This window comes from Haloterrigena gelatinilytica, assembly GCF_013342145.1.
GTDB classification, from domain to species: Archaea; Halobacteriota; Halobacteria; order Halobacteriales; family Natrialbaceae; genus Haloterrigena; species Haloterrigena gelatinilytica.
Window position 1 is genome coordinate 1 of the sequence record NZ_JABUQZ010000003.1, and the last position, 49,524, is coordinate 49,524.

Genomic DNA, 49,524 nt, shown 5'->3' on the forward strand with positions numbered 1-49,524 from the left:
GATCCAGATTTTCGAGGGGCCATTCGTACCGATGCGGATTGCCGCATCAGCGGACTCTCCGATGATATTATCTTGGATCCAAACTGATTGCTTGTCTGTCCGGATATTAATTTCCGCGTTCGACCCCGACACTGTCGACTCAATCCACGAGTCTTGAATCCAGATGTTCTGTGCGACTGTTCCTGTCTGAATCTGGTCTATGTTGCAATTATGAAGCAGGCAGTGTTTTACCTGGAAGTCGAACCGCTGTGCGTCGTCCCGACCGAGTTTCAGGCCGATGTCCGCACGTTCCGCGCCATCGATACGGAGTGCCTCGATGCGGTCCAGCCACCCATTCCGTAGCTGGATCATCGGGCTCGAGAGCGTGCTGCCAGCGATGACGGTAGTCCCTGTCTGTGCGGTATACGGGCCGGGACTCGAGTCCCACCCACTCATCTCGCCGATAATCCGCACTGCGTTCTTGTCTCCGGTGTCGATCGGCGTGTTTACTTCCCAGACGTTGTCTTCGGTGGCGCCTTCGGCGTTCGTCGTCGAATCGGGACCCTCGGTCGGAATGAAGACGACGCCACCACGTGCTGGCAGGTCGTTGATAGCGGCCTGTATTTGTTCTCCGCCGTCTGCGCCACTATAGTCGGAGGCGTTGCGGTAAGCGCCCGATCCAATATCACTGAGGTTTCGTGTTGCACCTCCCGAATAGACCTTTACGTCTGTTCCATTCCGTCGAAGTTCGCCAGCCGTTCCCGGGTCTGTGCCCGTATCAGTGACGTGTGTTTCGCCCGCACTCAGCGACCCGTAATATCCTTCGGGGAGTGGGTTCGACGAGGTGCCCATTCCACCGTTGACATCCCATCCGTTCGAGGTATTTCGGTAGGCGGTATTCCGATCCGTCGCCCAGTACCGAGTCCCAACTGGAACATCATCCGACGCCGGTCGGTCGGCGAATGTTCCCTCGAGCCAGCCCGTCACATCGACGTTCTGGAGGTCATCCAGTTTAGTTATGCTGCCACCACCTGGGGCCGAAATTTCGACCCCGTTGTCGGTCTCTTTGGCTACGATTCCACTAGCGAAATCGAGTAGTGGTGGGTCCTTTGCCAGTTTCTGTCCGCTATTCGCAACCCAGTGTGTGTCAAAATAGCCGAGGCCGTTGTCGCTATCAAATCCCAAAAATAGAGGGGTCAAGGCTGTGCCCGCAGCCATCGCTTCGCGTCTGGTCATCGTCGGTTCATCTGTCTCGAGTTGTTTCTCGTCGGTCTGTGTATCGTCAGTTGGCATGGGTTCTGTATTGGTTGTAAGGGTTCGTCCGTTCGGTCGCGTCAGTCGCCAGGTGGCGGCCCTAGGGGAAGTGGCATGGGTATCAAACCTCCTCGTAGCGCATCGTGTCCGGCGTCGCTAGCCGGCGGACGTAGACGTTCTGTGCCGCCCACGCGTCCCAGGTCCCTTCGCGCCACCAGTGGGTTCGGCCGCCCGATTCGTAGAAGCTGAACGGGTCCATCACAGCGACGTCGCTTGTCTTGTCGTAGCGGCCGTTGCGATACCAGGACTCGCGTTTGTCGAGCCAACTGCCAAACTCCGAGTGCCCTTGAATCCACTCGCCGTCGACCGTCGATTCAGCCGGCACGAAGTGGTTGTGCGGGCGCATCTGTCGGAGGACGACGTGGGTTCGGCGATCGGCCACGCGGTCCTCGATAAGATGGCCAAACTCGCCGTCTTCTTCCGCGGCGAGGTGGTGGCCGCCCGAAAAGACGATCTTGTCTACGGTACCGTCTGGATTCTCGAAGACGGCGATCGGTTCGTGGTCGTAGAAATGCTCTTCTGGGCCGATACCGTCAAGGCCGGCGTACCAGAGGAGAGATCGCTGGGTGTGGCTTCGGACCCAGTAGTAGTGGGCCGTCACATCGTACTCCTCGCTGTCAGCCGACCAGCCGTACATCCCCTGCATATCGTCGCGGGCCTGCTGGGTCGCGATCTCGAGTCTCGGCTGGTAGTCCTCCAACTCGTCGACGTCGTCGCGAACGTCCGTGATGTGGTCGGGGAACTGTGGGATATCGCCGTCGTACTCGAGGCCGTTGGTTTCTGGCCCCTCGTTGTCTCCCAGCGGCCCCCACTCGAGGCCGAGGAACGCAGGCGTCGCGACGGCGCCGGACGCGAGGAACTCTCGCCGGTGCATGATCTATAGCACCGTCGACAGCGCCTCGTTGAAGTCGTCGCGCGCCTCGGCCTCGCTCGACCGCACGTCGGCCGGTTCGTCGGCTGGTTCGGTGCCCTCAAGTGCGGCCTGTACGTCGAGGAGACCGTGTTTCGCTTCCGTCGCGCCCGCGTTCGCGAGCGGGTAGGCGTAGTCGGTGAGTCGTGTCCACGTCTCGTCGACGCTGTATCCCGCTGCCCGGAGGACGGCCGCGCCGCCCGTGACGTGGGGTGCGGCCATCGAGGTTCCCGAGAGCGTGGTCAGACCGCTTGGGAGGTCGATCGTAATCGACATCCCTGGCGCGGCCAGCAGCGGGACCGAGCCCTCCGAGTCGCCGCCGGAGAGGTCGGTCGAGCCTGGATCGGGGCCGGTGTTGCCGAAGTAGGCGAGTTTCGTGCCATCCCGGTCGCCCGACTCAGGGACGTTGCACGCCTGGACGCCGAAGCCGCCGTCAGCATCTGCGGGACTGGCGACCCACACGGTTCCGTAGCGGTCGTTGCCGACAGCCACCGCACAGAACACACCCGCGTCGCGAGCCTCTGCCAGCGCCGTCGCGAGCGTTTCGGACCACTGCGGACTTCCGAGTGAAAGGCAGGCGACGTCGGCACCGACGTCGATCGCTGTCTCGATGCCGGCGACGATATCCTTCGTGTCGCCGCTCCCATCATCGCCGAGGACTTTGAGTCCGAGCACGGTCGCGTCGGGCGCGAAGCCGTTCGAGCCGGCGATGCAGTGGGCGACCCACGTGCCGTGGCCGTCGCCGTCGGCGATCGCGTCGGTGCCATCACTCGAGTACGTTGGATCGCCATCCTTCGCGAAGCCGGTCGACTCGCCGTGGAGACGGCTTTCGTCGAGGTTCAGGCCCGTGTTGACGCCCGTGTCGATGACGGCGACGGTCAGGCCCGAGGTGTCGACGCCAGAGAGAACAGTATCGTCCGCGCGAACGTGAGCGCGTGACTCGGACAGTGTCGCTTCGGGCGCGTCCTCGTCGAAGGCGAGTCCGGCCGTCTCGGGCGTGGGATTCCACGCCCCCGTTTCGGCGAGCATCGAGACTTTCTCGCGGAATCCAAGGTCAAGCGAGGCCGCGGCGGTTCCCTCGAGTTCCTCGAGCGGTTCTGGTCGGGACATGACCATGTTCGCGTCGATCGTATCGACGTACTCGAGGGCTTGTGCACCGGCGTCGATGCGCTCGAGGCCAAGGTCGTAGCCCCCGGCGCCCGCCGAGTACTGTTTGACGCCGACCTCCGACCACGGCATCGAGATCGTCATCATGCCGACTGTCGGATGGTCGCGTTTCAGCTCGCGGGCGTCGCTCGAGTCGACCCACGACTGCAAGGACGAGCGAGCGCTGTCGTCGCTGTAGAAAAAGACGAATGACGGGTTCGAATCGCCGAACGTCTTGATGTTCTCGGCGTCGAGCGCCGCCAGTGTGAGTGTGTCACTCGAGCCGAGTCGACCGTCGAACGGGCCGACGAAGGCCGGGGTCGCGAGTGCGCCTGCCGTTGCTCCTGTCGTCGTGAGGAAGTCTCTCCTAAACATGGGAATCACCGGAGTTTTGGCTGCCGGCGGCGCGCGAAGAGTCCGACGCCGACGACCGATAGCGAGCCGACTAGGCTCGAGACGATCGAGAGGACCGGGAGCGACGGGCGCGGGATATACTGGGCGATTCGGTGCTGGTTGGTCGCCACGAAACCAGGGTTCTCGTCGATGGTCAGCGAGACCGAGCCGTCGGAGTTCGAGTACGTTCGGATGACGTACTTGGTCTCGCCGTCACCGATGTCTCGCTCCATGACCTCGCCGTAACGCGTGCCGCCGTCGGCGAGTGGCTGGCCCCAGATGCTTGGTTCGCCGCGCCAGACGACCGCGCCGTCGGCGAGTGAATCCAGATGGATGACCGTCTCGACTGTCGTGTCGACGGTCGCCTCGTTGCGGCCTTCGAGTACGCGCACGTCGATGCTGGTCGCCGACTGCTCCATCGCAGCGCGTGGCTTGATGTGGATCGACGAGGGGATCTCGCCGCCGGGCGCGATCGCGTCGACCTCGAGCGAGCCACCGTCGACGCGAATCTCCGCGTCGTCGAGTTTCTCGCCGACCAGGGCAAACACGCGGTTCCCGGTCGCCGTCTCAGCCCGGACCGTCGCCGGGTCGTTCCGGCCCTGTTCTAAGGCACGGAGCTGGAACGTGTGCACGAACTGGCCGCCGGTCGAGTCCGTGACGGTTGCACGGACGAAGTGCTTGCCGGCGCCGTTGGTTTCGAACGACGCTTTGTCGCCAGTCACGTCGGTCGTGAGTTGCTGGCCGTCCGGTCCGAGGACTTCGACCGACTCGAGGCCGCCGTAGTTGCTATCATCGCCCGGTCGTACCGTCATCGAGACGCGCTCGCTGTCTCCGGGCGCCATCGTGTTGAGGTCGACCGCGCGGACGTCGGGGATCGACCCACTGAACGAGGGGTTAAGTGCCGACAGGCGGTCATCGAGGAACCCACCCGATCCGCCACCGAGGACGCGAAGGTCGAACGCCGCCGGATCGCTCGAGTCGATCGGATAACCGTCGATGACGAGCTCGTTACTCAGCCCGAACGCACCAGTCGACTCCACCGACCAGTATTCCTCGGGGATCTGCCCAACCTCCCCGTCAGACCAATGGATTTCTGGCTGGAGGGTGTCCGTATCAACCCCACCAGGAAGCGGATACTCAACGTGTAGCTCACCATCTTTAATTGTGATTGGATCCTCACCAGGGTCCGGCGGTTCGATCTGGCCGGCCTTCGAGAGCGCGACCTGCATGTGATTCGTCTCGGTCGCCAACTGGCTGTCTGAGAGATCACCAGCGTCATGGACTGAATCGAGATCCGACCGCTCGAGGTAGCGATCTTTCGTGCCCGGAACCGTCTCCACCAGCGATCGGTGGCTGTTGTACGTGCGCTCGAGGACCGAGCGGTTCATCTCCTCGAATCGCTTGTCGTACTCGCTTTGAAGTCCGGAGATCGTCTCGTTGAGTTGCTGATTTCGCAGCCACTGTTGGAGGTCTGCAAAGTCCTCCATCGGCGAGAGTGGAACTTCCGGGCTCCGGTAGACTGTGACGGACAGGTTTTCCGTTGGTGGGTTGGTCGACGTTGGCGTTGGCGCTGGGAGGTAGAACGTCCCATTATAGCCACCCGACTGCGCTTCCCGCAAATCCTGCATCGACGGGTCATTGATCGCGTCAAGAGTCGTCCCATCGACTTTCATCGCGTTTACTTCCGCAGAGACCGTATTCGACGGAAGTTGGAGAGTGAAGTGGCCGGTTTCGTTCGTTTTCGCCGTTGCCTGAACCAGTTCGTTACTGTTTACCAGTGAACGGATGCGCTTGGCGCGGTCCGTCAACTTGCCCGCTTCCGTCTTCAGATCTGATTCCCACGAATTAGCGAGCTCGTCCGGCGAGCCGACGACGAACGTGTAGCCGCGCTCGCGTGCGCCTTCGGGATAGGCGACGTACACGCCCTGCGAGAGATGGGCGCGGACGCCGGGGTGTTTATTCTCGCCGGTGATTCGACCACCGGTCGTCGTCGCGATCGTGGTCGTCTCCCGTTCCATCGAGTCGATCGTCTCGCCGGTCGGCCCCTTCTGCTCGATGACGATCGTTCCCGAGACCGCTTTGCCCGGGAACGAGTTGTCGACCTGATTGCCGATCCAGTCCCCGTTCTTGGTCGGGTCCCACATCGAGAGGACGACCTGCTGGTCCGAGTCGAGCTGAAGGCGTGGCGCATCGACGTTCGAATCGACCGATGTCGTCGTACCGAGGCCCCAGTCTTTTGCTTCGTGAACGAGCAGGTAGTTCGCGTTTGCGTCCTTGTAGTGGCTCTCGAGGTCATAGTTCGGGTCCCACGAGTCGGGCAGCGGGTTCGTCAGTTCGTCGCGGAGGTCGTTGGCCTGCTCCTCGAGCGATTTTGCATCCGAGGGGTCTAGTGCTGGTTCTGTAATGCCAGTTGCAGTGACCGTCGCTGAATCGACGGCCACGCCGTCTTGCGTGGTGACGACACCAGAAACGGTACCCAGCCCAGTCCAGAATGCGGGTAGTTCTGCACGAACGTAGTTCGAATGGACGTCGAAGCTCTCTAATTGCGTCCCGTCAGAGGCGGCGTACTTGTACAACGTCCCTGAGCTATCGCCGATGAGGATATTCCCCGTAACGTACTCAGAGATACCGCCGGCAGCGATATCGTTCGGGATGTCAACCTCCCAGACTTCGCTTCCGTCGCTCGTCGAGAGGGCGCGGATCTTCTGGTTTGCACCTCCAACATAGATTTTCTTTCCAGCGTAGTCGACACCGATCGCACGGACTGCGTTCGAACTCGCGGTGTTGGTCCAGAGTTCAGAACCGCCGTCCGCAGAGAGTGCTCGGACTGATCCGTCGTCAGCCGCAGAGTAGACTGTTTCGTCGTCGGGCGAGGTCACTACCGCCCGAACCGTGTCCGTATGTCCGCTGTAAACCCAGTTCTCGGAGCCGTCTCCTGTGTCGAGACTCCGGACGGTATTGTCGTGCGAGGCCGTAAACAGTGAACCCCCGTTCTGGGATACCGAAAGATAGCGGACCGTATCACTGTGGCCTGTATAGTTCCACAGTTGGTCGCCTGTGGAGGAATTATGAGCCCGGACAGTTGCGTCTGCGCCAGCAGAATAGACTGTCTCTCCATCTGACGAAACTGCAACGCCAGCTAGTTGGACCGAATACCCCGTGAACGTCCACTTTTCCGTGCCATTATTTGCGTAGATTGCACGAAGTGTCTGGTCTTCGGATGCCGTGAAAATGAGGTTCTCGTCGGAACCAACACTGATCCCGCCGACCGTATTGCTATGGCCAGTGTAATTCCAGAGTACTTCGCCAGTGTCTTTGTCGATTGCTTTGACATCATTATCGGTCGACGCGGTATAAATTACGTCGCCGCCAATCGACTCGTTATCCGATACTGCCGTTAGTGACGGTTGAATAGTGGACGATGGACCCCCAGTATCTGCACGGGCGACCCCACCACCGCCAAGGCCGCCAGTGAACGCGATCGGCATCGAAACAACGAGCAGCGTCGCGATGAATATCGACAAACACTGCCGCCCATTAAAGTGGATCTGCGAGCTGAAGCTGTCGCTCGGGGAGCGGGTTTTGTCAGTCATGAAAGTTTCACTCCGAAATCTGTCTACCGGTCGTAACCTCGAGAGGTAGCGACTCGGCGGTTTTTCCGGTGGGGAGATCACCGTGGTGCATTCGTTTCGCTCGATTCCGCTGGCGGCCGGGGGTGGTCGTCGGTGTTTGGGGTGTGGGTTCGTGCATGGGGATTGGTGCTCGGATAACCGTGGCTCTGCGAACTGTGAACGGTGATGCGCTCAGCGAACGTCCGTGAACGCACACCCCTCACAACTGTACTCCTTCCGTCCATCGTCTAGCTCAGTGACTGAAAAGTCGGTACACCGGCATTGGGGGCATTGTTTTGTCATAGGGATCAGTCCTCAGTAGTCGCTCGTCCGCAGCTCGCGGACAACGTGTTCCATGTTCGATTCGTCGGACATGCCCTCGGCTTTCCGCTCGAGGGCGCGTTCGATCAGCATCCGGCGTCGACTCAGAACCATCTCGTCGACGGCATCGAGAACGATATCGACCACCTCCTCGAAAGCCTCAGTGTCACGATCGCCGAGAACGCCACCGAAGGAGACGGCGTCGCACTCGGGACAGTGGCGGTGTCGGCGGTGGTCGTTTTTCGAAATCTCGAGGGAGTGAGCCAGCGACTCGGTATCAAACTCGTGGTCCACTTCGACCCGCGGGACGTAGTGTTCAGGGTCGGAGAGTTCCGATTTGGCCTCGAACTCATACCAACACTCGGGACAGAAAATCGGCGGGTTGCCGTAGCTCCGGAGGATTGAGCCGGCAACCCACGCGTCGCGGTTGACGCCCTGGACTTGTCCATGCGTCTCGCCACGGCCGAGCATTTCGTCGACCGTCGGGAGATCGGGCTCGTCGGGCTCGTCGTGGGTTGGCTTCGTTTCGTCTTTCGGGTCCCGTTCGGTATCGAACTCGCCCGTCTGACTGTCGTAGATGTTCACGCGAGCGCCGAGGGCGACGGTGTTGTTACTGTTGGAACTCATGGTCTGGGGTTGAAGCGGCAGAATCGGCTAGTCGCACGACCGTTGGAATCGGCCCGGCCACGGTGGCCGTGTTCTCCCAACCGACCCAGCGGGCCGGCCGGAAGGGGCATCCCCGAGTGGGTGCCGTCCCGACGGACGCAGTTACTAGAAACAAACAACTCCCTAATACATGAATGTACCGGGTACAGACGGGTTTCAAACCATGAGACTAGCAGAAAAGGACCGGTAATCTACCAGTAGATTAGGGGCTGATTAGAGAGAGGTTGCATGGAACATACTCGTTGCTTTGCGAGTCGCTGGATTGATTACTGATCCGCTCGGAAAATCGTAGTGACGAGCGCCCTACCTATCCGACTCGGCGCGCTTGTCCTCGAGTTCGTATTGCCGTTTCGCGTATGCTAACGCGAATCGGAACGCCTCGGCTCGCGAGGTCGCAACGTCCCCGAACTCGTCGTCGACCCATTGATCCAAGGGTTCGGGGACTTCGATCTCGCGTTTCACCATTCGATGTGCTCACCTCCATAGCGACGACTGTCTCACCGTCGGGAAATAAAAGGAGTCGCTTTGGTCGTTACTCGCGCCGATCCACGACCCGAGCCCCACTCAAAACCACCCGCGAGTGACCACCGGCATCGACGCTCGCGGCCAGCCGGCCACGCACCAGGACACACGGGCGCGCCGTCTCGGGGCGAATAGACCCGCGGGCGCAACACTCGCAGCGACAGACGACCAGCTCGGCGTCAAACGAACCGGTCGCCGTCACCAGCGCCTCGAGTCGATCGTTCGGGCGGAGTGTCTGCCCGCAGTGATCGCACTGGGCGCGCTGGCCGATCGCCACCGGCACCCACTCGACTAAGTCCGCGGGCTCGAGGAGGCTGTTCATCGCTCCCCCCGCGGTTCCGTCGTGCGGCGCGCGGGCGATCTCCACCAGTCGGTCGCGGATTCGCGATTCGGGCCACTCGTCGAGACGCTCGGCTCGCTCGTCGTCAGCGCAAGAAATATCGAACATCCGTGGGAGACCTCCTATCGCTCCCCGCCGATTCGCGGCTCACTCGGTCGCACAGCCACAGAGGCGCGGAAGTTCCGCGGTTCGCCGTCGTAGACGCATTTCGGGATGACGGCCGTGTTCGCGTCGGGGGCGAGCGCTTCGAACGCGATGGTTCCCCAGCCCTCGGGACCACGATCGCCGTCGACGGCCGACGTCGAAACCTCGAGCGCGTCGGCGGTCGTCTCGACGACGCTGGCCTCGTAGACGCGTTCGACGGCCTCGGTGCTGCCGGGCTTGCGGTAGGCGACGTGCAGCCGGTGGCGTTCGGCGATGTTGCCGACGGCGGCCGGGTCGCGCGCGAGCACGTATTCGTAGCAGGCCTTGTCGGCGTAGAACCGGGAGCGGTCCTCGAGTCGGTGTTCGTCATGGCCCATGCGGACCCAGTCGGCCGGGACCGCGTGGTAGGATCGCTCGCGAGTAATTGGATTGTCAGCGGTACGCTTATCAGCGTCTGCCGTTTTCGTTTGCATGTTCTCTGAATCTCCGGAGAACTCAGGTCGCGCGTTGCACCGCGCGGCCGTCTTTCTGCGACGACGAAACCTGAGTTTCCTATCTAGTCGTCTAGCTAGCCGGCTACTTAGTAGTATCGGTGATAGCTCTAACTTCCGAAATGTGAAAATCGGCTACCGGTGGCGGTGTATGGTCCTAACTTACCAGAAAACGGATGTGAATTTCAGAGCGAATCGCGACGCCTCGAGTACGGATCGCTCACGGCCGAGAGTCGGTTTGCAAGCGGCGAGAATACAGATTGCACACGGAGGGGCGGGGGCGAGAATCAGCCGCGAGAACAACGCACCGGTCGGTTGAAGTGTGGGGGTTTATATCTCGCCCGTCCCACCTCTGCGATAACTGGTGCTCGAAACGTGAGTGACGAACTCTGGACGGTCTGGGAAGATTGGGAAGCGGGCTATCCAGAACCTCCATCACGGATCCAAATGCGGATCAAAACCTCGGACGGACTCCTCACAGAGTTCTGTGTCCAGCTCGAGTACAACATGACCAGCACGGTCCCCGAGAGGTCACCCTTCTGGATGCAAGTCGCTCGGTTCGACCACAACGTCGCCCTCTACCGCGGCCACGACGTCCGGCACGAAGGCCTCCATATGGATATCTACGGCAATGGGGAGAAGGTCGACGTCCTCCATGACTTCCCCGAGGTCCCACTCGAGGAAGCGCCGAAATGGTGTCGTGGCTTTCTCGAGGCAAAACGCGAGCAGTTGCTCCAGAATTTCGAACAGCGAATTGGTGCGCCGAGAAGAGTTTATGACTCGTAGAATTCGTCTGCGGGCGTCCGTTCTAACTCGTCGAGATCGGGATACGGATTCTCCTCAAGATCCGGTTCCGGTAGCGACTCGTAGAGATCGCGCTGCTCCTCTTCCGCACCATCATCCTCACCGCCGTTCTTCTTTTCTTTCAATGTCATGGACACCCCGGGGATGAGTACCCGTATTCCGTTCGGATATTTTACCAGAGGCAGCCTACGGATCGGAAAGGCTTGCCTACTGACTGCTTCGTACTACTACTACTGGCCGATGGGGATAAATCCTCCCCATGATTCAATATTCGAGACAGGGGACTGTAGCTGGTGATTTCAGGAGTTTCAGCGTTACTGCTCCGTTCTATCGTCGTCTTCCGCGAGCGACAACGACACCTCTGCCGATTCGGCATCATCCTCGAGCGTCAACTCGGCGCCGGTCTCGGCACACCGAAAGACCAGCGCCTCCCCGCCGGCATCGCCGAACTCGCCAGTACTCGATTCGACGAACCGCTTGAACGCCTGGAGTAACTGCTCGGGGAGGATTCCCTGTTGGCCCCAGCGGACGCGCTCGCGCATCGCGCGTCTGATTGCATCCTGTTCGGAGTCGACGTACTCGTATTCGGCGACGAGCGCGCGACCGAGTGCCGGGTCCCGACGGAGCGATATATCCTCTCCGTCCGAGACGATATCCTCAGGATCGGCCATGGCCGGGCTACAACCGCCAGCGGGAAGCGCGTTATGCCGGCGATATCGGTCGGCAACCTTTCGTACCCGGACGGGAATATTAATCAATATCCGGAACGCGTGCACAAACGGGTTCGACTTTTAACGTCAGACATGATATTCTACAGTAATGGTCAACTCCGATCGGAGAGGGATAGAGTGCGACGTGGTTCTGGAGATTTTTGAACCGGTCTGCAACGACGGCGCGACGGTCCGATACAAGGATCTGGAGGTCTCGAAACTCGAGTTTGAGGACGACACTCGGTGTCTCTGGAAGGTCACGCACGACGAGAAACGCGTCGAAACGATCGACGTCGCCGCGTTCCGGTCGGCCGGCGAACTGGCGCGCTTTCTCGAGGGGCTGGCCGCCGACGAGGTCCCCGAGCGAGTCGACCTCTGTGGGTCGTGCCCGGTCAACTCAATCCCAAGTGACTGAGTACGGCGTGGCCGCGTCGATCGGCTCGCGATAATCCATAATGTGGCGTTCGGGAAGGTCCTCGGCGACGGCGACGCCGCGAGACGTGAGTGTGACCTCGGCTGCCGGGCCGGCGACACGGGTGACAAGCTCGAGGTCGTCGGCCTGGAGTTTCGAGATTCGTTGGGAGACGTAGTTGGCCTTGCGGTCGATCGTCGTGGCGATCGTCGCCGTCGTGCCGGCGCCGTTCCGGTAGAGATACCAGAGGATCAACGCATCACCGGGCAAACGGAGGTCAGAGCGTGTTACTGGCCCGAGCACATGTAATTCGTTGTAGGGGTTTGGGAACCGGGGTGCGTAAATCCGTCGGCCCACGATTAGGCAGTATCTAAAGTATCCTTAGATTTTATATAGGCGTAATGAGAGAGGGGTAGCAAGGACAGTTGGGACTGGGTGGATACTGGGGCCGATAGACTATCGGGCGCAGTTGATGATAATGGAACGACAGGCGCGCGCCCCGTGGGACGGGCGCAACGGACAGCAGTGGTATCGAGAAAGCGGTTCGGGGCCGCCGGTTAGACGTCGGTTTCGTCAGGCTCGAGTTCGGATGCGGGTAACTCACCGTCGAGAAACTTCTCGCCGCGTTCGGAAAGTTGGTAGAGACCGTCACCAGCACGCTCGAGGAGATCGTGGTCCGCGAAATTCCGACATCGTTTCCCGGTGTAGTTCCGGTCGTAGTCGATGTTCGCGCCGATTACCTTCGGCGAGGCCTGGATGTCCCGGTACTGCTCGAAGAAGTGGAGGATTTCGTAATCGATTGGGGACATCCAAGAAACTCGCTCTACCATCGCTTGTAGGCTATCACTGGGCATGGGGTGAATAAGTCTAATTGATGTGCAATCAACTTAACGCTCACCGCGGTCAACGCTTGACCGCGTTCGGGGTGAAGCTTTATAGTGGTTCAACAATAAGGAGTGGTTGTCAACTAAGATGAGACTCACTGGGCGATACTTTGTTCGGGAAAATCCTCGGACGGCCGTGTCCTCAGCACGGACGCCCAAAAGCGTCTGTTGACACCTTACGCACTACGTCAACATGAATACAAACGAACCCCACGACCATAATTACCCGGTCGATAACGCGGTTTCGGAAATTGGAAACAGCCCTGAAACGGCCAAGTATCCAGCCGATCTATCCGAATCCGTGACTGTCAGCGAAATCGAGACAGCCGACGCGGTGACGGTCGCCGTCGAGGGCGCCCCCGACGTCGACGTGACGTTCATTTCCTCGAAGGTGTACGAACTCGAGCGTTCGGGCGATCGCTACACGCTCGAGGTCGGCTGGCGCGAGGCCGAGCTGACGATCGTCAACGAAGAGCGCGCCCGCGAGGTGCCGGTGTGGCTCGAAGCGTTCGCGACCGGCAAGCTCGGGCTTGACGAGGTGTCGCTGTAACGATGACGCGAGAACAGTACGGCCTGTTGTTAGGGCAGCAGGCTCGAGACGCTTTCCGTACGGTGGCTGTTAGGGCAGCCGCCGTCTGGCCGGATTCGGCCAGCACGCTCCCCTGGCAAATGGATGCAAAATACGTCAAACGTTCCGACTAGTTTTAAGAACGGTCGGTACGTTCGTTGCGGATATGGACAAGCACAGCTAACGAAGATTGACCGCAGGGCGCAGGGCCGAAGGCCGCCACGCCAGAGACCAAGTAACACTCTGGTTTTGGCGATCCTCGGTCTTAAGCTTTCCCCCACGACTGGCGAGACTCTCGTTCGTGAGTCCGCTTCCCCTCGTGTAGTGGAGAGTGCGCGTGCTGTGGTCGGAGTTCAGCACGCATGATCTACGATTCCACGCCCACCGGAGAGAGTACCGTTTCCGATAGTCGCGACTGCACGGTGATGTTCGAATGAGCGGCGAGTTTGACGTACTGGTCTGCAAGCCATGTTCTGGCACGTGGATCAAGCCCGTCGACGACTGGTCCGACGGCGGCGACTACAAGTCACAGGACTCGGTCGACTGTCCACACTGTGGCGCCGAGCGCGACCCGTCAACGGTGAAACGGCTGAAGAGCCTCCCGTCACGGGAGCAAGCCGGCGAGTTCCGCGCTCGCTATCTCGCGAAACGGTCCGAAGAGGTTCAGACCTACAACGAGTTCGTGAACGAGTGGGGCGTCTACGGCGAGCAACTCAACGAGGTTGACGCACGGACGCCGTCGCCGACCGACGACTGCCCCGACGTCGAGATCGGGACGGTCGGCGAGTATCTCGAGGCCCACTATGCGACAGCGGGAGACACGTCCGAACGAGTCACGAACCCGATCGAAGAGACCATCGTCGGTCACAAGAAGCGCTTCGAGACGCTAAACGAGTATCGTCTCGAGCAGTTCCGAGAGGAAACCCGGAAGTACGGTGAGCTTGCCGAGGAGATGGCTGGCACCGCGGTCTCACTGGATGACCAACTCGAGACCTACTACGGCGAGGCCGACGGCGACCATCGGACGCTGAACGACCCCGAGCCGTCGACCAAACCCGACGCGCCCGACTACGATATTCAGTCGCTGGCCATCCAGCCGACGCCGCCGGCCCAACAGCGCCTCGAGACGGTGACGGCCGACGTGCCGCCGACAGTCTCCGAGTGGCTGCCGGCCGTGCTCGAGGACATCCTCCCGAAGCTGGTTCGGGCGGTCGACGAGCTGGCCGACGAACACGCCGACGGGGAGATTACCGCCGGCCGACTCGCGAAGCTGTTGGTCACCGAGTGTGGCGTCCCCGACGAACGAACCGGCTTCGCGAGCGTGCTGGCCACGTACGCGCGACAGTATCATGGCGTCGACCTCGACGACCAGGACCTACTCGACTACCCGCGCGACCAGCACGAACGAAACAAGGAGTGGGCACAGACCGCGCTCACGTCGATCGGGACCGGCCGGAACGCGCTGGGACTGACCTACGAGGATCTGGCGGCGACCATCGTGCCGATCCTCCGCGAGACCACCGTCGAACCGGAGTTCGTCGTTCGCTTCCCCGGCGAAGACTGGGAAGCGTCCGGCCATGCATCGACGCGTCGGAAGACACTCACCGCACTCGAGCAACTGGCGATGGCCGGCGACGTCACGATCGTCGCCTCGCCGCGGGTCGCCCGAACCGTCGATTCGAGCCATCCTGAGTTCGCCGACCGCGTTACTCAGACGGCCATGCCGGGGCGACAGAATATACAATCCGACGAACCTGCGAACGAGTGTGACGAAGGGACGATCTACACCGACCTCGAGCTAATGGACAAGCGCGCGGGCAAGCTTGCGATCCTGAAACACCTCGAGCGCGACCCCGATGCAACGGTCAAAGACCTTGCCAACGACGCCGATATCGGCCTCTCCCGTGGTTCGATTCGCCCATACATCGAAGCGCTTGCAGACGACCACGGCTACGTCGACGTCGATCGCCGCGGCAACGAGAACACAATGAGCCTCTCCAAGCGTGGCGACGTTGCCGCCGGTCTCATCACGAACGACCTTCGCGTCGTTCACCCCGATCAGGAGTCCGTTTTCGCGACTTTCGACCATCCCGATAATTCCGATTCGGACGACTGTTCGGACAGCGTTACTGAGACCCCAAGTCAGTCAGCAAGTACAGTGTATGGAACGGCCGACGGGATGGGTGGGGGAGAGGCCGGCCGTACAGCGGAAGGTGCGCTGGCCGACACGGGCGACGCCGAGACCGCCGGCTACGTACAGTGGCTACCGAAGGTGGCCGGCAGTAGTTGGCCCCTACACGCCCGCATTACGGCGGCTGACGCACGCGACGGCGTGAACTTAAACGACTACCCCGTAGAACGGTGGGAGGACGGCCGGGTGACCTACGTGAGTTGCATGGAGGACCACCTTGCCGTGAGTACGCAGTACGGCGGAACGATACCGACACTGGTGCGGCTTGCAACCGCGTTACTTGACGACCAGCTATGGAGTACGGTCCTTACGCCGTCGGCGCTCGGTGACGAACTCGAGCACTGTTTCGGCGACGCCGTCGAGAGTAGCCGCGAGGCGTGCGACCATCTCGTCCGGGCGGCCCAAGTCGGGTGGCTCTCGGAGGACGAACGCGCCTACGATCTCCTGAAGGATCGCTACGCGGGCGTCCGCTCGGTCCTGTTAGGAAAACTCGGCGAGCTGGATGACCTCGATGAAGACGAACGCACCGAGACGATCCAGAAAGCCCACGGACTGCTCATGTCCGCGACGGCGCTGTACGACGCAATCGGCGTCGATATCTCCATCGAGGTGCGCGTTCCCGAACCGAACAACCTCAACGACACCCAGTTCTGCCGGTTCGTCTCGGAGGTTGCGACGCGCCAATCCTCCTACGGGATGCACTCGCTTCAGCGAAACTTCTGGGAACCGGACAGTCAGAAACGCAAGACGGCGATGGGATTCGATCCGGACCCGTCCGACCCGAACGCCCACCTTCGCGCGTCGTGGGTCGTCTCGGGGCCGGGAATCTCGGACTACGCCGAACAGATCCGTGGGGCGATCGCCGCTCGCGACGAACAGCGCCTGGATGATCGCACAGACTACCGACCGGTCGAACTCGAGGTGCCGGTCACTGCCACCTCCGACTACGCGGCGATGCGTCATGCCGTCACGACGGTTCTCGAGAAAAAGAACCTCTGTCCGGGCCGCGAGTCCGACGCCATGCGCCGGACGGCACGACTCTTCGAAGCATACACTGGGTCACCGTTCGACGTTGTGGACGCGCTGACGGCGCTGACGCGGTCGCAGCGTCCGGGCGACGTAACCATCGCGGACATCGAGCACGCGCTCTCGACGCTGCCGGCGGGGCGCCTGTTCCCGACGCTGGACGCGCCAACGCCGGGCAAGATCCTGAAGGCCGTGCTCACCGCCGACGGCCCGATCGGGCGAGCGGATATCCTCGAGCGCGTCGGCTGTTCGGGCGAGACCTATCGGAAACACGCCCACCGACTCGAGGCGCTGGATATCCTCGAGCGCGTCAACGGCGGCGAGTGGTCGGCGACAGTCGCGCCGTGGTACGTTCCCGAGACCGACGCGACGAAACCCGGCACGGATCGTGTCTCGGTCACGACGACGGGCGTCGACGGTGTGCTGTTCGATGCACTCGACGACCTCGGCTACGACCTCGGCGATCCTGATCTGATCGACGCGTTCGGCGAGGTGCTGAAACGGGGCAAGCTCATCGCGGCGGTCGGGGCGTGGATCGACGACTGGGTGGACGTACTGGCATCGTTACTGAAACCCAACCCCGGCGCCGTCGGGCATTCTTCCCACGACGTCGTGACGCTTGGGGAGAAACCAGACCAGACGACGCTCGGCGAAGTAGCCCAGCCGGCGCTTGCGGACTAACTGCCAGACATGGTAGATACAAGTCAACATTCGTATTCGGAATCGGAGGTCGAACAGGCGATCGAGGATCTTGAGCCGAAGGTGGTCTTGGAGGGGTTGCAACTCGAGTCGGAACTCACCAAGCTCCTGAACTACGGCGTCCTACTCGAGGAAGCGAAAGCATCTGTCGAAGACCAGCACGGTCGCGAGTACACTGTCACCGACGAGTACGAACAATTCGACGAGTGGCCCGGAACCACGCGCCCGCCGAAGATCGATTCGAGTTCGTGGGTCGACCTCGAGCACGACCAGGGCAGCCGAGAGTTACGCAAGATCGCCCGCCAACTCACACAGGGCTACGACTACACCGTCTACGTTATCGAGTGCGAACCACTCGCGCCGTCGCTCCGCGTGCTCGAGCGGCGTGCGAAAGAGGTCTTCGGCGAGTGCCCTGATTGGGTCCGCCGTGCGTACAACGCAGACCGAGTCTTCTACCTCGGGCAGACCTCGGCGCTACACAAGCGACTCGTGACGCACGCGACGGGAACACTCTCGGAAACACCGCCGCCGGCAGACGTCGCCCGGATCAGCGACGTGACGGCTGTCGGTGTTCCGTTCCGAACGACGACTCGCGAGGATGCGGAGCGACTCGAGACGTGCTACGGTGAAAATCTACAGGATGTGCTCGATGGGGAGGTGTTCCTCCACTTCCGCTAACTCTCGAGCCCAGTAAACCGCCACGTCGTCGTTCGAAGCCCACGATTCACGAGTTCGAAGTGATCGGTCGCGGTAAGCGTCTTGATCCGATCCTTCAACGTCTCGGCAGACCGGATGTCAGTGTGGCCGCGGTACAGCTCGCGAAGATCGTCGATCGTCACCCGTTCCCGACCGTCGGCGACGAGTGCCTTCATGACCTTCTTGTCTCGGTGGTCGGTCGCCGACGTATCGCTCAGATCGATCTCGTCACCGGAGAGACCGTTGACCGCCTCGAGCTTCGAGAGTCGGCTGTTCAACTGTCGGTTGCGGGCCTCGAGTCGGCAGAGTTCGGTGTGCATCTCTCGGAGAACGTCCGCGAGCAGTTGCACTTGCTCGTTGGCTGGGTCGTCGGCAAGTTCTTCGACGCTCTCAAAAATATCACGTTGCCGACGCTCGATTCGCTTGGTTCGGCTGGGACGGTCAGTTTCGCCGCCTGCTGCGTGTTCAGAATGAGCGGCCATTATGATAGGTTCTACAACGGACAGGACTATAAACCCTTCCCCCACAAGCCGAAAGGAAACTTAATTCGCCCGCCAGACGAACTCTTGGCCGATTTCTTCTTTTTCGATTCGCCCCTGTTCCTCGAGTTCTTTCAACCGTCGCCGGGCCGTGTTCCGGTGGCAGTCAAGTTCGTTCGACACTTCGCCAGTTGTTGTCGGTCCGAGCCGTCGGACGGCCTCGAGAAAGCGGTTCGACGTATATTCGGAGTCGAACCGACCGCTGGTCTCGTCTCGTTGTCGATCGGGTGGCACTGGGGGGAACTACGAGCCGGAGCATAAAAAGCGTAGTGCACCTGCACAATGGGCAAAACCTAAGTACTAACAGTTCTATGTACTAATCAGCACGAACGGTTCGCTCGAGGGAAATGGTCTCTCGGAAAAGCGTCATGTTAGGGCATGACGCGCGATAGTTCGTGCTCCCCTGGCAATAGAGGATTCCGAACCATGAGCACGTTACAGACTGAACGACTTAAATCTAGCCGCAACGAATCGACGGAAGAGAACCCGTCACAGACCACCAGCAAGCCACGTGTCATCGGCACGTCCGACGGCGAGGTCAACGTCGATCTCCCGGCGACCCCATCCTACGAGCGCAACTACAGCGATCTCATCGAGGAGGCCGTCCGCCAATGAACGGTCGCTACAACGCGGGCGACGGCCAGACCAACGAGTTCCCGAAACTCAAGGCCACCCACGGCGAAGATCCCGCCCGGTGGCTCGAGTCGAGTGAACTCATGGCGACCGCACGCATCCGCGGGATTCGCGACCCGGAACTGCTCGAAGCCTACCACGCGGTCGCAAAACAGATTACGGCTGGCAAGTTCCGCGAGTCGATTCTCGAGGCGATCGCCGAGCGCAAGGCCGACCTCGGACTCGTGGCTGGCGACGAGCTGGCCGACGCGCCTACTCCCGACGCGACCGCCGACCCGGTCCCGGCGACCGACGGCGGAACCGAACTCTCCCACTCCGAAGAGGAGACAGACACCGCCGAACCCGAGGTTTCCGACGTTGCGATCCATCCCGACGCGGCGGGACTCGAGGCCGGCGAGGTCCTGGTCCTCGAGCGCGGCGAGCGCACGGAGTACATTTTCCCGGCGACCGCCGACGCCGCCGAGCCGTATCTCGCCCGCATCTTCGCAGACGGGGACGAGCGCACGCCGGAACCGGTCGCCCTCTCGTTTGATGAAGTCCTCTCGCGCTTCGAGGGGTCGCCCGATTCGGTCCCGCTGGCAGAGATCGACGTCGATGCACCGCGGGGCGCGGCGACCGGAGGCGATGCCTAATGCCCGGACTCTCCGGTCGCATGACCTACACTGACCGCAAGCGCGCCCGTGCCAATCACCTCGAGTCCGAGTATGACGACTTCGGCCCCGAGGATCTCCCCGAGACTATCGGCGCGTTCGAACTCTCCTACACGGACCCCGACGGCGACTACTGCCCGAAACACGACGAGTCCTACCAGTACGAACACCCGGACGGGCGCACGCTCGAGATTACCATGACCGAACGCAGCCACAGCTACGAGGTGCTGACGCGGACGACCAACGATGGCGTCTGCTACACGAAAGACGAGGAGGTCGGCCACTATGGCTACCTTGGACAGGCCGCCGAGGCTGCCGAGGATCGATTCGGAGGTGATGCCTAATGCTGTGTTGCGAGCACTGCCAATCGCCGAAACACCTCCGCATCACCAAGAGCCACACGACCGTTTCGAACGACCACACGCAGGTTCTCAAGATCCACGAGTACCTCAAGTGCCGCGAGTGTGGCCTCGAAGGGACGGCCACGGCCGACCTCGAGTCCGAGACGCTCGACCTCTCGGGCGGGCTGGTCGACTCTCCCGAACGCCCGCGAGCGACCCCGCGTGTCGGAGGTGGGGCCTAAATGGCCAACCCACTGGGCACCGAGAAGGTCTCGGACACCGAACTCCTCGCTCGCGTTCGCGAGTGCTACGACGCCGGCCAGACGCTCTCGGGTGGCGGCGTCACCGCCACGACGGCCGCCGCGGACCTCCCGATCGCCCCGAAGACGGCGGAGGATCGCCTGCGCGACCTCGCCGAACGGGGCCGCCTCGAGCGCGACTGGGGCTTTTCTGATCATGGTCACCGCCTGGGCTACCGCTGCCCAGAGGATCGCACCGTCGCGTTGCGTGACGGCGAGTCCCGCGACAACGCCCACGCGGGCGCGGTCAACGCCCAACTCGCCGAGGCCGACGCCGAGCTTCGAGACGAACTCGAGGCCCGGCATGGCGACGACGATGGCGATCGGGAGGTTCGGGCCGACGGCGGCCAGACCACACTCCCGGTCGGCGAGACGCGCCCGCCGCAGGTCCTCGCGAACGTCCGCACGACCGCGATGGGCGAGATCGTCGCGATGGTCATGTGCGCCCACCGCTTCGACCCCGAAGACCTCCGGGGCTGGCACACCCACGAGCCCGAGGCCGTCATCCGCGGGTGGGTCCAAGAGAACGCCGAGGCGACGGTCTCGCGGCTGCTCGGCGACGACGCACAGGACCACTCGACGCGGTCTCCGGCGTGGGTTCCCGAGATCGAACGCGAGCGGATGCGCGAGCAGGCCCGCGACGACGACGGGACCGAGCAAGCGACGCTCGTCACGGACGGCGGTGCGATCGACTGGTACTGCCCCGACTGTGGCGAACGACGCCGCACGCACACGGTCGACGAACCAGACGGGCGCTGCTATACCTGCGGCACCTCGGTCGACTGGCAGCGCACGCCACCAGCGGACGACCGGGAGATCCGCGCCGACGGGGGCGTTCCGTCCTCGGATGGAATGGAACGATTCGAGGGGGTCGACGAGATCGTGCCGAACGGCGGTCGCGATCGCGACGGATCTCACCGAACTCTTGGCCGCTGGACCTTCGAGTACACTCCGGCACGGGAGTTCGTCGAAGACCGACTCGAGGGTCGCGTTCTCAACGCCTGCGCGGGGAAGACGCTCCTCGAGCACGACGGCGAGGTCGTTCGGAACGATCTCAACCCAGACCGAGACGCCGATCTCCACGTCGACGTGTGCGAGATAGCGGACCACTTCGTCCCCGGAGAGTTCGATACGGTCGTTTTCGACCCGCCGTTTGACGATCACCAAGCGGACGACAAATACGACGGCCTGCGCGCCGACGGCGTTCTCGAGGCGTTCGGAGAGTTCGCGAAGCTTGTCCGGCCGAAAGGGCGCGTCATCACGTTCGGATGGAACTCGTGGGGCATGTCGTCGATAGACGCTTTCGAGCGCGAGGAGACGGTCCTCCTCCAACGCGGCCCGTGCCTTCGCGATGTCATCGTGACCGTAGACCGCCGGACCAACCATTCTATCACGGTGAAACGGAGCGGAAACGGCCGCACACTACACACGGAAACTGACGATTCCGACCTCCGCGCCGACGGCGGCACGGTCGGACTCGACGGCCGCCACTGGACGCCGACCGCCGGCACAGACACGGACTCCCCGAACGCCTGTCAGAACTGTGGTGCCCAGCACACCAGCCAGTACGCGCGTGTCTTCGGCGATTCCGAGACCGACACCCTCTGGCACTGTCACGACTGCGACGAGCCCGAGATTTGCGGCCGGGATATGAAACAGGGCGCCGGATCGAATCCCGACTACGACCCGCTGGTCGACCGCGGGAAGTCGACCGACCACTACCCGGTGTTCGGAGGTGAGGGGCAGTGAGCGACGACCTCGAGAACGTCGACTCGGCCCACTCCCACCGGCCCGGCTACTCCATGACCGAGCCGTGTGAACGCTGTGGACGCGACGGCCCGTGGCTCAAACAGCCGATCGACGAGGGCGGCCGCGGCGCGACCGAGGCCTACTACGGCTACGCGCCGGGCCGTCTCTGCCGGGGCTGTCACATGGAACTGCTCCCGAACCCGGAGGTCCTGTACACCGAGCTACTGGACATCGAGTTCACGTTCTACTACGGGTGCGCGTCCGGGTCCTCGCGAAAGGCGCTCCGCAAGATGGAGGAATCGCACGTCATGGTCTCCTACGCGACGAAAAACAACGGACCACTCGGGACCGAATCGGTCCACTTCACCGACTGTGGCGGCGCCCCCGATTCGTTCAAAGACGGCGATATGGCCGACACGGGCGACTACGTCACCAGTGACGGCGACTACCTCGAGTACGTTGCCGAGGCCGACGCCGACCTCTGGTCGCTTCGAGACTACCCGTGCGAGCCCGACGTGCTCGAGACCCACGACCGGACCGTCGCCGACCACCAGCGGATGACCATCGATCGCCACCGGTCGCTTCTCGATTCGGCGGCCGACCGCGGGATCGACGGCCAGCCGGTCGCGGTTCTCCAGGGCTGGACGGTCGAGGACTACCTCGAGCATATCGATGCCCACCGCGAGGCTGGGACGCTGACCGACTACGTCGGGATTGGCTCAATCTGTCGCCGGAACGCCGACGAGGAGATTCAGGATATCATCCTTGCCGTTCGCGACGCGCTCCCGGCGCGGTGTCGGATTCACGCGTTCGGTGTCAAGCTCCCGGTCCTCGAGAAATCGGGCGTGCTTGATGCACTCGCCAGCGCCGATTCGTGTGCCTACGATTACGGGCTCATGATGGAGGCGATCTACAACGGCGGCGACTACTCGTGGAAGCCGATCGTCGGCGAGTACCTCGAGTTCAAAGAGCGCGTCGGCGAGCTACTCGAGAGCTACGACGACCTCGAGCAACAGTCCCTCGGCGCGTTCGGCGGCCAACCAATCGCCACCGACGGCGGTGAGACCCAATGAGCCGCGCCGCCAAGGCGGTCCAACAGCGCCGCCGGGACGAACAGTACAACGACGTGTTCCGGGCGATCGCCACCGCCGACACCGCACCGACGAAACGCGAGATCGCCCTCGAGACCCACCGCTCGGATGGCCAAGTCCAGCGCATCCTGCGTGACCTTCGCGAGTACGGCCGCGTGCGCCGCGTTCGCGACCCCGAGGACGGCCGCATCATCCGCTACGAGATTACGACGCGCACCGACCAATGAGCATTCGCAACCCGAAAGGGACCACACAAATGGCAGCCACACCCACCCAGACCGACCGTACCGACACGCAACCGACCGACGCGACGCTGACGCTGTTTGCCGCCCGGCCACGCTACGAGGGCGGCGAGTCACTCGCGGCGATCGCCGACGACCTCGAGTCCGACCTCGAAACGATCGCTCGCGAACTCCGACACGCGGGCGTGCTGAAACCGTGGGACGACCCGCGGGCGCTCGCGCATCTGTACCACGAGGACGACCACGCGCTGGCCGACCTCGCCGACTGTTTCCCCGATGGCCCCGGCCCGGAGCCGATTCGCCGCCGGATGGAACGGTACGGCATCGACCGCGAGCCGACGCTCGCGGAGCAACTGGCCGACCCGGAGTTCGGCCCGGAGGATCTTGGCCTGTCGCCGACGACCGGCGACGACCACGCGAAGTACACCAAGCGAGGGGAGCGCGCATGAGCGCCTACGGCCAGCTCGTCCCCGACTCGGAGCAAGCGGACCCGGCAGACGTCGAACAGGCGATCGCACGACTCGAGCGCGAGGGCGAGCACGAATGACGCCGTTCCCCATCACCACGGCCGCGCTCGCGGCGATCGTCGGCCTGTGGGCGCTGGCGGCCGTCGGCGTCGGCGTTGTGGATCTGGCGACGCGCCTGCGTGCCGGCCGTGTTCGCGCACCCAGCGGACTCGAGGAGGCCGATTCCGAATGACGCGCCACATGACCGACCGGAAGGACTGGGTCTACATCGCGGAGTGTTCCGAGCACGGCGACGAGCACGTTCGACTCGAGGCCAGCGCCCGCGCCGCGGCCGAGGGCTATCAGGACCCGGAGGAACTGTTCCCGATCGACGAGTGTCTGGGGTGTGGTGCCTCGCTTGCGACCATCACTGAATCCCAACAGACGGAGGTTCTCGAATGAGCACAAACGAATCCGACGAGACCGAGCGTGCGGACATCCCGCCGAAGGGGCTCCCCGAGAAATGGCGAGACATCGCCGCCCACACGCAGCGGGATAACGAACCCTACGCGAAAGCACTCCGGCGCTGCGCGACGGAACTCGAAGACTCCGACCGCTATCCAGATACGGAAGCGGACGACCGCGACCGCGTGGTCGGTCACCTTGAACAGTTCTACACCGTCCGCGAGGACGGGACAGCCCATGCAGAGGGTCTTGAACCGGGGAAGTATGCCCTCGTGCGGTTCGACCCGGAGCGTGAGAACGAATGAGCACGAACACCGACGACCCGTTCGACTACGAGCACGATATCAGGTCCCCGTACGCCACCCGGCCCGACGACGTGCTCGAGGCCCACCACATCGAACACGAGACGGCGCCGGACGAACTGGCGATCTTCCCCGCGAGCGCGGGCGACGAGGTCACGCACCAGTGGATGGTCGCGACCGGCGCGGAATCGTTCAGAGACCTCGAGAACTGGCGATAAAAAACAGCGACCGGACGTTTCTACGCGACGACTTTCTCCCCGATGAACGTCTGACCGACCGCCAGCGGCCAGCTTACCTCGGGAATGCGAGCGTCTGCCCAGTGAGCGATTCGGTCGGCGAGATTCGGTTGCTCCACTGTCCGAATCGTCACGCTTCCGTCGCTGTCTGTGTAGGTCCGAATGATGGCCTTAGTGCTTGAATCACTCTCGCCGTTCGGTCTCGTCACTTCGCCGAACCGAGTGCCGCCGCCCTGTAACACGGCATCGTCGTTTCGCCACGCAACGGCGCTCTCGCCGTAGGAATCGAAGTGAACCACCACTTCGACGTTGGTCTGAAGTGCTCGCTCCGAAGATCCTTGCACGACACTCACCTCGAGCGCGTGGTCGCGCACGTCAATCCCGGCGTCGGGTTTCACATGCAGCGATCCAATCGAGGCCTCATCCCCTGGTGCGACGGCCATCACGCTGGTCGTCCCGCGCTCGGTCTCGATTTCTGCCGATTCAAGCACCTCCCCAACCACGGCGTACTCGCCGCCGACACCCTCGCCGATACGGACGGTCGCGGGCTCGCTGCGGGGATTCTCGAGTGCCCGAACGCTCTCGCGCACGACGTACTCGCCGGTCTCACCGGAGACGGTCAGCCGCAGGTCGTACACCCCGACGCCGCCGGTGTCGAAGCGCACGCGCCCATCGGTCAGATTCGACACCCGAACCGCGCCGTCGGGGCCGACGACCTCGTGGCCGACGATCTCCCTGCCGTCGACGCCGACCGAGACCCGTTCGTCGGGACCGGGGGCCAACGTCGAGAATTGGACGGCTTCGAGCGCCCCGACCTCGCCGATCGGCACGCGGTCGTCCAACAGCCCGTCCTCGCCAGCGCCGACGACGCGGACCTCGCCGGCCTCGCCGTCGATCGGTGCATCGTCGACTACCAGTTCATCGTCGCTGAACCAGCCACCCTCATCGACGTGGTAGTGTTCTTCGACAACCGTCTCACTGCTTCCGTCGGGGTAGTGAATCTCGGGGGCCAGCGTCTCGGGGTCGACGCCGTCGGGCAGCGTATACTCGAGGTCGAGCGTCCCGTTGATCGCCTCGAGCGAGATATCCTCCGCGCTCGGCGGGTCGACGGTCGCCGCGGTCGCGAGTGCCCGTTGCATGTGGTCGGTCTCGCGGGCGAGTTCGTCGCCGCCCAGCTCGTCGGCGTCGCGAATCGCCTCGAAGTCGGACCGATTCAGGTACGCCGACTCGGCGCCGGGGACGGTCTCAACCAACCCGCGGTGGGTCTGGTACACCGACTCGAGGCGCTGGCGTTCCATCTGGTCGAATCGCTGGTCGTACTCACTCCGAAGTTCGGCGACTGTTTCGTTCAACCGCTGGTCCTCGAGCAAGGCCTGCAAGTCCGCGAAGGACTCGATATCGCCGCTTGGTATCGAGTCGGCCCGATAGACGTCCACCGCCACGCCCTCGGCGGGCGGGGCGACGGGCTGGCCGTCGGGTGCGGGGAGATACACGCTCCCGTTGTACCCCGACAGGCGCGCTTCCCGAAGGTCTTCGAGCGACGGGTCGGTGACGCCTTCGAGCACGGTCCCGTCGGCTTTCATGGCCGTCAGTTGGACCGAGACCGCCCGTTCGTCGATTTGCATTTCGAACCGCCCCTCGGAATCGGTCCGCACGGTCTCGCGAACGATGGTCTCCTCGGCGAGGAGAGTCGACACGCGTTCGGCCCGCTGGGTGAGTTGGCCGGCCTCGTCGCGCATATCGTCGGCGATCGCACTCGCAATCTCGTCGGGGTCGCCGACGGAAAAGACGTAGCCCGCACCGCCGTCGGCCGGGGCGACGCGATAGATGCCGACCGGAAGCGTTGTCCGCACGCCGTGATGGTCGCGCTCGGTGAGGGGATTCGCGCCGGTGGTCGTGGCGATCGGACTGGTTTCGTAGGTCCGGGTCTCGAGGGTGTCGCCGCTGCCGGCGAGTTGCTCGACCTGAATCTCGCCCGCCGTCGTGGCGCCGGGGAACGACCCGTCGACTTGGTTCTCTATCCAGCCACCGTCGGCGCCGCCGTCCCACAGGGAGAGCGTGACCTCGCTTCCCTGCGAGACCGTGAGTCGGGGCTCTTCAACGGAGGAATCGGCGATATGCGTCGTCCCGACGCCCCAGTCGTCGGATTCATGCACCAGCGCGTAGGTCGCGTCCGTGTCGGTATGCGAGTCAAGATCGTAGTCGGGGTCCCACGCGGCGGGGAGCGGATTCTCGAGGTCCGCGAGTAGGTCCTCGGCTTCGCGTTCCAACGCGCCGGGGTCGGTGGACTCGAGGCCGCCCTCGATCGCCCCAACGCCGATGACCGTAGCGTTCGAAACTCCCGAGCCTGACTGGTCCGTGACGCGCCCCGATATCGTCTCGGTGCGATCAATCTCGGCGTGGAACTCGACAATTTCCTCGGATTGGGAGAGGTCGCCGACGTACCACTTCCCGTTGTACAAGCCCATGCCGTTGGCTTCCCCGGAGAGGTTCCCGCCGATATCGTAGGTCTCGAGCACGTCGCCCTCGAGTGTGGTCTCGGTGACGGTCTCGCCCGCGTCGCCGGTCAGATACAGACTGTCGCCCGCGATGTGCAAGCTGATCGTCGTGTTGTACGGCGAGCCGATGCGCTCGCGTTCGGTGTAATCGCTCCCGTTGAAGACGGCGATCTCACCCGCGTCGGCGACGTAGATATCGCCGTCGTGGGCATCGAGGTTCCACGGCGCTTCGTTGAACTCGGTGGTCGCAAAGGTCGAATTATCCCACAGGACTTCGCGATTCGTGAATCCATCGTCGTACTGATAGACGACGTTTTCCGCGCCGGAGGCCACCAGCCACGTCCCGTTGTGCCGGGTCATCCCCGAGGGCTGGATACTCAGCGCGTGCTCGTTGGTCACGGAGAGCGACTCGTCGAGTACGTAGACGGTTTCCGTGTAGCCACCGCCGACATAGAGGCTCCCGTCGTGTTCGGCGAAGCCTTGGGGCCACTGCTCGCCGCTGATCGACGTGCCGTTGCCGGTCGGTTCCCAATTCTCGTGGTCGGTACCATCGCTTGTCGTGGTCGTGGTCGCCGTCGCCGTCCCGATCGGTACGCCCGCGACGATGGACGTGACCAACAGGGCCGACAGGACGACCGCGCGTATCGTGTGCCGTTTCATTGGTGGAAACGGCGTGTCCGGGGCTATCGTCGTGTTCGTTCGGTGACTGAATGAAGGTTCGGATTCCGTAGGGGTTGACCGATATTGCTAGTTTCCGAGGTCAGAAATCGGGTGGTCGGGGGAACGTTTAAGCCTGAAAAGATACAATTCTGAAATATGGCACAAGCTGATAGAAGCGCCATGCGAGCGGCCCCGAACCTGACTGCATTCCAGCGCGATTTGCTGTTCGTAATCGCGTCCATTGGCCCCGCGAAAGGGCTCGCAGTCAAAGAAGAACTGTCTGACTACTACGCGGCCGAAATAAATCACGGGCGTTTGTACCCCAACCTTGACACGTTGGTCGACAGCGGGTACGTCGAGAAAGGCCAGATGGACAAGCGGACCAACAGCTACGAACTCACGCCGGCCGGCGAGCGCGTGCTCGAGTCTCGTCGCCAGTGGGAAACTGAGCGGTTCGGAGGGGATGTGTGATGGCGGCCGAAGCTACGGGCCGCGAGATATTCGACTTCGAACCCGCCGCCGCGTCCCGATACGACGGCGACCACGAGTGCCAGTACGACTGCGAGGAGACCGCCGACTGGGTAGTCGAGTCCAAGGCGTCGGGCTACACGGGCGGCAGAGTGTTCTTCTGTTGCCAGTCGTGTAGTCGGGACAATCGGATCTATGCTCGCGAGAATGAGCTGTATCGCGCCGACCTGAGCGACGACGCCGCCGAGGTTATCCCCGACTCGGAACTCGAGCACGTCGACGACTTCGCGGAGGGCGATTCGTAATGCCTGCTGGCGAACCCAACGTCGAACAGAACGCCGGTCGGTGCGATATCTGTGGGTCGCCGATCGACATGACGGCCGGCGACGAGCTGGTTCTCTCCGAGTACGGCATCGACGACGAGGACGTGCGAGCCGAGTATGACCTCGATGACCAGGATGCGATCGACGCGGTCGCGGACGCCCTCGAGAGCGTCGCCGAGTCTGGCGCGGGCCGCGAACTGGCGTCGGTAATCCGCGAGACGGGCACGATGCGCGTCCACCAGTCGTGTCTCGAGGAGACGAACTACTCCCTGCTCGAAACGGAGGTGCCGGCGTAGATGCCTGACGACTCTCCCTACCGATCCGAGGGCATTCAGACGCCGCTCCACGTCCCAGAACCCGATACGATCAATTCCTTCGCCGTCACGGGCGACTTCGGATTCAACCACGTCGAGGGACCGTTCGCCGTCGAAAAGGACGGCACGAAGTGGACGATTGCCGTTCCACACGACGACGTACTCAGCCCGTCGGTCTTGAAAGACAACGAAGGCGACGGCTGCGTACTCCTCGCGGATTGTGAACCCGTCGGCGGCGGGCTCGTCGAGACGGTCCACGACCCGGAGGGCGAAGGCGAGTTACACGTCGTCGTCGACCAGTATCCCCGAGGTGACGAGTAGCCATGCCCGACGCCGAACCCGCGTTCCAAGTCGATATCCCGATCGTCGTCACGCCCGAGATGGCCGAAGACATCCGCGACGACCTCGAAGAAACCGGCCGTGTCTCGGTCGAACTCCGAACATCGCGAGCGCCGAAGGCCGTCGAGATGATCGAGTGGCAACTCGAGCACGAACAGCCGCTCCTCGAGTTCACGGAGGACTACGATTCCAATGAGTAAATCAGCACACCAAACCGACGCGACCGAATCGAAGCGACGTACTGCGATCGAACAACTCGGCGGCCCACGCGCCACGCAGATGTACTACGACGCCGACCGCGAGCGCCCAGCCGTCCTGCGGCAGAAAGACGGCTGGGGCGTCTCGAAACGCGACTACATGGAGCGCACCTGGTACGTCGTCCACCCGCGGTGTTACATCGCGGACCACGGCTGCGAGATCGAAACGATCTCTCAGCGCACCAAACTCGAGCGCATGGAGACGGACCGCTACCAGACCCTTCCCGACGCAACGGTCGACCAAATCCTCGAGACCGCACAGGCGCGCAACCTCGAGTGGTACAAAGCCGAGTGTCCGCACATCCCCTACGACGGCGAGGGCGGCGTCAACGTCTATCTCGACGGCGAGTATCTCGAGTCCCGGTCCGTTGAGAGCGAGCACAAAATCACGGCCAAAGACGAGCCGTTCGACCCCGAATTCGAGGTTCACGTCGAGTATGGCGATGATCCCGGCCCGGTCGTACTCGAGACCGACGGCGAGACGACCGAATACACGCGGGCGAACGAACCCGATGCGATAGAAGACGGCGTAGTCTACGAGCCTGCCGACGGCAGCGACGCGCCAACGGTCGAGTTACGCGTCGATACGGGCTGTGAGGACTGTGGCGAGACCGAGTACGATCTGTCGGAGGTGTCTGTCTAATCATGACTGAACCCATCCCCAAACGACCAGCCGACCAGTACGCCCACGTCGACCGCCAACAGGATCGTGACGTTCGTGACGCCGACGCCTACTACACGATGGCCGTCTTCGAGGAGGGCGACCAGTACGTCGCCACCCAGGACGGCGCGTCACTCGAGGCCCGCGGGTTCTCCCCGGCGGAGGCGATCGCCAACTACGCGAACGCGGTCGACGCGAAGAACAACGGCGAACAGGTGGTTCGTGATGCGTAACCATCCAGCGCCGGGCGCCAAAATGCCCGCTGGCGGGACCGAGTTCGCCCCGGAACCGATCACTTGCGATCGGTGTGACGACCCTGCGACGCGCTCGTGGGAAGGCGACGGCCAAGACCTCGACCTCTGCGAGGACTGCCACGACGCCCTCGGGAGGTGGCTCAACCGATGACGGAGCTTACCGACGCCGACGTGGAAGCCCACTACCGCGAGCGCGAACAGGAATACGAGGACCTCAACGCTCGTGCCCACGCCACCGACGAGTCGCAGTTCATCATCGACTGCCCCGACTGTGGCACGCCGATGGTCCTCGGACAGTTCTGGAAAGGCGTCTCGGTGCCGGCGTGTCCCGACTGTAACGACACGGCCGATACGTGGGCGTTCGAACCACGAATCTCGGAGCGCCGCGCCGAGACGATCGCCGCCGACGAGACGGATCTCTCGGAGTTGATTCGGTCATGAAACGCATCACCAAAGCCGACTATCTCGAGGAGGCGCCCGAAATCGAATCGCAGGCCGACCGACTCCGTACCAGTACGGACCCGCAACTCGTCGCCCGCGTCACGCGCGAGTACTGGTGGTCCGTCGAATACCTCGCGTGGATCGACGGGCGCTGGTACGGCTGCGTGCAGAACATCGACGACGACAACCAGTGGGAAACGACCGACGTGGGCGAGTACACTGACGACCAGGCCTACGGGATTCTCGCCGACGCTGCCCGCGAGGATCGCCCGGAGGTAATGCAGTTCGTCCCGCGGGGTGACAGTCCGCTATGACCTCGGAATCTGCCGACACACCCGAAGTCTACCCCACCGACCCCGAGACCCGACTCTACCCGTGGCAATCCGCGCCCTCCCAAATCGAACAGGCACTCGAGGCCGCCCGCGACGGCCCGACCGAACGGGAGTTCATCAACATGCTCCACTCGCTCGACGGGATTTCCGTACTGGCCGACGGCCGCGAGGAAGAGTGGCGACCGACCCAGATTACAGTCGAGTGCCACAGCGAGGCCATGCAGTCGAGTTCGGCGACGCGGGACCTCATCACGATCGCCCGCCGCGCCGGCTGGCAGCTCGCGAGCGTCGGCTTCAACTATCGGCACCAACTCACACTCGAGGAGCGTGGTTCGCATGTCGAGTGACCGCCAACGGAAGCTCAACAAGCGCATGGACGACCTCTTCCCACAGGAACAATCGGACCTGTGCCGGGTCTGTAACGAGCCGGTCGTCGACGGCCGATGGAACTACTGCTCGGAGCGCTGCCGGGAGATCGCAAACGCGGTCCAGCGGATGTTCCTGTGGGACAGCGTCCGCGAACAGATCCTCGAGCGCGACGACTACACTTGCCAAGAGTGCGGGCTCTCGAAGGACATGTGGTGGCGGGCCTACCACCAGACCAAAGAACGGATCAAAGAACGCGCGCCACATCCAGGGCAACAGGCAAATCCCGACTTCGACGCGTGGCGCGAGCGTCGGCGTACGCTCACCGATCGCTACGGCGTTGACTCGCCCAACGGATCGTTCCACGTCGATCATATCACGCGGATCGCTGACGGCGGCCACCCGTTCGACGAATCGAACCTTCGAACACTCTGCGAGCACTGTCACAAACGGAAGACAGCCGACGAGAACAGCGCTCGAGACCTAGCGCCGGACGTGACGCTTGCGGACTACATGGAATCATGATCCGAACGATACTCGAGAAAGCGGAGGCCGTGGTCATGGCCGCCGCTGTGCTCCCGATTTGGGCTTTCTGCCAACTCCTCCAGCGCAACCAGGATCTACCCGACCGCGACCCCGCCGACGGGGACGACTGTATCACGTCCTTCGAAGCGACCGAGCCCGCCCGAATCGAGTACCGCCCGACCGAGGACACGCTCGAGGCGGCGGCCAACTCACCGACCGAGTACAACGTCTACACCGAGCGCCGCGTTACGATCGACCCCGATCGACTCGAGGAGTGGGTGCGAGCGAACTACGACGACGAGACGCGGGTTCATATCCAGACGAAATACGGGACGGACGTGTACACGCGCGGCGAGAAACTCGACCACGAGTGTCCGGTCTGTGGCGACCCCGCGCTCGTCGTCTCGCGTGGCGGGCAGCGAGAGTGGTCCCATACCGACCGCGACGAACCGTGTACGCTCGAGGAGGTGGACGACGGTGAGTGACCGCCGAACCAGTTCTCACCGATTCACGGCGCTCACGGTCGGCCTGCTCGTCGTCGCGATGGCCCTCGGACTGACCGCGGCGCTGGTCGACGACACCGAGTGTACGGCCGAGTTGCACTACCAGAACGGCACCGTCGAAGAGGTCCCGGCGACGGTCGGCGATAACGGCGGGTGTGTTCCCGATCGCGAGGCACTCATCGAGCGGGGCTACTGGAACGATACACCGGAGGGCTCAGACGATGTCGAGTAACGACCAGGACACCGACCGCGAGTTCACGGTGTTCTGTCTGTTCCACGCCGCGGCGGGGTGTCTCGCCATCCTCCTTGGTAACGCCACAACGGACATGCTCGACCCGGCGCGCTTCGAGCAGTACGGACCGATCGCCGAGTTCACGATCGCCATCACACCAGCGTTCGCGATGGTCGCTGGCACGGTGCTGTTCGCCGGCTCGGCGCTGTTGTGGCTGGTGTTCGCAGACGCCGACCCGGACCGAAAGCGTGAGTTGATCCTCTGGAGGGACGACGATGCGTAGAACGTGCCAAGGCTACTGCGGTGGCTACGTCGATCTTGCCGAGGCCCACACGGTCGGTCGCGACGGCGAGAAATTCTGCGAGGATTGCTACGAGCGCTGGCGACAGTCTCGAGCCGACTGACTGATTTTCACTCGACACGCGGGGTGGTCTCGCGACTGTTACACTCGAAACGTGGTGTGCCCCCAGTTGCCGAAACCGCTATACGGCAGCGGGCAAAACCCTTGGCCGCCGCCGGCTAACCGGACGTCGTGGAGGGCTTCGAACATGGGTGTTTGTTGCCCCCTCGACGACGAGCCGTAGTGGCCGGCGGCATATCTCGTGCACTGCCAGCGGCACGCGACCGACGTACTGATTTCTGAACCCCGTTCCCACATCGAGGATTAGGACAATCTATTTGGATATTGTATCCGTATATTGTATCTGTATATGGGATACGCCATCCCCGCACAAACACGACGCGACGTGTACCGACGTGACCGCTACCGCTGTGCCTTCTGTGCAAAGACCCAGCAACAACACCAACGCGAGACGACTGGCGATCGGCGACTACACCTCCACCACATCTGGCCGCGAAACAATGGCGGCTCCAATTCGAGACGGAACCTTATCACACTCTGCCGGAGTTGCCACGCTCAGATCGAAGCCACGGCACAGGCGATCATTCGAAAATATCCAGAAGACGAAGCTCGCTATCGCGTCCGGTGGGTAACGATCAAACGGGTCCGAAACGACCACCCGAACTCAACTCCGTGGACAATGGCAGAACGGGCACACTTCCGGCGGTATGTTGGCGACGATCCGCTGATTGTCTGAATAAGATATATGTATCCCGTATCCGTATCCAGTATCTGTATATGATCGCACCAACTCGAGGAGAGAACCGATGACCGACGAGATACTGTCCGCGGCTACCTACTGCCCGAAAGGCGGCATCGCAAAGACGACGAGTACGGCCCACATGGGCGTCGCGGCCTACCAGGACCACGATCTCGAGACAGTCTTGATCGATCTGGCGGGCACGCAAAACGACCTCGCGACCCAGTTCGGACTCGCCGACGACGTCGCCGACCCGGACGTCCCGGTCTCGATTGTGTTCAGCGACAAGTGGGAACTCCTTCGGGACAGCGCCGACGACCTCGTTGATCGGATGGTCTACGAGACCACGGAGGGCGTCGACCTCATCCCGGCCGATAACGGCCTCGCCGCCGAAGACAACAATCTTGCGAACGTCCCGCGTGAAGATCGATATGACCGGCTCGAGACGTTCATCCACGACGAGATTGCCCCGGAGTACGACCTCGTCTTGTTCGACCTGCCGGGCAAGGAGGACAATATCACGATCAACGGGTTGCACGCTGCCGAGAACGTCGTCGCGCCGCTGAAACCCGGCGCGTTCGAACTCACCCAACTGGAGAATCTCGAGGGCGAACTCGAGACGATCGCCACCGATGGCGACCACGCTGCCAAGCCGCAATTGCAGCTCGTCTTTGCGACGATGGTCGACCGGACGACTAACCTCTCGAGTGAGTTCGTCGACCAACTCGAGACCGATTACCCCGAGATCGCCGGATCGCCCGTCGCCGAATCGGCGAACATCGCCAACGGACAGGCCGACGGCCGGACGCTGTTCGCCTACGAGGACGACGAGTTATACAACACGGGCCAGCGCGCTCGGAAGGCGTACCGCGAACTGACCGACGACCTACTCTCCCGACTCGACCAATGACTGACGACACAGAAACAGACCCGCAAGAATTGATCGACCAGCACAAGAACGAAACCGACGGCGGCCACTCCCAAACAGAGGCCGCGGTCGAAAAGAACGACGACGCCGACGAGACGCCCGAACTCGAGGACGCCGTAGCCGACGCCTACGAAAAGATCGACGAGGGCGACCGCTCCTCGAATCTCACGCTTCGGGACGAAAACCTCGCGGCGCTGTTCCACGGACTCGAGGATGCGAACCAACTCGCCGACGTCGGCGACGCGGCCGCCGAGGAACTCGGCTGGGACCAGGATGATACAGACACGCGGGCCGGTGTCCTTCGGGCGCTGGTTCGGATCGGACTGAAAGAAGTCGACGAGGACGTGATTCAGGCCGGCAAGGACGGTCGCGACCAATTCCACACGTCTGGCGAGTTCTGAATCCGGCGACCGAATCCGAACCACTACTATAGATACTGTATCTGGATACTGGATACAGATATTGGATACTATTATAGTCTTCCAGCGTGACCTATTATTCGGGCGGGGAAACCCGCCCGAAACCAAATGGCAACGAACACCCAACGGGCGATCAGCCCAGTCATCGGCACCGTAGCACTGCTCATTATCACCGTACTACTCGCGGCCACCGTCGCCGGCTTCGTGCTCATGATGGACATGCCCACAGAACCCAGCTTCGAGACCACCGACGAACCCGACGCGCCGACGGCCGACTTCTCGGCTTCGGCCAGCCGGACGGCCACGACCCTCGAGCACGTCGGCGGCGACCGGCTCGACGCGGCCCGCGTGACGATCGTCACCGCCGACGGCACGCAGTCGTGGGGCGACGGGGAGATTCAGGAGGGCGACCGGGTCTCTGTGTCGGGAGACGTGGAGCGCGTCGAATGGAGTGACGGCGAGCGGACGGTCGTGCTCGCTGAGTTCGGGGAATAGTCGGGGAAACGTACTAGGATTTTCACGCATATTAGAAACTATGACAGGACACGATACGACGGACGACGGCAACGAAGACACTCCGTGCGATATCTGTAGCAGCGGACGTAGTCGGTGCCAGGAACAGGTCGATGGGAAGAATCTGGGCCTTTGTGGACCCTGCCGCGAGCTACTCGTGAAGGGTGGCCGCGTCGAGGGCTCGAGAGTGGAGGTGGCCTGATGAGCGAATCCGGTAACGCCTCAGGCGGTACTGAACAGGAGACTTGCACTATCGAAGGGTGCGAAAAGCCGCAACACGGCAAGATGGACAAATGCACGCCGCACTCGGTTGACTCTGCCGCAGGTCGTCCGTTCCGTGACCTACAGACGGAGGACAATCGATGAGCCTACCAGAACAGACCGAACGGTCGGCCCGTATGACGATTCGAGTGAACATCGAAGACTCGGATGCTCGAGTCGACTCGTGTCGGGTAGCCGATTGTGATGTCCCGTTCATCGGGATGACGGCAGAGGACTACGCAGCGCACTTGGTCGATCACCACTCGTTCTACCGCCGGGCGAGTAGAAGGGTGATCCTCAGGTCGGTCTGCGAGGCGATCAACCGGACACAAGACACGGAAACGGAGGGATCGCAATGAGTAGCGACGATACTGAACACGACCCAGAAGAATCGATCAACGGTCTCAACCCCAAGTTCGCCGTTGAGAATCGGATCGATATGTCACTCCAAGCCGTCGCAGACATCCACACGAAGTGGGCATACGTCCGGATGGGCGAGGGTGGAGTGGATGGTCTGCGACAGAAGGCAGAGCATCTTGAGGAGTATGCAGCTGAGTTGCAAGCTGCTATCGACCGTTACGAGGACACGGAGAGTGATCGATAGATGAGCGGTGTTGAGCGCGTTCACGTTGAGGTTGACTTCCCTGTCCCCGAAGAAGCCGAGGAGTTGAATGCAGACGACTACCGCGGAGTTCTGAAAGAGGAGTTTGAGTCGTTCCTCGCCGTTGACGCGGACGTATCAGTCAATTTCCGAGGTGAGGGCGATGAGTGACCTTCTCACCTGCCAGTTCTGCGAGTGCCAGATCACGGAGAACATCGGACTCGAGGACCGTGACAAGAAGCTCCAGAACTACATGGATCACGTCTCGGAGGGGCACCCAGACATGGGGTTCGTCCTTGACGACGAGCGTACACTACGCACGGCTACTGAACGCTCGGACTAGGAAACGGGCGGCGTGCCCGTTAGCCCCGGACACGCCATTTTCTGCCGACTCACTATTACGCGAAAATACTATCGGATAGCGCCGCTGGTCACTCACTCGAGTCGGTCCGCGTTATCTCGAGTTCGCCCTGAATCTGCACGGTCTCGGGGAACGCACCCGCACTGTCGGGCTCACCGACGGCGTCGGCGATCCCGTCGGCGATCTCCTGGTAGGCCAGTACCGAGAGGTCCTGTGCGTCGCTGACGGTCAACTCGAGGTCGATGGTCTCACTCACTCTCGACACCCCGCGGTGCCGCTGGTACCATCTCGTCGATCGACACGTCGACGGCGACTGCCTCCGACCACCCCTCGCCGCTTGCGGGACACCGATGGGCGTGGTTCTTCGCGACCGACTCGGCGATCTCCCGGTTCTCCGCGACCGTCAGCCCCGCTTGCTCGAGGTCGCGTTCGACGACGACGCCACAGTGCTCGCACTCGGCCGTAACGATACCGTCGGGGGATTGGACGACGCCCGCCATTAGCGATCGCCCCCCGTGCCCTGTGGGACGTAGTTGACCTCCCCGACGCGACGCTCGAGCGTGTCGAGTGCGCGGTCGAACGTCGCGAACGAAAAGTCGTGGCTCTTCGGGAAGATCCGAACGAGCGACTCGTTCACCTTGATGTGGAAGAACTCGTTCGTCTCGCTATCGTAGACCTTCGAGGAGAGGTGTCCACCCTCTCGGTACGGGGCGATGAACGTGTACCCGCGTCTGGTAAATGCGTTCTGTAGCCTCGCGGGATCGACGGACTCGCTGGCCTTGTATCCCGCTGGCGTCGAGACCGGAATTTCCGCCCCTGCCCCTGTCTCGACGATTTCGCACTTGGTCTGTTCGTATGCCTCTCGGCGGGAGGTCTCACCCATCTACAGCTCACCCCGCGCAACCTCGAGGTGCACCCTCGAGACCGCCACACTCTCGACGCGCTCGAAGTGCGCGGTCTCGCTGGCGTGCTCGTGCGGGATGACCTCCTGCTCGTAGCCGTGGAACTCGTGGAACCGTTCGACCCGCCCGTCGCCACGAACCTCGTAGTACCACCGCCAGCCAGTCGTCGGATCGTCACACCGAATCACCTGGTCGTCGTCGCAGTCGGCCAGCGGGTCGCGCTGGCGTCGGAGTCGTCCGATCGGTCTTGCCGCCTGTTGGGATTGGCTCATGTCGTAGCTCACCTGATTCCGGCGGCCTCGAGTATGCGAGGTGCCCGAAATCATAGTTGTAAGTTACGCATAACACATAGTTAAGGCTATCCCCGACTACCGGCGGCTTGGGTCGGTGAGAGTTCCGAATCCAGGCGAATCGGTGGTCTGTCAGCGGTGCGTTTTTACCCACCCAGACTGATGTCTCAGATATGAGCAACGACCGCAACCTCGCTGACCGAATCGAGTCGTTCACGGACGGACTATCCTCAATCCCGCCGGAACAACTCGGACACCAGTCGGTTTCGGTTGGCACAACACAGACGCCCGCCGGTGGCCGCTCCTACCAGTCCGCACACGATCCCGATGACGGGCTTGACTACACGCCCGAACGTGACCTCGAGAATCCCGACGCGTGCCCCAACTGTGGATTCGAACCCGACTACCCGGACGCCCACCTCTCCGATGGGCCGGATGAACTACTTGAGAAGCGCGCGGAACTACTGGGCGAACAGCCCGATTCGTTCTGGCAGTCGACGACTACGACCTCGAGCGACGGCACCTACACGCTCCGTATCCAGTGCCCGGACTGTGACGAGACGGTAGCCGAATACACGGGCGAAGCCGACGGCGATATGTTCGTAATTCCCGACGGCGAGCACGACGGCGAGTAGTCGGCGCGACGTTTATCCGGTAGTTCTCCGAACACTCACGTATGGCGACAGACACCGACGGACCGCCGGGCCCACTCTCGGAGTTCGGCGAGACGCGCGTCTCGGAAGCCGCTCGGGAGCGGGCCGAACGGATCGACGCACAGACATCGACGTGGTGCTACTATCTGTCACTCTCGACCGGACTCTGCTCGCTGGTCGCGTGGCTGGCCGCGGTGGTCGGCGTCGTTGCGATCGCCTACGCGTTCCTCTCGAGTGGGACGACGTCCGTCGACTGGTGGAATCCTATCCTGAACGCGGCGATCGGCGCGGCGCTGGCCCGACTCTCTGAGTACTTCGAGAATCCCGACATGGAGGACCTGGTATGAGAACGGACGATGACCGCGGCCAACTCGGAGATCTCTTCGCTCTTGTCGTGGGGTTGGTCGTCTTATACGGCGTGTGGGCGCTCGCCTTCCGGTTCTTCTACCCACCAGAGGAATCGATCGTAGCCGACGGTGTCCTCGCCGTCCGGAGCGTGTTCATCGACGCTCTTGGCCCGTCGCGTGGCGCGGGGGCGTTCCTCGCGACGGTCCTTGTGCTCGCACTATTCCTCAATGTCGTCGTGTTCACCGATTACATCGGTCCGAATATGATCGCGAAGGACGTTCGCGAGCGGACCAGTGACGAGTAGTCGGCGCGACGTTTATCCGGCAGTTCTCCGAACACTCTGGTATGGCGACAGACGACGACACGCCCGGCCTGTTGGACGGGTTCGGCGGTGATCCACTCGCGTCAGAGACTGATTCGGAACCGGTCTACCCAGAAGGGGCGGGCCGACTCACCAATCGCCAAGCGGCGATCGTCGGGTCCACCTCGGTCGGCTGTGTGCTGGTGTCGTTGTGGTTATACACCCACCCGATTACGTCAGACATCGGGTTGTTTGTCCAGTTGACGGCTCTTGCCGTTCTTCTTGCGAGTCTCGGGATGGTACTCTGTGCCGTCTTGCTTATCGTACTCGAGGCACATACCCGACTCACTCGGGAGGAATAAGCCGTAGTCCCCGATACTGTTTTCCTAGTCGAGCGTGACACTCAATGTATGCAATACGACCGCGACGACGCCGGCTACGATCGACTCGCGACGTTCGACATCGAGACGACCCACTACAAAGCCTCGGAGGGCGAGACGGTCTCGGTCGGCGTGGCGATCCACGATCGGGCGACCGACGAGCTGACCTACGAACCGTTCCACCGCGAGAGTGCCGACGACGAAGCGGAGATCATCACCGACGCGCTCGCGTTCGTTGAATCCTGTGGCGCCGACGCCGTGGTCTCGTACAACGGCATCGAGTTCGATCTCGACTTTCTGACCGACCGGCTGTATCGCCTCGGTGCCGACAACGCCGTCGCCGACGCCGACCTCGAGCCCCACATCGACGTGTTCGCCGACCGCAAGGCCGTCTGTGACCGGACGGGAAAGAAGTGGCCGAAACTCGAGGAGTGTCTCGCCAGTTACGACTATCCCGAACCCGTCACCGAGTGGGGCGGCGCTCCCGTGACGAACACGCGCTTCGGGGAGGAACTCGGGCCGACGTATCTCGAGGCGGTCGCCGACGGCGGCGATCGGGCCGACGAACTGCTCGAGGTCATCGACCACTACCTGGTGACGGACCTGGAGGCGAATCTGGCGATCTACCACGCCGACTGTGGGGTCGACTTTGCGCCGGAGTGGCTGGGCGATCGGAAAGAGTTCTGAGCTTGCCCAGCGAGGGATTTAAGATATCTGAACGAAAGCGACCAGCCATGCCAATCCGAAACGCAATCGCATCCCTCGGCGGGTGGGTCCGCGGTCTCTTCGAAGCGACCGCCGAGTACGACGAGACGTATCTCGAGTATCTGGACTACAAGTACATCCAGACGCCACCAAACCGGGACGACGGGAACTGCCGGTGTAACATCTGCGGGGCGCTGTTCGACGATATACAAGAAACGATCGACCATGTCGGCGGCCACAACGGGACCGGAAGAGGTGAAATCGATCCGTTCGAAGGCTGGGGTATGCCGTCGCCGTTATCCGGCCGCGATGAGGCGCCGGACCCGGTCGCATCTGCGGTCGCCGAGGAGACGGCTGCCAGCCCTGGCCACATGGTGGAGCCGCCGTCGGGAGGGCCACCACTTCCCGATTTTGACCTCCCCGACGAGTGTCCACGGTGTGGATTCGAACCGGACGACCCAGCCGGCCGACTGATCGACGAGCAATCGCTCGAGGTCCAGTCCGAGCTACTCGATACAGATCCTGATTCACACTGGCGGCTGGCCACCGAGACATCGGACGACGATACGTCCCGATTCGCCGTCCGCTGCCCCGGGTGCAGTCTCGAGGTCGTGACTGGTCCGACCGGCGTTGAGCCTGGAACTGTGCCCGGCGCGTAGGCGATACGCTGGTTCCCCCGCGTCGGAGACTATCACTCTCTGCAACCAGTCCGAAATCCTATTTCTTACTCTGGTGGCGTTCTACACGGCCGGTTGCGACCCGGTCGACAGGGCAGACACGGACTGCACTGCTCTACTCTCATCCGCTTTCCTGCCCGATGGACTGATTCGACTCGAGTACCACTACTCGCGCATGTCCCAGTCCCGAACCCAACGCTTCCGTGGCCGATCGCCGCCCGACCGCGAGCCCGACTGGCAGGTCTCGACGGTGGCCCGGCGGACGACCAACGATTCCGGATCAAAGGTCTGTGCCGTCACCGGCGCGACCGTCTCGCTCGACGAGCCCCACTACTACGCGACGTTGCGCAAGCCATCGGTCGGTCGCCACCAGCCGCCGGAGTACGACCATCTAGTGGTCGCCGACGGCGCGCTCGGCGAGCTGGACGCGTGGCTCGAGGGAAGAAAAGAATAGAGGCGCCAGTTAGAAGCCGAGTTGTTCCCCAATCCGATTTTCGGCCGCCTTTCCGTACATCTGCTCCCAACTTTCGAACGTCGTTCGCTCGGCGATGTACACGTCGAACTCGTCGTCGGGGATTTCGAGGAAATCGTCTTCCGATTCGACGTCCCACTGACTTTCCTCGAGTAGTTCACCGAACGATTCGAAGTCGGTGTATTTCTGCATGAATCCGGTCGTGAACAACCCATCGAACGAAATCTTGTTTTCACCCTCGAGTTCTTCGCCACCCTCTTTCATTCCCTCGAGTCGATCCTGCAATTCGTCGAACCCGTCCGTTTCGAACGACATAATTCAATTATGGACCGTTGGCGGATAAGGATTTTCTAAACACGGCGAAAGTGAAAGTGGAACCCGACGATTTATCAGGGAAGCCGCGGCCAACGACGGCGATGCACTCCCGAACACTACAGGAAGACCTCCTGGTCATCGAGGCGCTGGTCGACTACCACTGGCGACGGAAAGAGAAACAGTCCGAACGGGCGGCTCGCGCGTGGGTACTCGCTCACGAGATCGCCGCGAGTCACGGACTCGAGGTCGTGGATGCGCTGGCCCAGCGAGATGAAGTGTGAGACACCGGGAAAATATATACTAAGGAAATGAAAATAGAAGTATGAAGTACGTTGAAGTTTGAACGAGCAGAGGCCAGTTTCGACCCCTTCTGACGCCGACTCACCGTGCCGATCACCGCCGACTGTGACCGGCGAAGCGACTACTTACCACATCGTGGACAAGAAACAGCAAGGTAGAACAGCGCCGCCGCTCCCGAGCTGGCGAACCGAGGAGGGAATCAGGCGCTACCCGAACTCGATCTGGACGATGTCCTTGATGAACTGCCGGAGCGTCACCGGCGGCCGGTCACGCGGCGCGTGGTTCGGGTAGTCCATCCGGAGGAACGCTCGCGTGAGCATCCAGCCGTTGTACAGGACCGTCGTGAGCCAGAAGAGGAACACGCGGACGCCGTGGTCGCGGGACTGCGTCTTCCCGAGCAGCGCCCGCTTCTTGTCCGCGTACGAGTTCTCAACGCGCCAGCGCATCTTGTACCGGCGGACGGTCTTCTCGGCGCTCATCTCGTCCTGCGTCGTCGCGTACGGGCGGCGACACTCCCACATCTCCTTCGGGATGTCCTCGACGTCCGGGATGTGCGTCTCGGAGTCGCCGTACTCGTCGAACGTGTGCTGGTTGTTCTCGATCTCCCGCTGGAGCGTCTCCTCGTCGGCGTTGTCCCAATCGGGCTCGGCGACGACGCGAACCGGGACGTTCAGGTTATTCTCCGAGGACTTCAGCCGGTAATTGTCGAAGTCGTCGTACTCGCCGGTCATCGACGCGAGGACGCCCTGTATACGCTCGCCACGCCGCTTCAGTCGCGTCGTGCACGTGATGTTCTCGTTCTTCAGGAACTGGACGATGCGGGCCGTAGCGAAGTCCGAGTCCAACGAGAGGGACTTTAGCGAGCAGTGCTCCTGCGCTTGCCCGACGAGATCCTTCACGAGGTCGTAGGGCTTCATCTCGGGCGTGTACGATGTCACGGCGACGGCGAGGTCCTTGTCGTGCTCCTGGTCGTGGGCGACGAGCGTGGCGAAGTGGAAGCCGTGCATCGTCCCGCGCTTGTTCGCGTTCCCGCGCGCCTTGTCGGGGCGGTCGCTGTTCTGCGGGTAGAACGGGATGATCGTGATGTCAAGATAGCCCTCAACGGGCCGGTCGAGCATCCCCGCGCCCTTCGCGGCGTTCAGGACGCGGTCGTTGATGGTCTCGAAGGCGTCCTGCCACTCGCTCCCGCTCCGGTTCTTGATGGCGTTCATCACCGTCTTCAGCGCCGGGTCGTGGCCGTTCTCTTCGAGGACAGCGTTGAACTCGGCGCGTTCGCGGCTGGCGTCCAGGCCGACGTCCAAAATCTCGCCGGCGTCGTAGGACGTGTTCGGGCCGCGGTCGAAGTCGGTCGTCCCGAGCATGATGTCTCGGACGTGCTCGATGCTCTCGGCGATCTCGCCGTCAGGGATCTCCGGCAGCGGTTCGTCGTGGTCTGGTTCGTCGCCCGGGAGGAACGGTTCGACTTCGGCGACGCCGAGCTTCCGCAGCTCGTCCTGAATCCACGTACAGTATTCGCGGAGGAACGCCCGCGTCCCCTCGGAGAACTGCTTGTTCCACGACCGCGAGAACGAGGTGTGGTCAAGCACGCCGTCGAGTCCGAGGTAGTGACGGACTCGCGGGCTATTCTTGAGGTGAAGTTCGAGTTCGTGGTATGAGCGTCCGGTCAGCAGGCGGTAGACGTGCGCCTGCGCGACGGTCTGCGCGTGTTCGTCGCCACGGCCCTCGTACTGGTCCTCTTCGCGGACTATCGGGCCGCTGTGCTTGTCGATGATACCGGCGAGAATTAGTTCTCCGTCGGTCCCGTCGCCTCTCGGCGGCTTGGTGGGCCGCTCGTCGTAGGCTGACTCGATGACGGGGACCGATCCTGACACAACCGGCTACTAATCATTTATACTTTATATACTTGCCCCCGCGAGAGAATGTTCAGTCTTCGTCCTCGGGTTCTTGGACGCGGCCCTCGGTGTCGGCCTCGATTAGTTCGATAATCCGTTGTTCAAGGCTCTTACTTCGGGGGACGGTGTCCTTCCAGTCCTCCCATTTGTCGTCGTCTATCTGGAACTGGTATTTGGTCATGTCCTCCCCTTCCGCGGTTTGGCTCATTAGTGTACCTAAGTAGGACTCGGTGTCACTTAGTTCTACTTACCAAGGGTTGCTTAGTCTTAGTAAGTAGAACTAAGTGGTTGGGAACGGTAGATGAAGATGCACATGGCACCAAGCGGAACCATCATCGATGGAGACGATGGCCGGGTTCACGTAGAGTTCACAGAGGAGATGTCGGACGGCACGACGCTGACGGTCACCGGTTGGCCCGAAGCTGCGGAAGACCTCGACCTGCTCGGACCCGGCCCCAAAGAAGCGAACGGCATCGAGGTGGTGGAAGAAGAGCCTCGGTATTACGACGAAGAAGAACAAGAACACGTAGCAGGATACACGAAGGTCGTTCTGGCTTTCGACGATGAAGAGACGCTGGAGTGGGCTTCTGACCGCCTCTACGACAAGGCGACGGAGCGATTTGAGTGGGGGATGGACGACGCAAGTGATGTTCAGGACTTCGCTGGTTCGATCCCCCACCCAACGGAGGTCACGGCATGAGCGACCCTGATGCGTCAGTCGCCAACGCACGAGCGATGATCAGCGATTTCGAGGACATCAGTGTAGAGGAAAAATACGGGGCAATCAAGCACGCGATTGCCGAGCTGGAGAACGCTCGGCGCGCACTCCCGGAGGACTACTGAGATGCTGTTCAAGGATTACCACATCCCGATGATTCGGTCGGGGTCGAAGACCGTCACACGCCGTGAGTGGGACGAGAACTACGGCCGACCGAACGTCGGGTCGGTGCAGATCGCGTCCGACGAGATGTTCACCAGCGACGAGGAGGCAGACTGCTACATCCGCATCCTCGACGTCTACGACCAGCCCCTCGGCGAGATGACCGACGAGGACGCCCGGAAGGAGGGTGACTACGAGGACATGGACGAGTTCCGTGAGGGTTACGCGAAGGTCTACGGCGAGGATGCGTGGGACCCGGAGAAGGTCGTCGCCGTTGTAGAGTTCGAGTACGTCGGCCGGGAGCGGCCTACTGAGGAGGAGATGGTAGCATGAGCGCAATCAATACATGCCCCAACTGTGGTGAGAAGGACGACCTCGTTGCTGGCGACGACTACGACGGAGGGTCCTTCGGCGCTGACGACACGGTCTGTCTTGGTTGTGATCGTGTTTTCGACGCGAACGGCGAGTGGTGCGGTGGGGTGAACTCGGAAGTTGCAGAAGAGCTCCATTCGACGTTCATGGACGCCCTGAGTAGCGCGGTTGCGCTTGACCCGGCCGAAGAGATCGACGAGGACACAGCGGCATCGACGATGGAGTTCTTCCGGTACGCGCATGGCGGTACGATGCTCCGGCAGGACCGATTAGAGGATGTCGTGGAATACTGGCTCCTCCACTACTACCACTCGCAGAAGGGGATGAAGGTGTTCGAGGTTGACTACACGCCGGATGCGAACGAGGCGGTAGTTCGGACGCGAGACGATGAAATCACGGTCCCCCACCCGAAGGAGACAGTCGTGAACTACGCCTCCAAGGTCGTCTACGGCGACGACGAGAACCTGGACGAGGACATTCGGAAGGCACGCATCGAGTACGACTTCGCAGCAGAGCCAGAGCAACTGAAGCAGTAACCTACCAGAAAACCAAAAGATGAGATACAACAAATGCTTTCGACGAGAGTCGTTCGTCAAATAACCACTTCAACGTACAGTATGACAGACGATACAATCGGTGTGTTGGTTTCCATCGCCTCCGTGTACTTACTGTTTGACTTCTTTCTCTGGAACGGGGGGCTGCTAAACCCTGCAATACTCCCCCGAATGGCCGGGGTTCTGTATTAAGACTGTATGGTCAGAATGGTCGAACAGCCCCGTTAGCTCTTGAGGTTGCTATTTTCGGACGGCTCGCTTCTCGAGTCGATTGTTGAGGTGGCGCCGGTACCTGTCCGAGAGACGCCACATCTAACCGCAAGTTCCTAACGATTCTACACGCTTTGTTTCAGGACACACCAACGAGTACTAGCCGGTCAGACTGAGCGGTGGGAAGGCACTTCTACCAGATCGCTAGAAGGAATCGAGGTTCATCTGTCCTTGCCCGATCCCCTTGACTCCAGAGGCTCGGAACGACCGCGGCGACACGATCTCTTCGGACTCGAGGCACTCGGTGAGCCACGCGGCGCGCTGGCCGTTCCCGTCCAGGTGTTGGTACGGATAGCGGAGTGTGCAGTCGAGGCGATCGAGAACGATCTTCATCGACCGGCGGAAGAGGTCGCCGGTTTCCTCCCGGAGGAGGGCCGGGTCGGCGAGCACCCAGATCGTGCCGCCGTCCCACTCGAGGTCGCGTCGGCCAACGTCGATCGTGGTCACGAGCTCTCCGAGGGAGACGTCGTCCAGGGGCGTCGCGTCGGCGCCGGGAGGAACCATTCCTTCGGCGCCGAGCTGGCGCCACTCGTAGGCGAGTTCGGTGCACCATTCGCGCTCGCGTGCGTGGAGGCTCGAGTCCTCCGCAGCGGCGAGGAGAGCGTATGTCGTCACTTCCAAAACGTATCTATCAGTGCCGCTGACTTACGCATTCGCGCCAAAATACAAGTGGTACGCGCTATCGGGATCTCTGGCGGGTCAGTAGTAGCCGCCCGCGTACCCGAAGGCATGGCTACAGTCCTCGCAGCGGAACGTCGGCTTCGCTGGAACAGTGCTGATTTCCGTGCTACCGCATTCAGGACACGGCGGGTTCTCGTCGTTCTCCCGGGCCTCGTGGTACGCATCCCAATCGACATTGGTGCTCTTCACAGTGCTTCTACAGCCTTCCTTTGGACACACGAATGCACGTGCTCGACCACCGTGCTGTCTCTTAGTCGGAGAAACGTAGCCATGTCTTGGACACAGCCAATCCCGTTCCTCTTCAAGATGGTATCTCCACTCCTGATCCGGTTCCTCGTGGATGTGATTTACGTCAGTCGTCCATTGATCCTCTTCTACCTCGAATGAGCGGCTGTTACACCACCAGCAGACGTAGTACCCCTTCCGCCCGAGGTCTCGGTATTCTGTCTTCGGACGGCTACAGCTCTCGCACGGTTCGAGGAAGGTGTGCTCTTTGACGTTGTTGACGATGTAGCGGTGCCCATCGTCAGTGTATTCATATTCTGGCCCGACGCACTCGTAACACTCACACGTCTGAACAGCTCCATCACTGCTCATCTCGAGCTCCCCTCGTGTCTACAGAGCGGTCGATTTTCTCGAGTTCGGCTGAATCTCGCTGCGGCTTCCCGTCGAACGTTTCGTAACGAAGTTCCCACGTCTCTGTACCGATCTGTTCGAGAACCGGCTCACGGGTCATGACGTGAAAACTGAGAGTGCGGCGATTGTACGAGATGTACGGGTCGCCACTCGAGAGGCTCCACTGAAGATCCGTCTCCACGTTGAACGTGACCGAATCCGAACCTCGGCTATAGACGTTATAAGCCTCGAACGTCTCCGTATCGCCGTTCTGGAACGTCGCAGTAACCTCATGGACGTCGAGTTCCTTCGTCACCGTCTCCTCCGCGACTTCCGGCTCTGGCTCCGGTTCCGGCTCCGGTGCACTCTTTCCTCGGCCAAGGAGTGTGCTTAGGAGGTTACTCATGTTCCCACCTCTGCCGTTTCCTGCTCACAGCTCGGGCAGGTGTAGATCCACGACTCTCCGGCGCTCGGCCCACCGTGGAGGTGGCGAACGTCCCATCCCTCGTGGTCGAACTCGTATCCGCACTCGGGGCACGGTTCGCCGTCCTCGAGCGGTCGGCGGGTCGGCCCCCAGTCGATCTCGTCCATGTCTGGCACTAATCGCTCAGTACCGCCGCTACTCATTTCGAACCCCCCGTTTCCGTGCCGAGTGAGCGAGCGAACTGGTCGGGTGAAATGCCCCAATCTACCCGCCCGGTGCAGATTTTCCGCATATCTTCGAACGACTCGTACACTGATTGGTGATACCCGTCAAGCTGTTCTTCGTCGTCTGGTACGCTCTGTTTGTCCCATTCGAGGATCGTGAGCCCCGATGGGAACGTGAACCCCCACGCCTCGAATCCCTCCTCGCCAACGTAGTAGAAGGGGCCAACACGCTCCGTTCCGTCGCTACTCATCTCGATCAACCCCCGCGCCTGTTGAGCGAACTTCGACGGAGACCGAAACCTCGTACTCTCGACCGCAGTAGCGGCATACGAGTGTCCCGTCTACTCGATCAGGGAGCTTCGGGTCGTGGCCGTTCGAACACCAGAGCGACGTATCGGTCTGGTAGCTGTCGTTCATCTACAACCTCCCGCGTGTTCCGGGCAGACCGGCACCATCTTTGGGTAGTACTCGTCTTCTTTCGACAGGTCGAAGCCATCGACGACAGTGGGTTCCCACGTCTGACCGCAGAAGTGACACACTGCGTACTCGGCGTTCGGGTCAACGAACGCCGGTCGTTCAGCCCCGCTCATCGTTGCTCACCTTCCGTGTGCAGTGAACGCCCGCCATCCGCCGCGATCGCGTTCGAGACATTGAACGTATCCTCGACGCGCTGGCAATTGTTGTGAGTGTCGCCCGAGCCGTGGATCGACTCAGTCAACTTCTCGCTGTAGCGGGCTGACGACGTAGTGTTGTAGAGGCCCTCGCTCTCCGGCCAGAACATCACCAGCGCGAAGTCCTTGTACTCGTCGTCCCGGTCGATCCATCCGAACACCGTAACGCACTGCGAGCCGTTCCAGTCGCCGACCGTGAACCGATCCCACTCGACGAACCGGGCGGCTCGGAGTTTGCTCTCGATCCATCGGCGGTTTTCGATCTGTTCAGTACCGTCTGTCTTGTTACTCAATTCCGACCACCTCGATTGTCGTGATCATGTCAGCACCGCCGTTCTCTCTGCGGATTTCCGGCCCCATCCGACGGCAGTAGCTCACTCGGTAGATTACACCGCCGGACTCGAGTTCGATGTACGCCTCTT

82 protein-coding genes and 1 pseudogene (1 of these 83 only partly in view) are annotated in these 49,524 nt (G+C 62.0%); 53 read left to right on the forward strand and 30 right to left on the reverse strand.

The annotated features are described in order from the left end of the window. From HTZ84_RS22060 to HTZ84_RS22095, 8 genes and pseudogenes are all read right to left on the reverse strand, one after another. A pseudogene (locus HTZ84_RS22060) lies at positions 1-1,272 on the reverse strand (hypothetical protein); the annotation flags it as partial. Between the two features lie 82 nt (positions 1,273-1,354). Continuing rightward, positions 1,355-2,167: a hypothetical protein gene (locus tag HTZ84_RS22065; protein ID WP_174682793.1), complete on the reverse strand. Its 813-nt coding sequence runs from the start codon at positions 2,165-2,167 to the stop codon at positions 1,355-1,357. A gap of 3 nt (positions 2,168-2,170) precedes the next feature. Next, positions 2,171-3,724, reverse strand: coding sequence for a S8 family peptidase (locus HTZ84_RS22070; RefSeq protein ID WP_174682794.1), 1,554 nt, complete (start codon positions 3,722-3,724; stop codon positions 2,171-2,173). 5 nt (positions 3,725-3,729) lie between these two features. Then, positions 3,730-7,335, reverse strand: a complete 3,606-nt coding sequence (locus HTZ84_RS22075) for a WD40 repeat domain-containing protein (RefSeq protein WP_174682795.1) — start codon at positions 7,333-7,335, stop codon at positions 3,730-3,732. Between the two features lie 333 nt (positions 7,336-7,668). Further along, positions 7,669-8,301, reverse strand: a complete 633-nt coding sequence (locus HTZ84_RS22080; RefSeq protein WP_174682796.1) for a hypothetical protein — start codon at positions 8,299-8,301, stop codon at positions 7,669-7,671. A 342-nt stretch (positions 8,302-8,643) separates the two neighbouring features. Beyond that, positions 8,644-8,805, reverse strand: coding sequence for a hypothetical protein (locus HTZ84_RS22085; protein WP_174682797.1), 162 nt, complete (start codon positions 8,803-8,805; stop codon positions 8,644-8,646). A gap of 67 nt (positions 8,806-8,872) precedes the next feature. Continuing rightward, positions 8,873-9,310: a hypothetical protein gene (locus tag HTZ84_RS22090; protein ID WP_254611864.1), complete on the reverse strand. Its 438-nt coding sequence runs from the start codon at positions 9,308-9,310 to the stop codon at positions 8,873-8,875. 14 nt (positions 9,311-9,324) lie between these two features. Next, positions 9,325-9,819 (reverse strand): hypothetical protein, encoded by a 495-nt coding sequence (locus HTZ84_RS22095; protein ID WP_174682798.1) that lies wholly within the window; start codon positions 9,817-9,819, stop codon positions 9,325-9,327. 393 nt (positions 9,820-10,212) lie between these two features. Between HTZ84_RS22095 and HTZ84_RS22100 the strand changes: the two genes are divergently transcribed. Continuing rightward, positions 10,213-10,623: a DUF7718 family protein gene (locus tag HTZ84_RS22100; protein WP_174682799.1), complete on the forward strand. Its 411-nt coding sequence runs from the start codon at positions 10,213-10,215 to the stop codon at positions 10,621-10,623. Here HTZ84_RS22100 and HTZ84_RS22105 read toward each other — a convergent pair. Next, complete coding sequence (locus HTZ84_RS22105) at positions 10,611-10,772, reverse strand: hypothetical protein (protein WP_174682800.1); 162 nt, start codon at positions 10,770-10,772, stop codon at positions 10,611-10,613. The two genes, HTZ84_RS22100 and HTZ84_RS22105, sit on opposite strands and share 13 nt — an antisense overlap. A 183-nt stretch (positions 10,773-10,955) precedes the next feature. Then, positions 10,956-11,312: a hypothetical protein gene (locus HTZ84_RS22110; RefSeq protein WP_174682801.1), complete on the reverse strand. Its 357-nt coding sequence runs from the start codon at positions 11,310-11,312 to the stop codon at positions 10,956-10,958. Between the two features lie 184 nt (positions 11,313-11,496). Here HTZ84_RS22110 and HTZ84_RS22115 point away from each other — a divergent pair, with 184 nt between their 5' ends. Continuing rightward, entirely contained in the window at positions 11,497-11,766 is a 270-nt protein-coding gene (locus tag HTZ84_RS22115) for a hypothetical protein (protein WP_174682802.1), read from the forward strand. On the opposite strand, the gene HTZ84_RS22120 is transcribed toward HTZ84_RS22115, so the two are convergent. Beyond that, the gene (locus tag HTZ84_RS22120; RefSeq protein WP_174682803.1) at positions 11,749-12,120 is read right to left on the reverse strand and encodes a hypothetical protein; all 372 of its coding nucleotides are present in this window, start codon (positions 12,118-12,120) and stop codon (positions 11,749-11,751) included. The genes HTZ84_RS22115 and HTZ84_RS22120 overlap by 18 nt on opposite strands. A 200-nt stretch (positions 12,121-12,320) precedes the next feature. After that, positions 12,321-12,572 carry a MarR family transcriptional regulator gene (locus HTZ84_RS22125; protein WP_254611865.1) on the reverse strand — a complete coding sequence of 84 codons (252 nt, stop codon included), beginning with the start codon at positions 12,570-12,572 and terminating at the stop codon, positions 12,321-12,323. Positions 12,573-12,948: 376 nt separating this feature from the next. Between HTZ84_RS22125 and HTZ84_RS22130 the strand changes: the two genes are divergently transcribed. From HTZ84_RS22130 to HTZ84_RS22140, 3 genes are all read left to right on the forward strand, one after another. Beyond that, a complete protein-coding gene (locus HTZ84_RS22130; RefSeq protein ID WP_174682805.1) occupies positions 12,949-13,197 on the forward strand; it encodes a hypothetical protein in 249 nt (82 codons plus the stop codon). 451 nt (positions 13,198-13,648) lie between these two features. Beyond that, positions 13,649-17,113, forward strand: a complete 3,465-nt coding sequence (locus HTZ84_RS22135; protein ID WP_174682806.1) for a winged helix-turn-helix domain-containing protein — start codon at positions 13,649-13,651, stop codon at positions 17,111-17,113. Between the two features lie 9 nt (positions 17,114-17,122). Next, on the forward strand, positions 17,123-17,809 hold the full coding sequence (locus HTZ84_RS22140; RefSeq protein ID WP_174682807.1) for a hypothetical protein: 687 nt from the start codon (positions 17,123-17,125) through the stop codon (positions 17,807-17,809). Here the strand turns inward: HTZ84_RS22140 and HTZ84_RS22145 are convergent. Further along, entirely contained in the window at positions 17,806-18,147 is a 342-nt protein-coding gene (locus HTZ84_RS22145) for a hypothetical protein (RefSeq protein ID WP_254611868.1), read from the reverse strand. The genes HTZ84_RS22140 and HTZ84_RS22145 overlap by 4 nt on opposite strands. Between HTZ84_RS22145 and HTZ84_RS23305 the strand changes: the two genes are divergently transcribed. The 13 genes from HTZ84_RS23305 to HTZ84_RS22210 all read left to right on the forward strand — a co-directional run bounded on the left by HTZ84_RS23305 (position 18,142) and on the right by HTZ84_RS22210 (position 24,802). Next, the gene (locus tag HTZ84_RS23305) at positions 18,142-18,627 is read left to right on the forward strand and encodes a hypothetical protein (protein ID WP_455429278.1); all 486 of its coding nucleotides are present in this window, start codon (positions 18,142-18,144) and stop codon (positions 18,625-18,627) included. The two genes, HTZ84_RS22145 and HTZ84_RS23305, sit on opposite strands and share 6 nt — an antisense overlap. A gap of 165 nt (positions 18,628-18,792) precedes the next feature. Continuing rightward, a complete protein-coding gene (locus HTZ84_RS22155) occupies positions 18,793-18,981 on the forward strand; it encodes a hypothetical protein (protein WP_174682809.1) in 189 nt (62 codons plus the stop codon). After that, a complete protein-coding gene (locus HTZ84_RS22160; protein WP_174682810.1) occupies positions 18,978-19,631 on the forward strand; it encodes a hypothetical protein in 654 nt (217 codons plus the stop codon). The genes HTZ84_RS22155 and HTZ84_RS22160 overlap by 4 nt, the downstream gene beginning before the upstream one ends. Then, positions 19,631-19,993 carry a hypothetical protein gene (locus HTZ84_RS22165; protein ID WP_174682811.1) on the forward strand — a complete coding sequence of 121 codons (363 nt, stop codon included), beginning with the start codon at positions 19,631-19,633 and terminating at the stop codon, positions 19,991-19,993. The genes HTZ84_RS22160 and HTZ84_RS22165 overlap by 1 nt, the downstream gene beginning before the upstream one ends. After that, positions 19,993-20,232: a hypothetical protein gene (locus HTZ84_RS22170; protein WP_174682812.1), complete on the forward strand. Its 240-nt coding sequence runs from the start codon at positions 19,993-19,995 to the stop codon at positions 20,230-20,232. Before HTZ84_RS22165 ends, HTZ84_RS22170 begins: the two co-directional genes overlap by 1 nt. Further along, entirely contained in the window at positions 20,233-22,038 is a 1,806-nt protein-coding gene (locus tag HTZ84_RS22965) for a DUF7563 family protein (RefSeq protein WP_254611866.1), read from the forward strand. It abuts the gene before it with no gap. Continuing rightward, positions 22,035-23,111: a deazapurine DNA modification protein DpdA family protein gene (locus HTZ84_RS22180; protein ID WP_174682813.1), complete on the forward strand. Its 1,077-nt coding sequence runs from the start codon at positions 22,035-22,037 to the stop codon at positions 23,109-23,111. The genes HTZ84_RS22965 and HTZ84_RS22180 overlap by 4 nt, the downstream gene beginning before the upstream one ends. After that, positions 23,108-23,356: a winged helix DNA-binding protein gene (locus HTZ84_RS22185; protein ID WP_174682814.1), complete on the forward strand. Its 249-nt coding sequence runs from the start codon at positions 23,108-23,110 to the stop codon at positions 23,354-23,356. Before HTZ84_RS22180 ends, HTZ84_RS22185 begins: the two co-directional genes overlap by 4 nt. Positions 23,357-23,385: 29 nt before the next feature. After that, positions 23,386-23,820, forward strand: a complete 435-nt coding sequence (locus HTZ84_RS22190; protein ID WP_174682815.1) for a hypothetical protein — start codon at positions 23,386-23,388, stop codon at positions 23,818-23,820. A 94-nt stretch (positions 23,821-23,914) separates the two neighbouring features. Continuing rightward, the gene (locus tag HTZ84_RS22195) at positions 23,915-24,070 is read left to right on the forward strand and encodes a hypothetical protein (RefSeq protein WP_174682816.1); all 156 of its coding nucleotides are present in this window, start codon (positions 23,915-23,917) and stop codon (positions 24,068-24,070) included. After that, a complete protein-coding gene (locus tag HTZ84_RS22200; protein ID WP_174682817.1) occupies positions 24,067-24,279 on the forward strand; it encodes a hypothetical protein in 213 nt (70 codons plus the stop codon). Before HTZ84_RS22195 ends, HTZ84_RS22200 begins: the two co-directional genes overlap by 4 nt. Continuing rightward, positions 24,276-24,587: a hypothetical protein gene (locus HTZ84_RS22205; protein WP_174682818.1), complete on the forward strand. Its 312-nt coding sequence runs from the start codon at positions 24,276-24,278 to the stop codon at positions 24,585-24,587. The genes HTZ84_RS22200 and HTZ84_RS22205 overlap by 4 nt, the downstream gene beginning before the upstream one ends. After that, positions 24,584-24,802 carry a DUF7511 domain-containing protein gene (locus HTZ84_RS22210; RefSeq protein ID WP_174682819.1) on the forward strand — a complete coding sequence of 73 codons (219 nt, stop codon included), beginning with the start codon at positions 24,584-24,586 and terminating at the stop codon, positions 24,800-24,802. Before HTZ84_RS22205 ends, HTZ84_RS22210 begins: the two co-directional genes overlap by 4 nt. 20 nt (positions 24,803-24,822) lie before the next feature. Here the strand turns inward: HTZ84_RS22210 and HTZ84_RS22215 are convergent, their stop codons facing one another. Beyond that, positions 24,823-27,978, reverse strand: a complete 3,156-nt coding sequence (locus HTZ84_RS22215; protein WP_174682820.1) for a hypothetical protein — start codon at positions 27,976-27,978, stop codon at positions 24,823-24,825. Positions 27,979-28,134: 156 nt separating this feature from the next. Between HTZ84_RS22215 and HTZ84_RS22220 the strand changes: the two genes are divergently transcribed. From HTZ84_RS22220 to HTZ84_RS22325, 23 genes are all read left to right on the forward strand, one after another. Further along, positions 28,135-28,449: a PadR family transcriptional regulator gene (locus tag HTZ84_RS22220; protein WP_174682821.1), complete on the forward strand. Its 315-nt coding sequence runs from the start codon at positions 28,135-28,137 to the stop codon at positions 28,447-28,449. Continuing rightward, entirely contained in the window at positions 28,449-28,751 is a 303-nt protein-coding gene (locus HTZ84_RS22225; protein WP_174682822.1) for a hypothetical protein, read from the forward strand. The genes HTZ84_RS22220 and HTZ84_RS22225 overlap by 1 nt, the downstream gene beginning before the upstream one ends. Then, positions 28,751-29,065 carry a hypothetical protein gene (locus HTZ84_RS22230; protein WP_174682823.1) on the forward strand — a complete coding sequence of 105 codons (315 nt, stop codon included), beginning with the start codon at positions 28,751-28,753 and terminating at the stop codon, positions 29,063-29,065. Before HTZ84_RS22225 ends, HTZ84_RS22230 begins: the two co-directional genes overlap by 1 nt. Next, positions 29,066-29,404 (forward strand): hypothetical protein, encoded by a 339-nt coding sequence (locus tag HTZ84_RS22235; protein WP_174682824.1) that lies wholly within the window; start codon positions 29,066-29,068, stop codon positions 29,402-29,404. It abuts the gene before it with no gap. 2 nt (positions 29,405-29,406) lie between these two features. Continuing rightward, on the forward strand, positions 29,407-29,622 hold the full coding sequence (locus HTZ84_RS22240) for a hypothetical protein (protein WP_174682825.1): 216 nt from the start codon (positions 29,407-29,409) through the stop codon (positions 29,620-29,622). After that, a complete protein-coding gene (locus HTZ84_RS22245; RefSeq protein WP_174682826.1) occupies positions 29,615-30,322 on the forward strand; it encodes a hypothetical protein in 708 nt (235 codons plus the stop codon). The genes HTZ84_RS22240 and HTZ84_RS22245 overlap by 8 nt, the downstream gene beginning before the upstream one ends. A 2-nt stretch (positions 30,323-30,324) precedes the next feature. After that, positions 30,325-30,573: a hypothetical protein gene (locus HTZ84_RS22250; RefSeq protein ID WP_174682827.1), complete on the forward strand. Its 249-nt coding sequence runs from the start codon at positions 30,325-30,327 to the stop codon at positions 30,571-30,573. Next, positions 30,566-30,745 carry a hypothetical protein gene (locus HTZ84_RS22255; protein WP_174682828.1) on the forward strand — a complete coding sequence of 60 codons (180 nt, stop codon included), beginning with the start codon at positions 30,566-30,568 and terminating at the stop codon, positions 30,743-30,745. Before HTZ84_RS22250 ends, HTZ84_RS22255 begins: the two co-directional genes overlap by 8 nt. Continuing rightward, positions 30,742-31,035, forward strand: a complete 294-nt coding sequence (locus HTZ84_RS22260) for a hypothetical protein (protein ID WP_174682829.1) — start codon at positions 30,742-30,744, stop codon at positions 31,033-31,035. Before HTZ84_RS22255 ends, HTZ84_RS22260 begins: the two co-directional genes overlap by 4 nt. Further along, positions 31,032-31,349, forward strand: a complete 318-nt coding sequence (locus HTZ84_RS22265) for a hypothetical protein (protein WP_174682830.1) — start codon at positions 31,032-31,034, stop codon at positions 31,347-31,349. Before HTZ84_RS22260 ends, HTZ84_RS22265 begins: the two co-directional genes overlap by 4 nt. Then, entirely contained in the window at positions 31,346-31,714 is a 369-nt protein-coding gene (locus HTZ84_RS22270; RefSeq protein ID WP_174682831.1) for a hypothetical protein, read from the forward strand. The genes HTZ84_RS22265 and HTZ84_RS22270 overlap by 4 nt, the downstream gene beginning before the upstream one ends. Next, positions 31,704-32,258: an HNH endonuclease gene (locus HTZ84_RS22275; protein ID WP_174682832.1), complete on the forward strand. Its 555-nt coding sequence runs from the start codon at positions 31,704-31,706 to the stop codon at positions 32,256-32,258. The genes HTZ84_RS22270 and HTZ84_RS22275 overlap by 11 nt, the downstream gene beginning before the upstream one ends. Continuing rightward, positions 32,255-32,743 carry a hypothetical protein gene (locus HTZ84_RS22280; RefSeq protein ID WP_174682833.1) on the forward strand — a complete coding sequence of 163 codons (489 nt, stop codon included), beginning with the start codon at positions 32,255-32,257 and terminating at the stop codon, positions 32,741-32,743. The genes HTZ84_RS22275 and HTZ84_RS22280 overlap by 4 nt, the downstream gene beginning before the upstream one ends. After that, on the forward strand, positions 32,736-32,993 hold the full coding sequence (locus HTZ84_RS22285) for a hypothetical protein (RefSeq protein WP_174682834.1): 258 nt from the start codon (positions 32,736-32,738) through the stop codon (positions 32,991-32,993). Before HTZ84_RS22280 ends, HTZ84_RS22285 begins: the two co-directional genes overlap by 8 nt. Next, positions 32,983-33,276: a hypothetical protein gene (locus HTZ84_RS22290; RefSeq protein ID WP_174682835.1), complete on the forward strand. Its 294-nt coding sequence runs from the start codon at positions 32,983-32,985 to the stop codon at positions 33,274-33,276. Before HTZ84_RS22285 ends, HTZ84_RS22290 begins: the two co-directional genes overlap by 11 nt. Then, the gene (locus HTZ84_RS23085) at positions 33,269-33,397 is read left to right on the forward strand and encodes a hypothetical protein (RefSeq protein ID WP_256403546.1); all 129 of its coding nucleotides are present in this window, start codon (positions 33,269-33,271) and stop codon (positions 33,395-33,397) included. Before HTZ84_RS22290 ends, HTZ84_RS23085 begins: the two co-directional genes overlap by 8 nt. Before the next feature lie 306 nt (positions 33,398-33,703). After that, positions 33,704-34,090: an HNH endonuclease gene (locus HTZ84_RS23235; RefSeq protein ID WP_174682836.1), complete on the forward strand. Its 387-nt coding sequence runs from the start codon at positions 33,704-33,706 to the stop codon at positions 34,088-34,090. A gap of 70 nt (positions 34,091-34,160) precedes the next feature. Further along, positions 34,161-35,003: a ParA family protein gene (locus HTZ84_RS22300; RefSeq protein ID WP_174682837.1), complete on the forward strand. Its 843-nt coding sequence runs from the start codon at positions 34,161-34,163 to the stop codon at positions 35,001-35,003. Then, complete coding sequence (locus HTZ84_RS22305; protein WP_174682838.1) at positions 35,000-35,422, forward strand: hypothetical protein; 423 nt, start codon at positions 35,000-35,002, stop codon at positions 35,420-35,422. Before HTZ84_RS22300 ends, HTZ84_RS22305 begins: the two co-directional genes overlap by 4 nt. Positions 35,423-35,548: 126 nt before the next feature. Then, positions 35,549-35,935: a type IV pilin gene (locus HTZ84_RS22310; protein WP_174682839.1), complete on the forward strand. Its 387-nt coding sequence runs from the start codon at positions 35,549-35,551 to the stop codon at positions 35,933-35,935. A 634-nt stretch (positions 35,936-36,569) separates the two neighbouring features. After that, on the forward strand, positions 36,570-36,818 hold the full coding sequence (locus tag HTZ84_RS22315; protein ID WP_174682840.1) for a hypothetical protein: 249 nt from the start codon (positions 36,570-36,572) through the stop codon (positions 36,816-36,818). Then, a complete protein-coding gene (locus tag HTZ84_RS22320; RefSeq protein ID WP_174682841.1) occupies positions 36,819-36,986 on the forward strand; it encodes a hypothetical protein in 168 nt (55 codons plus the stop codon). It abuts the gene before it with no gap. Further along, the gene (locus tag HTZ84_RS22325) at positions 36,979-37,158 is read left to right on the forward strand and encodes a hypothetical protein (protein WP_174682842.1); all 180 of its coding nucleotides are present in this window, start codon (positions 36,979-36,981) and stop codon (positions 37,156-37,158) included. The genes HTZ84_RS22320 and HTZ84_RS22325 overlap by 8 nt, the downstream gene beginning before the upstream one ends. A gap of 88 nt (positions 37,159-37,246) precedes the next feature. Here the strand turns inward: HTZ84_RS22325 and HTZ84_RS22330 are convergent, their stop codons facing one another. Genes HTZ84_RS22330 through HTZ84_RS22345 form a run of 4 tightly spaced genes read right to left on the reverse strand, consistent with a single transcriptional unit; the run spans position 37,247 to position 38,350 of the window. Next, entirely contained in the window at positions 37,247-37,432 is a 186-nt protein-coding gene (locus HTZ84_RS22330; protein WP_217468463.1) for a hypothetical protein, read from the reverse strand. Further along, positions 37,425-37,676 (reverse strand): hypothetical protein, encoded by a 252-nt coding sequence (locus tag HTZ84_RS22335; RefSeq protein ID WP_174682844.1) that lies wholly within the window; start codon positions 37,674-37,676, stop codon positions 37,425-37,427. The genes HTZ84_RS22330 and HTZ84_RS22335 overlap by 8 nt, the downstream gene beginning before the upstream one ends. Continuing rightward, positions 37,676-38,059, reverse strand: coding sequence for a hypothetical protein (locus HTZ84_RS22340; protein ID WP_174682845.1), 384 nt, complete (start codon positions 38,057-38,059; stop codon positions 37,676-37,678). The genes HTZ84_RS22335 and HTZ84_RS22340 overlap by 1 nt, the downstream gene beginning before the upstream one ends. Continuing rightward, positions 38,060-38,350: a hypothetical protein gene (locus HTZ84_RS22345; protein ID WP_174682846.1), complete on the reverse strand. Its 291-nt coding sequence runs from the start codon at positions 38,348-38,350 to the stop codon at positions 38,060-38,062. 191 nt (positions 38,351-38,541) lie between these two features. Between HTZ84_RS22345 and HTZ84_RS22350 the strand changes: the two genes are divergently transcribed. The 7 genes from HTZ84_RS22350 (at position 38,542) to HTZ84_RS22380 (ending at position 41,886) form a co-directional block, all read left to right on the forward strand. Continuing rightward, on the forward strand, positions 38,542-39,003 hold the full coding sequence (locus HTZ84_RS22350; RefSeq protein ID WP_174682847.1) for a hypothetical protein: 462 nt from the start codon (positions 38,542-38,544) through the stop codon (positions 39,001-39,003). Positions 39,004-39,044: 41 nt separating this feature from the next. Then, positions 39,045-39,368, forward strand: coding sequence for a hypothetical protein (locus tag HTZ84_RS22355; RefSeq protein WP_174682848.1), 324 nt, complete (start codon positions 39,045-39,047; stop codon positions 39,366-39,368). After that, positions 39,365-39,673: a hypothetical protein gene (locus tag HTZ84_RS22360; protein WP_174682849.1), complete on the forward strand. Its 309-nt coding sequence runs from the start codon at positions 39,365-39,367 to the stop codon at positions 39,671-39,673. Before HTZ84_RS22355 ends, HTZ84_RS22360 begins: the two co-directional genes overlap by 4 nt. Before the next feature lie 41 nt (positions 39,674-39,714). Beyond that, a complete protein-coding gene (locus HTZ84_RS22365) occupies positions 39,715-40,032 on the forward strand; it encodes a hypothetical protein (RefSeq protein ID WP_174682850.1) in 318 nt (105 codons plus the stop codon). A 48-nt stretch (positions 40,033-40,080) separates the two neighbouring features. Continuing rightward, a complete protein-coding gene (locus HTZ84_RS22370; RefSeq protein WP_174682851.1) occupies positions 40,081-40,737 on the forward strand; it encodes a ribonuclease H-like domain-containing protein in 657 nt (218 codons plus the stop codon). A 47-nt stretch (positions 40,738-40,784) separates the two neighbouring features. Continuing rightward, complete coding sequence (locus HTZ84_RS22375; RefSeq protein ID WP_174682852.1) at positions 40,785-41,414, forward strand: hypothetical protein; 630 nt, start codon at positions 40,785-40,787, stop codon at positions 41,412-41,414. A 193-nt stretch (positions 41,415-41,607) separates the two neighbouring features. Further along, positions 41,608-41,886, forward strand: a complete 279-nt coding sequence (locus HTZ84_RS22380; RefSeq protein ID WP_174682853.1) for a hypothetical protein — start codon at positions 41,608-41,610, stop codon at positions 41,884-41,886. A gap of 9 nt (positions 41,887-41,895) precedes the next feature. Here the strand turns inward: HTZ84_RS22380 and HTZ84_RS22385 are convergent, their stop codons facing one another. Continuing rightward, positions 41,896-42,219, reverse strand: a complete 324-nt coding sequence (locus HTZ84_RS22385) for a hypothetical protein (RefSeq protein WP_174682854.1) — start codon at positions 42,217-42,219, stop codon at positions 41,896-41,898. A 101-nt stretch (positions 42,220-42,320) separates the two neighbouring features. Here HTZ84_RS22385 and HTZ84_RS22390 point away from each other — a divergent pair, with 101 nt between their 5' ends. Beyond that, positions 42,321-42,500 (forward strand): hypothetical protein, encoded by a 180-nt coding sequence (locus tag HTZ84_RS22390; protein ID WP_174682855.1) that lies wholly within the window; start codon positions 42,321-42,323, stop codon positions 42,498-42,500. Between the two features lie 225 nt (positions 42,501-42,725). Here HTZ84_RS22390 and HTZ84_RS23150 read toward each other — a convergent pair whose 3' ends face one another. Both HTZ84_RS23150 and HTZ84_RS22400 read right to left on the reverse strand, forming a co-directional pair. Then, on the reverse strand, positions 42,726-44,390 hold the full coding sequence (locus HTZ84_RS23150; RefSeq protein WP_174682856.1) for a transposase: 1,665 nt from the start codon (positions 44,388-44,390) through the stop codon (positions 42,726-42,728). Between the two features lie 52 nt (positions 44,391-44,442). Beyond that, entirely contained in the window at positions 44,443-44,592 is a 150-nt protein-coding gene (locus HTZ84_RS22400; protein WP_174682857.1) for a hypothetical protein, read from the reverse strand. Between the two features lie 120 nt (positions 44,593-44,712). Between HTZ84_RS22400 and HTZ84_RS22405 the strand changes: the two genes are divergently transcribed. The 4 genes from HTZ84_RS22405 to HTZ84_RS22420 are packed head-to-tail and all read left to right on the forward strand — an operon-like array spanning position 44,713 to position 46,199. Continuing rightward, positions 44,713-45,111: a hypothetical protein gene (locus HTZ84_RS22405; protein ID WP_174682858.1), complete on the forward strand. Its 399-nt coding sequence runs from the start codon at positions 44,713-44,715 to the stop codon at positions 45,109-45,111. Next, positions 45,108-45,254 carry a hypothetical protein gene (locus tag HTZ84_RS22410; protein ID WP_174682859.1) on the forward strand — a complete coding sequence of 49 codons (147 nt, stop codon included), beginning with the start codon at positions 45,108-45,110 and terminating at the stop codon, positions 45,252-45,254. The genes HTZ84_RS22405 and HTZ84_RS22410 overlap by 4 nt, the downstream gene beginning before the upstream one ends. Position 45,255: 1 nt before the next feature. Then, on the forward strand, positions 45,256-45,624 hold the full coding sequence (locus HTZ84_RS22415) for an ASCH domain-containing protein (protein WP_174682860.1): 369 nt from the start codon (positions 45,256-45,258) through the stop codon (positions 45,622-45,624). Next, complete coding sequence (locus HTZ84_RS22420) at positions 45,621-46,199, forward strand: hypothetical protein (RefSeq protein WP_174682861.1); 579 nt, start codon at positions 45,621-45,623, stop codon at positions 46,197-46,199. Before HTZ84_RS22415 ends, HTZ84_RS22420 begins: the two co-directional genes overlap by 4 nt. Positions 46,200-46,631: 432 nt before the next feature. Here the strand turns inward: HTZ84_RS22420 and HTZ84_RS22425 are convergent, their stop codons facing one another. The 9 genes from HTZ84_RS22425 to HTZ84_RS22465 all read right to left on the reverse strand — a co-directional run. Beyond that, a complete protein-coding gene (locus tag HTZ84_RS22425) occupies positions 46,632-47,102 on the reverse strand; it encodes a hypothetical protein (protein ID WP_174682862.1) in 471 nt (156 codons plus the stop codon). Between the two features lie 84 nt (positions 47,103-47,186). Further along, the gene (locus HTZ84_RS22430; RefSeq protein WP_174682863.1) at positions 47,187-47,765 is read right to left on the reverse strand and encodes a hypothetical protein; all 579 of its coding nucleotides are present in this window, start codon (positions 47,763-47,765) and stop codon (positions 47,187-47,189) included. After that, positions 47,755-48,189 (reverse strand): hypothetical protein, encoded by a 435-nt coding sequence (locus HTZ84_RS22435; RefSeq protein ID WP_174682864.1) that lies wholly within the window; start codon positions 48,187-48,189, stop codon positions 47,755-47,757. Before HTZ84_RS22435 ends, HTZ84_RS22430 begins: the two co-directional genes overlap by 11 nt. After that, positions 48,186-48,374, reverse strand: coding sequence for a hypothetical protein (locus tag HTZ84_RS22440; protein ID WP_174682865.1), 189 nt, complete (start codon positions 48,372-48,374; stop codon positions 48,186-48,188). The genes HTZ84_RS22435 and HTZ84_RS22440 overlap by 4 nt, the downstream gene beginning before the upstream one ends. A gap of 32 nt (positions 48,375-48,406) precedes the next feature. Continuing rightward, positions 48,407-48,682, reverse strand: coding sequence for a hypothetical protein (locus HTZ84_RS22445; protein WP_174682866.1), 276 nt, complete (start codon positions 48,680-48,682; stop codon positions 48,407-48,409). Next, positions 48,675-48,848, reverse strand: a complete 174-nt coding sequence (locus tag HTZ84_RS22450; RefSeq protein ID WP_174682867.1) for a hypothetical protein — start codon at positions 48,846-48,848, stop codon at positions 48,675-48,677. Before HTZ84_RS22450 ends, HTZ84_RS22445 begins: the two co-directional genes overlap by 8 nt. After that, positions 48,845-49,021: a hypothetical protein gene (locus HTZ84_RS22455; protein ID WP_174682868.1), complete on the reverse strand. Its 177-nt coding sequence runs from the start codon at positions 49,019-49,021 to the stop codon at positions 48,845-48,847. The genes HTZ84_RS22450 and HTZ84_RS22455 overlap by 4 nt, the downstream gene beginning before the upstream one ends. Continuing rightward, positions 49,018-49,395, reverse strand: a complete 378-nt coding sequence (locus HTZ84_RS22460; protein WP_174682869.1) for a hypothetical protein — start codon at positions 49,393-49,395, stop codon at positions 49,018-49,020. Before HTZ84_RS22460 ends, HTZ84_RS22455 begins: the two co-directional genes overlap by 4 nt. Further along, a protein-coding gene (locus HTZ84_RS22465) for a hypothetical protein (RefSeq protein ID WP_174682870.1) crosses the window boundary here: on the reverse strand, positions 49,388-49,524 show its 3' portion. Its footprint extends 145 nt past the window's final position; only the last 137 of its 282 coding nucleotides appear in the window; the start codon falls outside the window, past its right edge — the gene reads right to left on this strand; its stop codon occupies positions 49,388-49,390. The genes HTZ84_RS22460 and HTZ84_RS22465 overlap by 8 nt, the downstream gene beginning before the upstream one ends.

Coding starts and splice junctions, on each gene's coding strand:
- HTZ84_RS22065 (WP_174682793.1), bottom strand. CDS start 2,167: ATGCACCGGCGAGAGTTCCTCGCGTCCGGCGCCGTCGCGACGCCTGCG.
- HTZ84_RS22070 (WP_174682794.1), bottom strand. CDS start 3,724: ATGTTTAGGAGAGACTTCCTCACGACGACAGGAGCAACGGCAGGCGCA.
- HTZ84_RS22075 (WP_174682795.1), bottom strand. CDS start 7,335: ATGACTGACAAAACCCGCTCCCCGAGCGACAGCTTCAGCTCGCAGATC.
- HTZ84_RS22080 (WP_174682796.1), bottom strand. CDS start 8,301: ATGAGTTCCAACAGTAACAACACCGTCGCCCTCGGCGCTCGCGTGAAC.
- HTZ84_RS22085 (WP_174682797.1), bottom strand. CDS start 8,805: ATGGTGAAACGCGAGATCGAAGTCCCCGAACCCTTGGATCAATGGGTC.
- HTZ84_RS22090 (WP_254611864.1), bottom strand. CDS start 9,310: ATGTTCGATATTTCTTGCGCTGACGACGAGCGAGCCGAGCGTCTCGAC.
- HTZ84_RS22095 (WP_174682798.1), bottom strand. CDS start 9,819: ATGCAAACGAAAACGGCAGACGCTGATAAGCGTACCGCTGACAATCCA.
- HTZ84_RS22105 (WP_174682800.1), bottom strand. CDS start 10,772: ATGACATTGAAAGAAAAGAAGAACGGCGGTGAGGATGATGGTGCGGAA.
- HTZ84_RS22110 (WP_174682801.1), bottom strand. CDS start 11,312: ATGGCCGATCCTGAGGATATCGTCTCGGACGGAGAGGATATATCGCTC.
- HTZ84_RS22125 (WP_254611865.1), bottom strand. CDS start 12,572: ATGTCCCCAATCGATTACGAAATCCTCCACTTCTTCGAGCAGTACCGG.
- HTZ84_RS22135 (WP_174682806.1), top strand. CDS start 13,649: ATGAGCGGCGAGTTTGACGTACTGGTCTGCAAGCCATGTTCTGGCACG.
- HTZ84_RS22140 (WP_174682807.1), top strand. CDS start 17,123: ATGGTAGATACAAGTCAACATTCGTATTCGGAATCGGAGGTCGAACAG.
- HTZ84_RS22145 (WP_254611868.1), bottom strand. CDS start 18,147: ATGCACACCGAACTCTGCCGACTCGAGGCCCGCAACCGACAGTTGAAC.
- HTZ84_RS22155 (WP_174682809.1), top strand. CDS start 18,793: ATGAGCACGTTACAGACTGAACGACTTAAATCTAGCCGCAACGAATCG.
- HTZ84_RS22160 (WP_174682810.1), top strand. CDS start 18,978: ATGAACGGTCGCTACAACGCGGGCGACGGCCAGACCAACGAGTTCCCG.
- HTZ84_RS22165 (WP_174682811.1), top strand. CDS start 19,631: ATGCCCGGACTCTCCGGTCGCATGACCTACACTGACCGCAAGCGCGCC.
- HTZ84_RS22170 (WP_174682812.1), top strand. CDS start 19,993: ATGCTGTGTTGCGAGCACTGCCAATCGCCGAAACACCTCCGCATCACC.
- HTZ84_RS22965 (WP_254611866.1), top strand. CDS start 20,233: ATGGCCAACCCACTGGGCACCGAGAAGGTCTCGGACACCGAACTCCTC.
- HTZ84_RS22185 (WP_174682814.1), top strand. CDS start 23,108: ATGAGCCGCGCCGCCAAGGCGGTCCAACAGCGCCGCCGGGACGAACAG.
- HTZ84_RS22190 (WP_174682815.1), top strand. CDS start 23,386: ATGGCAGCCACACCCACCCAGACCGACCGTACCGACACGCAACCGACC.
- HTZ84_RS22195 (WP_174682816.1), top strand. CDS start 23,915: ATGACGCCGTTCCCCATCACCACGGCCGCGCTCGCGGCGATCGTCGGC.
- HTZ84_RS22200 (WP_174682817.1), top strand. CDS start 24,067: ATGACGCGCCACATGACCGACCGGAAGGACTGGGTCTACATCGCGGAG.
- HTZ84_RS22205 (WP_174682818.1), top strand. CDS start 24,276: ATGAGCACAAACGAATCCGACGAGACCGAGCGTGCGGACATCCCGCCG.
- HTZ84_RS22210 (WP_174682819.1), top strand. CDS start 24,584: ATGAGCACGAACACCGACGACCCGTTCGACTACGAGCACGATATCAGG.
- HTZ84_RS22215 (WP_174682820.1), bottom strand. CDS start 27,978: ATGAAACGGCACACGATACGCGCGGTCGTCCTGTCGGCCCTGTTGGTC.
- HTZ84_RS22220 (WP_174682821.1), top strand. CDS start 28,135: ATGGCACAAGCTGATAGAAGCGCCATGCGAGCGGCCCCGAACCTGACT.
- HTZ84_RS22225 (WP_174682822.1), top strand. CDS start 28,449: ATGGCGGCCGAAGCTACGGGCCGCGAGATATTCGACTTCGAACCCGCC.
- HTZ84_RS22230 (WP_174682823.1), top strand. CDS start 28,751: ATGCCTGCTGGCGAACCCAACGTCGAACAGAACGCCGGTCGGTGCGAT.
- HTZ84_RS22235 (WP_174682824.1), top strand. CDS start 29,066: ATGCCTGACGACTCTCCCTACCGATCCGAGGGCATTCAGACGCCGCTC.
- HTZ84_RS22240 (WP_174682825.1), top strand. CDS start 29,407: ATGCCCGACGCCGAACCCGCGTTCCAAGTCGATATCCCGATCGTCGTC.
- HTZ84_RS22245 (WP_174682826.1), top strand. CDS start 29,615: ATGAGTAAATCAGCACACCAAACCGACGCGACCGAATCGAAGCGACGT.
- HTZ84_RS22250 (WP_174682827.1), top strand. CDS start 30,325: ATGACTGAACCCATCCCCAAACGACCAGCCGACCAGTACGCCCACGTC.
- HTZ84_RS22255 (WP_174682828.1), top strand. CDS start 30,566: ATGCGTAACCATCCAGCGCCGGGCGCCAAAATGCCCGCTGGCGGGACC.
- HTZ84_RS22260 (WP_174682829.1), top strand. CDS start 30,742: ATGACGGAGCTTACCGACGCCGACGTGGAAGCCCACTACCGCGAGCGC.
- HTZ84_RS22265 (WP_174682830.1), top strand. CDS start 31,032: ATGAAACGCATCACCAAAGCCGACTATCTCGAGGAGGCGCCCGAAATC.
- HTZ84_RS22270 (WP_174682831.1), top strand. CDS start 31,346: ATGACCTCGGAATCTGCCGACACACCCGAAGTCTACCCCACCGACCCC.
- HTZ84_RS22275 (WP_174682832.1), top strand. CDS start 31,704: ATGTCGAGTGACCGCCAACGGAAGCTCAACAAGCGCATGGACGACCTC.
- HTZ84_RS22280 (WP_174682833.1), top strand. CDS start 32,255: ATGATCCGAACGATACTCGAGAAAGCGGAGGCCGTGGTCATGGCCGCC.
- HTZ84_RS22290 (WP_174682835.1), top strand. CDS start 32,983: ATGTCGAGTAACGACCAGGACACCGACCGCGAGTTCACGGTGTTCTGT.
- HTZ84_RS23085 (WP_256403546.1), top strand. CDS start 33,269: ATGCGTAGAACGTGCCAAGGCTACTGCGGTGGCTACGTCGATCTTGCC.
- HTZ84_RS23235 (WP_174682836.1), top strand. CDS start 33,704: ATGGGATACGCCATCCCCGCACAAACACGACGCGACGTGTACCGACGT.
- HTZ84_RS22300 (WP_174682837.1), top strand. CDS start 34,161: ATGACCGACGAGATACTGTCCGCGGCTACCTACTGCCCGAAAGGCGGC.
- HTZ84_RS22305 (WP_174682838.1), top strand. CDS start 35,000: ATGACTGACGACACAGAAACAGACCCGCAAGAATTGATCGACCAGCAC.
- HTZ84_RS22310 (WP_174682839.1), top strand. CDS start 35,549: ATGGCAACGAACACCCAACGGGCGATCAGCCCAGTCATCGGCACCGTA.
- HTZ84_RS22315 (WP_174682840.1), top strand. CDS start 36,570: ATGAGTAGCGACGATACTGAACACGACCCAGAAGAATCGATCAACGGT.
- HTZ84_RS22320 (WP_174682841.1), top strand. CDS start 36,819: ATGAGCGGTGTTGAGCGCGTTCACGTTGAGGTTGACTTCCCTGTCCCC.
- HTZ84_RS22325 (WP_174682842.1), top strand. CDS start 36,979: ATGAGTGACCTTCTCACCTGCCAGTTCTGCGAGTGCCAGATCACGGAG.
- HTZ84_RS22335 (WP_174682844.1), bottom strand. CDS start 37,676: ATGGCGGGCGTCGTCCAATCCCCCGACGGTATCGTTACGGCCGAGTGC.
- HTZ84_RS22340 (WP_174682845.1), bottom strand. CDS start 38,059: ATGGGTGAGACCTCCCGCCGAGAGGCATACGAACAGACCAAGTGCGAA.
- HTZ84_RS22345 (WP_174682846.1), bottom strand. CDS start 38,350: ATGAGCCAATCCCAACAGGCGGCAAGACCGATCGGACGACTCCGACGC.
- HTZ84_RS22350 (WP_174682847.1), top strand. CDS start 38,542: ATGAGCAACGACCGCAACCTCGCTGACCGAATCGAGTCGTTCACGGAC.
- HTZ84_RS22355 (WP_174682848.1), top strand. CDS start 39,045: ATGGCGACAGACACCGACGGACCGCCGGGCCCACTCTCGGAGTTCGGC.
- HTZ84_RS22360 (WP_174682849.1), top strand. CDS start 39,365: ATGAGAACGGACGATGACCGCGGCCAACTCGGAGATCTCTTCGCTCTT.
- HTZ84_RS22365 (WP_174682850.1), top strand. CDS start 39,715: ATGGCGACAGACGACGACACGCCCGGCCTGTTGGACGGGTTCGGCGGT.
- HTZ84_RS22370 (WP_174682851.1), top strand. CDS start 40,081: ATGCAATACGACCGCGACGACGCCGGCTACGATCGACTCGCGACGTTC.
- HTZ84_RS22375 (WP_174682852.1), top strand. CDS start 40,785: ATGCCAATCCGAAACGCAATCGCATCCCTCGGCGGGTGGGTCCGCGGT.
- HTZ84_RS22380 (WP_174682853.1), top strand. CDS start 41,608: ATGTCCCAGTCCCGAACCCAACGCTTCCGTGGCCGATCGCCGCCCGAC.
- HTZ84_RS22385 (WP_174682854.1), bottom strand. CDS start 42,219: ATGTCGTTCGAAACGGACGGGTTCGACGAATTGCAGGATCGACTCGAG.
- HTZ84_RS22390 (WP_174682855.1), top strand. CDS start 42,321: ATGCACTCCCGAACACTACAGGAAGACCTCCTGGTCATCGAGGCGCTG.
- HTZ84_RS22400 (WP_174682857.1), bottom strand. CDS start 44,592: ATGACCAAATACCAGTTCCAGATAGACGACGACAAATGGGAGGACTGG.
- HTZ84_RS22405 (WP_174682858.1), top strand. CDS start 44,713: ATGAAGATGCACATGGCACCAAGCGGAACCATCATCGATGGAGACGAT.
- HTZ84_RS22410 (WP_174682859.1), top strand. CDS start 45,108: ATGAGCGACCCTGATGCGTCAGTCGCCAACGCACGAGCGATGATCAGC.
- HTZ84_RS22415 (WP_174682860.1), top strand. CDS start 45,256: ATGCTGTTCAAGGATTACCACATCCCGATGATTCGGTCGGGGTCGAAG.
- HTZ84_RS22420 (WP_174682861.1), top strand. CDS start 45,621: ATGAGCGCAATCAATACATGCCCCAACTGTGGTGAGAAGGACGACCTC.
- HTZ84_RS22430 (WP_174682863.1), bottom strand. CDS start 47,765: ATGAGCAGTGATGGAGCTGTTCAGACGTGTGAGTGTTACGAGTGCGTC.
- HTZ84_RS22435 (WP_174682864.1), bottom strand. CDS start 48,189: ATGAGTAACCTCCTAAGCACACTCCTTGGCCGAGGAAAGAGTGCACCG.
- HTZ84_RS22440 (WP_174682865.1), bottom strand. CDS start 48,374: ATGGACGAGATCGACTGGGGGCCGACCCGCCGACCGCTCGAGGACGGC.
- HTZ84_RS22445 (WP_174682866.1), bottom strand. CDS start 48,682: ATGAGTAGCGACGGAACGGAGCGTGTTGGCCCCTTCTACTACGTTGGC.
- HTZ84_RS22450 (WP_174682867.1), bottom strand. CDS start 48,848: ATGAACGACAGCTACCAGACCGATACGTCGCTCTGGTGTTCGAACGGC.
- HTZ84_RS22455 (WP_174682868.1), bottom strand. CDS start 49,021: ATGAGCGGGGCTGAACGACCGGCGTTCGTTGACCCGAACGCCGAGTAC.